General features: G+C 66.6%; 48 protein-coding genes and 2 tRNA genes (1 of these 50 cut by a window edge). 18 read left to right on the top strand and 32 right to left on the bottom strand.

Going from position 1 to position 57,671, the window contains the following annotated elements; genetic code table 11:
* Positions 1-49 precede the first annotated feature (49 nt).
* Both HMPREF9056_RS14310 and HMPREF9056_RS02800 read right to left on the bottom strand, forming a co-directional pair.
* The gene (locus HMPREF9056_RS14310) at positions 50-208 is read right to left on the bottom strand and encodes a hypothetical protein (RefSeq protein WP_009402583.1); all 159 of its coding nucleotides are present in this window, start codon (positions 206-208) and stop codon (positions 50-52) included.
* Positions 208-981: a class E sortase gene (locus HMPREF9056_RS02800; protein ID WP_034513532.1), complete on the bottom strand. Its 774-nt coding sequence runs from the start codon at positions 979-981 to the stop codon at positions 208-210. Before HMPREF9056_RS02800 ends, HMPREF9056_RS14310 begins: the two co-directional genes overlap by 1 nt.
* A 194-nt stretch (positions 982-1,175) precedes the next feature.
* Here HMPREF9056_RS02800 and HMPREF9056_RS02805 point away from each other — a divergent pair, with 194 nt between their 5' ends.
* Complete coding sequence (locus HMPREF9056_RS02805; protein ID WP_034513534.1) at positions 1,176-1,676, top strand: cell division protein CrgA; 501 nt, start codon at positions 1,176-1,178, stop codon at positions 1,674-1,676.
* 311 nt (positions 1,677-1,987) lie between these two features.
* Here the strand turns inward: HMPREF9056_RS02805 and HMPREF9056_RS02810 are convergent, their stop codons facing one another.
* The gene (locus HMPREF9056_RS02810) at positions 1,988-2,827 is read right to left on the bottom strand and encodes a rhomboid family intramembrane serine protease (RefSeq protein ID WP_034513536.1); all 840 of its coding nucleotides are present in this window, start codon (positions 2,825-2,827) and stop codon (positions 1,988-1,990) included.
* Positions 2,828-2,991: 164 nt separating this feature from the next.
* The gene (locus tag HMPREF9056_RS02815; protein WP_034513538.1) at positions 2,992-3,513 is read right to left on the bottom strand and encodes a peptidylprolyl isomerase; all 522 of its coding nucleotides are present in this window, start codon (positions 3,511-3,513) and stop codon (positions 2,992-2,994) included.
* Positions 3,514-3,689: 176 nt separating this feature from the next.
* Between HMPREF9056_RS02815 and HMPREF9056_RS02820 the strand changes: the two genes are divergently transcribed.
* Both HMPREF9056_RS02820 and HMPREF9056_RS02825 read left to right on the top strand, forming a co-directional pair.
* On the top strand, positions 3,690-4,235 hold the full coding sequence (locus tag HMPREF9056_RS02820) for a hypothetical protein (protein ID WP_009402589.1): 546 nt from the start codon (positions 3,690-3,692) through the stop codon (positions 4,233-4,235).
* Between the two features lie 136 nt (positions 4,236-4,371).
* On the top strand, positions 4,372-5,226 hold the full coding sequence (locus tag HMPREF9056_RS02825) for an aldo/keto reductase (protein ID WP_009402590.1): 855 nt from the start codon (positions 4,372-4,374) through the stop codon (positions 5,224-5,226).
* A gap of 43 nt (positions 5,227-5,269) precedes the next feature.
* On the opposite strand, the gene HMPREF9056_RS02830 is transcribed toward HMPREF9056_RS02825, so the two are convergent.
* A complete protein-coding gene (locus HMPREF9056_RS02830; protein WP_034513573.1) occupies positions 5,270-6,028 on the bottom strand; it encodes a DUF364 domain-containing protein in 759 nt (252 codons plus the stop codon).
* 335 nt (positions 6,029-6,363) lie between these two features.
* Between HMPREF9056_RS02830 and HMPREF9056_RS02835 the strand changes: the two genes are divergently transcribed.
* On the top strand, positions 6,364-9,204 hold the full coding sequence (locus HMPREF9056_RS02835) for a CshA/CshB family fibrillar adhesin-related protein (RefSeq protein ID WP_172635230.1): 2,841 nt from the start codon (positions 6,364-6,366) through the stop codon (positions 9,202-9,204).
* Positions 9,205-9,290: 86 nt separating this feature from the next.
* Here the strand turns inward: HMPREF9056_RS02835 and HMPREF9056_RS02840 are convergent, their stop codons facing one another.
* The 17 genes from HMPREF9056_RS02840 to dnaA form a co-directional block, all read right to left on the bottom strand.
* Complete coding sequence (locus HMPREF9056_RS02840) at positions 9,291-10,139, bottom strand: GyrI-like domain-containing protein (RefSeq protein ID WP_009402598.1); 849 nt, start codon at positions 10,137-10,139, stop codon at positions 9,291-9,293.
* Positions 10,136-10,585, bottom strand: coding sequence for a GyrI-like domain-containing protein (locus HMPREF9056_RS02845; protein ID WP_034513574.1), 450 nt, complete (start codon positions 10,583-10,585; stop codon positions 10,136-10,138). Before HMPREF9056_RS02845 ends, HMPREF9056_RS02840 begins: the two co-directional genes overlap by 4 nt.
* A gap of 63 nt (positions 10,586-10,648) precedes the next feature.
* Positions 10,649-11,617, bottom strand: a complete 969-nt coding sequence (locus HMPREF9056_RS02850) for a zinc-binding dehydrogenase (protein WP_009402602.1) — start codon at positions 11,615-11,617, stop codon at positions 10,649-10,651.
* A gap of 224 nt (positions 11,618-11,841) precedes the next feature.
* Positions 11,842-12,342 carry a MarR family winged helix-turn-helix transcriptional regulator gene (locus HMPREF9056_RS02855; RefSeq protein WP_009402604.1) on the bottom strand — a complete coding sequence of 167 codons (501 nt, stop codon included), beginning with the start codon at positions 12,340-12,342 and terminating at the stop codon, positions 11,842-11,844.
* Position 12,343: 1 nt separating this feature from the next.
* The gene (locus HMPREF9056_RS02860) at positions 12,344-12,547 is read right to left on the bottom strand and encodes a helix-turn-helix transcriptional regulator (protein WP_009396338.1); all 204 of its coding nucleotides are present in this window, start codon (positions 12,545-12,547) and stop codon (positions 12,344-12,346) included.
* Positions 12,544-12,933, bottom strand: coding sequence for a hypothetical protein (locus HMPREF9056_RS02865; RefSeq protein ID WP_034513543.1), 390 nt, complete (start codon positions 12,931-12,933; stop codon positions 12,544-12,546). Before HMPREF9056_RS02865 ends, HMPREF9056_RS02860 begins: the two co-directional genes overlap by 4 nt.
* 40 nt (positions 12,934-12,973) lie before the next feature.
* Positions 12,974-13,351, bottom strand: coding sequence for a conserved domain protein (locus HMPREF9056_RS14540; protein ID WP_009402609.1), 378 nt, complete (start codon positions 13,349-13,351; stop codon positions 12,974-12,976).
* Between the two features lie 77 nt (positions 13,352-13,428).
* Positions 13,429-13,501: transfer RNA gene (locus HMPREF9056_RS02870), tRNA-Ala, on the bottom strand.
* A 33-nt stretch (positions 13,502-13,534) separates the two neighbouring features.
* Entirely contained in the window at positions 13,535-13,669 is a 135-nt protein-coding gene (locus HMPREF9056_RS14855) for a DLW-39 family protein (RefSeq protein WP_216593593.1), read from the bottom strand.
* A gap of 30 nt (positions 13,670-13,699) precedes the next feature.
* Positions 13,700-13,773 (bottom strand) — tRNA-Ile (locus tag HMPREF9056_RS02875).
* A gap of 49 nt (positions 13,774-13,822) precedes the next feature.
* Complete coding sequence (locus tag HMPREF9056_RS02880) at positions 13,823-14,308, bottom strand: DUF3566 domain-containing protein (protein WP_009402611.1); 486 nt, start codon at positions 14,306-14,308, stop codon at positions 13,823-13,825.
* A complete protein-coding gene (gene gyrA, locus HMPREF9056_RS02885) occupies positions 14,305-16,986 on the bottom strand; it encodes a DNA gyrase subunit A (protein ID WP_009402613.1) in 2,682 nt (893 codons plus the stop codon). Before gyrA ends, HMPREF9056_RS02880 begins: the two co-directional genes overlap by 4 nt.
* Before the next feature lie 68 nt (positions 16,987-17,054).
* Entirely contained in the window at positions 17,055-19,082 is a 2,028-nt protein-coding gene (gyrB, locus tag HMPREF9056_RS02890) for a DNA topoisomerase (ATP-hydrolyzing) subunit B (protein WP_009402615.1), read from the bottom strand.
* A gap of 317 nt (positions 19,083-19,399) precedes the next feature.
* The gene (locus HMPREF9056_RS02895) at positions 19,400-20,107 is read right to left on the bottom strand and encodes a DUF721 domain-containing protein (protein ID WP_009402620.1); all 708 of its coding nucleotides are present in this window, start codon (positions 20,105-20,107) and stop codon (positions 19,400-19,402) included.
* A complete protein-coding gene (gene recF / locus HMPREF9056_RS02900) occupies positions 20,100-21,317 on the bottom strand; it encodes a DNA replication/repair protein RecF (protein ID WP_009402622.1) in 1,218 nt (405 codons plus the stop codon). The genes HMPREF9056_RS02895 and recF overlap by 8 nt, the downstream gene beginning before the upstream one ends.
* A gap of 13 nt (positions 21,318-21,330) precedes the next feature.
* Positions 21,331-22,461, bottom strand: coding sequence for a DNA polymerase III subunit beta (gene dnaN, locus HMPREF9056_RS02905; RefSeq protein ID WP_034513545.1), 1,131 nt, complete (start codon positions 22,459-22,461; stop codon positions 21,331-21,333).
* Between the two features lie 567 nt (positions 22,462-23,028).
* Positions 23,029-24,735, bottom strand: a complete 1,707-nt coding sequence (dnaA, locus tag HMPREF9056_RS02910) for a chromosomal replication initiator protein DnaA (RefSeq protein WP_034513579.1) — start codon at positions 24,733-24,735, stop codon at positions 23,029-23,031.
* A 600-nt stretch (positions 24,736-25,335) separates the two neighbouring features.
* On the opposite strand from dnaA, the gene rpmH reads away from it, so the two are divergent.
* The 8 genes from rpmH to HMPREF9056_RS02945 all read left to right on the top strand — a co-directional run bounded on the left by rpmH (position 25,336) and on the right by HMPREF9056_RS02945 (position 31,457).
* Positions 25,336-25,473 (top strand): 50S ribosomal protein L34, encoded by a 138-nt coding sequence (rpmH, locus tag HMPREF9056_RS02915; RefSeq protein ID WP_026426261.1) that lies wholly within the window; start codon positions 25,336-25,338, stop codon positions 25,471-25,473.
* Between the two features lies 1 nt (position 25,474).
* Positions 25,475-25,855 carry a ribonuclease P protein component gene (gene rnpA, locus HMPREF9056_RS13390; RefSeq protein ID WP_087942171.1) on the top strand — a complete coding sequence of 127 codons (381 nt, stop codon included), beginning with the start codon at positions 25,475-25,477 and terminating at the stop codon, positions 25,853-25,855.
* 18 nt (positions 25,856-25,873) lie between these two features.
* Complete coding sequence (yidD, locus tag HMPREF9056_RS02920) at positions 25,874-26,158, top strand: membrane protein insertion efficiency factor YidD (protein WP_009402637.1); 285 nt, start codon at positions 25,874-25,876, stop codon at positions 26,156-26,158.
* Between the two features lie 95 nt (positions 26,159-26,253).
* On the top strand, positions 26,254-27,465 hold the full coding sequence (gene yidC / locus HMPREF9056_RS02925; RefSeq protein WP_009402639.1) for a membrane protein insertase YidC: 1,212 nt from the start codon (positions 26,254-26,256) through the stop codon (positions 27,463-27,465).
* Positions 27,466-27,518: 53 nt separating this feature from the next.
* The gene (locus HMPREF9056_RS02930) at positions 27,519-28,154 is read left to right on the top strand and encodes a R3H domain-containing nucleic acid-binding protein (RefSeq protein ID WP_009402641.1); all 636 of its coding nucleotides are present in this window, start codon (positions 27,519-27,521) and stop codon (positions 28,152-28,154) included.
* Positions 28,151-28,795: a 16S rRNA (guanine(527)-N(7))-methyltransferase RsmG gene (gene rsmG / locus HMPREF9056_RS02935; RefSeq protein ID WP_009402643.1), complete on the top strand. Its 645-nt coding sequence runs from the start codon at positions 28,151-28,153 to the stop codon at positions 28,793-28,795. The genes HMPREF9056_RS02930 and rsmG overlap by 4 nt, the downstream gene beginning before the upstream one ends.
* 107 nt (positions 28,796-28,902) lie before the next feature.
* A complete protein-coding gene (locus HMPREF9056_RS02940) occupies positions 28,903-29,805 on the top strand; it encodes a ParA family protein (RefSeq protein ID WP_009402645.1) in 903 nt (300 codons plus the stop codon).
* Positions 29,805-31,457 carry a ParB/RepB/Spo0J family partition protein gene (locus tag HMPREF9056_RS02945; protein ID WP_034513550.1) on the top strand — a complete coding sequence of 551 codons (1,653 nt, stop codon included), beginning with the start codon at positions 29,805-29,807 and terminating at the stop codon, positions 31,455-31,457. Before HMPREF9056_RS02940 ends, HMPREF9056_RS02945 begins: the two co-directional genes overlap by 1 nt.
* 3,443 nt (positions 31,458-34,900) lie before the next feature.
* Here HMPREF9056_RS02945 and HMPREF9056_RS02950 read toward each other — a convergent pair.
* Positions 34,901-35,728, bottom strand: coding sequence for an ATP-grasp domain-containing protein (locus HMPREF9056_RS02950; protein ID WP_253269909.1), 828 nt, complete (start codon positions 35,726-35,728; stop codon positions 34,901-34,903).
* Here HMPREF9056_RS02950 and HMPREF9056_RS14545 point away from each other — a divergent pair.
* The gene (locus tag HMPREF9056_RS14545) at positions 35,651-35,866 is read left to right on the top strand and encodes a hypothetical protein (protein WP_253269910.1); all 216 of its coding nucleotides are present in this window, start codon (positions 35,651-35,653) and stop codon (positions 35,864-35,866) included. The genes HMPREF9056_RS02950 and HMPREF9056_RS14545 overlap by 78 nt on opposite strands.
* Here the strand turns inward: HMPREF9056_RS14545 and HMPREF9056_RS02955 are convergent.
* The 7 genes from HMPREF9056_RS02955 to HMPREF9056_RS02985 form a co-directional block, all read right to left on the bottom strand.
* Entirely contained in the window at positions 35,857-37,170 is a 1,314-nt protein-coding gene (locus HMPREF9056_RS02955; protein WP_034513583.1) for a PLP-dependent aminotransferase family protein, read from the bottom strand. The genes HMPREF9056_RS14545 and HMPREF9056_RS02955 overlap by 10 nt on opposite strands.
* A gap of 227 nt (positions 37,171-37,397) precedes the next feature.
* Entirely contained in the window at positions 37,398-38,837 is a 1,440-nt protein-coding gene (thrC, locus tag HMPREF9056_RS02960) for a threonine synthase (protein WP_009402665.1), read from the bottom strand.
* A 245-nt stretch (positions 38,838-39,082) separates the two neighbouring features.
* Positions 39,083-39,409 carry a thioredoxin gene (trxA, locus tag HMPREF9056_RS02965; RefSeq protein WP_009402666.1) on the bottom strand — a complete coding sequence of 109 codons (327 nt, stop codon included), beginning with the start codon at positions 39,407-39,409 and terminating at the stop codon, positions 39,083-39,085.
* Positions 39,410-39,520: 111 nt separating this feature from the next.
* Positions 39,521-40,447 (bottom strand): thioredoxin-disulfide reductase, encoded by a 927-nt coding sequence (trxB, locus tag HMPREF9056_RS02970; RefSeq protein ID WP_009402668.1) that lies wholly within the window; start codon positions 40,445-40,447, stop codon positions 39,521-39,523.
* An 86-nt stretch (positions 40,448-40,533) separates the two neighbouring features.
* Positions 40,534-44,838, bottom strand: coding sequence for a murein biosynthesis integral membrane protein MurJ (locus HMPREF9056_RS02975; RefSeq protein WP_009402670.1), 4,305 nt, complete (start codon positions 44,836-44,838; stop codon positions 40,534-40,536).
* On the bottom strand, positions 44,835-47,420 hold the full coding sequence (locus HMPREF9056_RS02980; RefSeq protein ID WP_009402672.1) for a DUF6049 family protein: 2,586 nt from the start codon (positions 47,418-47,420) through the stop codon (positions 44,835-44,837). The genes HMPREF9056_RS02975 and HMPREF9056_RS02980 overlap by 4 nt, the downstream gene beginning before the upstream one ends.
* Positions 47,417-47,926, bottom strand: coding sequence for an NUDIX hydrolase (locus HMPREF9056_RS02985; RefSeq protein ID WP_009402674.1), 510 nt, complete (start codon positions 47,924-47,926; stop codon positions 47,417-47,419). The genes HMPREF9056_RS02980 and HMPREF9056_RS02985 overlap by 4 nt, the downstream gene beginning before the upstream one ends.
* Positions 47,927-48,102: 176 nt before the next feature.
* Here HMPREF9056_RS02985 and HMPREF9056_RS02990 point away from each other — a divergent pair, with 176 nt between their 5' ends.
* From HMPREF9056_RS02990 to HMPREF9056_RS03000, 3 genes are all read left to right on the top strand, one after another.
* Entirely contained in the window at positions 48,103-49,614 is a 1,512-nt protein-coding gene (locus HMPREF9056_RS02990; RefSeq protein ID WP_009402677.1) for a CCA tRNA nucleotidyltransferase, read from the top strand.
* A gap of 79 nt (positions 49,615-49,693) precedes the next feature.
* The gene (locus tag HMPREF9056_RS02995; protein ID WP_034513551.1) at positions 49,694-50,920 is read left to right on the top strand and encodes a Gfo/Idh/MocA family protein; all 1,227 of its coding nucleotides are present in this window, start codon (positions 49,694-49,696) and stop codon (positions 50,918-50,920) included.
* A gap of 135 nt (positions 50,921-51,055) precedes the next feature.
* Positions 51,056-52,564, top strand: coding sequence for a glycoside hydrolase family 36 protein (locus HMPREF9056_RS03000; RefSeq protein WP_009402679.1), 1,509 nt, complete (start codon positions 51,056-51,058; stop codon positions 52,562-52,564).
* 203 nt (positions 52,565-52,767) lie between these two features.
* On the opposite strand, the gene HMPREF9056_RS03005 is transcribed toward HMPREF9056_RS03000, so the two are convergent.
* Positions 52,768-54,345 (bottom strand): DUF4832 domain-containing protein, encoded by a 1,578-nt coding sequence (locus tag HMPREF9056_RS03005; protein ID WP_034513552.1) that lies wholly within the window; start codon positions 54,343-54,345, stop codon positions 52,768-52,770.
* Between the two features lie 338 nt (positions 54,346-54,683).
* Here HMPREF9056_RS03005 and serC point away from each other — a divergent pair, with 338 nt between their 5' ends.
* Together serC and HMPREF9056_RS03015 are read left to right on the top strand one after the other, a co-directional pair.
* On the top strand, positions 54,684-55,763 hold the full coding sequence (serC, locus tag HMPREF9056_RS03010; protein ID WP_034513554.1) for a 3-phosphoserine/phosphohydroxythreonine transaminase: 1,080 nt from the start codon (positions 54,684-54,686) through the stop codon (positions 55,761-55,763).
* Positions 55,764-55,849: 86 nt separating this feature from the next.
* Complete coding sequence (locus HMPREF9056_RS03015; RefSeq protein ID WP_009402683.1) at positions 55,850-57,040, top strand: phosphoglycerate dehydrogenase; 1,191 nt, start codon at positions 55,850-55,852, stop codon at positions 57,038-57,040.
* 97 nt (positions 57,041-57,137) lie between these two features.
* Here the strand turns inward: HMPREF9056_RS03015 and HMPREF9056_RS03020 are convergent, their stop codons facing one another.
* Positions 57,138-57,671, bottom strand: the 3' portion of a protein-coding gene (locus HMPREF9056_RS03020; protein WP_034513556.1) for a DUF4352 domain-containing protein. It continues 246 nt past the right edge of the window; 534 of the gene's 780 nt are visible here — the last part of the coding sequence; its start codon lies beyond the right edge, outside the window; the stop codon is at positions 57,138-57,140.

Raw genomic sequence — 57,671 nt, forward strand, 5'->3', positions numbered from 1 at the left:
GGCGCGACCGCTTGAGAGCGGTCGCGCCCCGTGAGGCCTGAGGCGGGCGTCAGCCGACGTCGGCGTTGCCGGAGATGTGCCAGGTGGCGTTGGCCCAGGGGAAGACGTACTGCATGAGCACGTAGACGATCCCGGCGGTGAGGATGAGTGCCTCGATGGCCTTGAGCCAGGCCGGCCCGGGCAGGTGGCGCCAGATGAAGCCGTACATCAGTTGACCCCTGGGTCGTTGAGCACCGACGCCGGGCGCCCCTCGGCACGGTCCATCCAGTACTCGAACTTCGCGTGGACGATCCAGCGCTGGTCGTTGCCGAACTCGCCGGTGGTCGACCCGTGGCAGGTGGTCAGCGTGATGTACCGCTCGGTTGGCTGGACGTCGGGCTGGTTGGGCACCGGGGCGATGACCTCCACCTGCTCGGGCTGGACGAGCTCGTGACCGGTCACCTTGAACACGTACCAGGTGTTGGCGGTGGAGACGACGATCTCATCGCCCTCCTGGAGAAGGTCGATGCGGCGGAAGGAGTTGCCGTAGGTGCGGCGGTGCCCGGCGATGGCGAAGTTGCCCAGCTCCCCGAGCTGCTGGGAGTCGGGGTAGTGGCCCGCCGCCGCCTGGTCCAGGACGTCGGAGCCGGTGCCCTCCATGATGGGCATGTTGTTGTTCGTGACGCCGTACCACTTGGGGACGACGAGCATCCCGATGGTCTCGCCGTAACCGACCTTCTCCATCACCGGGGGATCGTCGTAGTGCTTGGTGCCCTCGGTCTTCGGGGACTCGACCTGCTTGTCGTGGAACTGGGTGGCCACCGCCTGCGCACTGGCATTGGCGTCGATACCGGTCCACCACAGCTGCCAGACGAGGAACAGCGCCACGACGAGACCTGCGGTGATGAGCAGCTCGCCGATCCCGGTCAAGGTGCCGTTGAAGATTCGTACAGCACGGCTCTGGCCAGGTGCACGATGTCGCACAAGACCTCCTCTAGCCATCGCCCCTCCTCGAGACTGAGACATCATCGGGTTAGCGGCCAGTCTAAGGTGACACACCCCGCCCATGACCAGCCGGGAGTGGTGGACGTATCACAGAGCACACCGTGAGGAAGCTTCTTCGCATGTCCTAGGCTAGGCCCGGATGTATTGCGGTGGTCCGGCGCCACCACCCCCAACCAGTGAGGAGACCCAGGGTGACCTCGGAGAAGAAGTCCACCAAGGACGACGCCGACAAGGGCTCGGAGAAGGTCTCGAAGAAGAGCTCCGGCAAGAGCGGCGCGAAGAGCTCAGCGAAGGACTCCCAGAAGATCGCCACCGCCTCCGAGAAGAAGGACAAGGCGGACAAGGACACGAAGAAGAGCTCGTCGTCGAAGAAGAAGCACCCTGAGCGCTCGGGCAACCCGGCCAAGGCGGCCAAGGCCCTCGAGGAGGAGTCGCGCGCTGCGGCGAACCGGGTCTCACGTACCCCCACCAAGGTCAAGGACACCGCCTCACCGCGCTGGTACGCCCCCACGATGGTGACGCTCATGGTCATCGGACTGCTGTGGGTGGTCACCACCTACCTGTTCAACGGTCTGTACCCGCTGCCGTACTTCGCCAAGCACCACGCCACCGACTGGCTGTTCAACGGCAACCTCTACATCGGATTCCTCATCATGATGTCGGGATTCCTCGGCCTGCTGCGCTGGAAGTAGCACAACCTGGCGCGTCCGCCAGAGGCGCGCCGACCGACCCGCCCCCGAGGCCCCCGAGCACAGGCTCGGGGGCCTCGTCGTACCCGCAGCCGTGCCGCCCCGTCCCCCGGCCGGCCACAGCGGTCCACAGACATCCTGTGGATCAGTGGATAGACGCGTCCCCACAACTCACCCCGACTTTCCCCAAGTGTGGACACACCTGTGGATAACTACACCGATGTGTTTCCACACCTGTGTCCCCAGGTGTGGATGAACCACACGTATGTTCTTCCACCGATGTCATTGCCTCTCGTCCGGGCGGTGGCGGCAGGTCAGGCGATGAGGGCCCGAGCGACATTGAGTCCCACGAGCACCGCCAGGACCGCCGCGGTTCCGGCGATCCCCACGGCCTTCCGCTTCCCGCGGGGCGCCCACGCGTAGACCGCTGCGATGATCCCCCCGACGACGAGTCCGCCGAGATGCCCCTGCCAGGAGATGTTGGCCCCCAGGAAGGAGACGACGGCATTGACCGCCAGGAGCGCCACGATTCCCGAGGTGTCCCGCCCGAAGCGCCGCTGCACCACGAACATGGTGGAGAACAGACCGAAGACCGCTCCTGAGGCCCCCACCGTCATCGTGACCCAGGAGTTGGTGTCCGGCCAGGAGAGCCAGTAGATCGCCGTCGAACCGCCCAGGGCGCTGAGCAGGTAGACGGCGGTGAAGCGCCAGCGCCCGAGCACCGGCTCGAGGGCGCCGCCCAGCACCCACAGAGCCCACATGTTGAAGCCGAGGTGCATGTAGTTCGCGTGGAGGAAGGCGGTCGTCAGGAACCGCCAGGGCTCGTAGGCGGCCGCCACCGGCACGAAGGCCAGCCAGGAGTCCAGAGCGGGGGCGAAGACCTCAAGCGCGTAGGCGACGACGCACAGGCCGATGAGCACCTTGGTGATGACGGCGTCGGAGACCATGGCCCCGCCCAGGAGCGTGCGCGCCTGGCGCCGGCCGGCCTGCGACTGACGGGCGCAGTCCACGCAGTGCACGCCCACGGAGCTGGGAACCTGGCAGGCCGGGCAGGCCGGTCGGTCGCAGCGCTGGCAACGCACGTAGGCCACCGTCTCCGGGTGGCGGGGGCACACCGGCGGGGCCTGCTCAGTGGATGGATTCGTTGAGGTCATCGAGTACTCCTGTGGGGATGATCGGCGGACGATCAAGGCTCAGCATGTTGTGGTGTGGCGGGCCGGGTACGACGACGCCGCCGGGATACTGGTCCCGACGGCGTCACAGGGGCGAATCACACCCGGTACTGGTGACTGCTGGTGTCTCAGCGCCCTCCTCGCGGCTACTCGGTGATCTCCACCGAGGTGATGATGACATCCTGCACCGGGCGGTCGCGCGGATCGGTCTCAACAGCGGAGATCGCGTCGACGACGCCGCGAGAGGCCTCATCGGTGACGGCGCCGAAGATCGTGTGCTTGCCCTGGAGCCACTCGGTGGGGGCGGTGGTGATGAAGAACTGTGAGCCGTTGGTGCCCTTGCCCAGGCGGCGACCGGCGTTGGCCATGGCCAGGACATAAGGGGCGGCGAAGGTCAGGGAGGCGTCGATCTCGTCGTCGAAGACGTAGCCGGGGCCGCCGGTACCGGTGCCCAGCGGGTCGCCGCCCTGGATCATAAAGCCGGGGATGACGCGGTGGAAGATGACGTTGTCGTACAGGGGTGCGTGGGACTCCTCTCCGGTACGGGGATCCGTCCAGGCCTTCTGGCCGGTGGCCAGCCCCACGAAGTTGGAGACGGTCTCGGGCGCTTGCTCGGGGTAGAGCTCCAGGCGGATGTCGCCGAGGTTGGTGTGAAGAGTCGCTTCCATAGGGGCCATGGTGGCACGCCGCCGCGCCTGTCGGCATGAACCCTGAGCGGTGTGCGGCACTGTTCACCCCAGGCAAAACGCCTGGACATCTTGTGGGCGCGATCGCCCAACGGTGCGAACATTGGTGCACGTTACACAACGACCGTCTGTATCCGTATCCGACCTGGGAGGCGATCATGTCCTGCCTGACGAAAATATGCTGCGACAAGAAACTCGACACTACTCATCTGCGCAAGGAGGCAGCATCCTTCGCCGGGTCCGTCGTCGATCAGGCTGAGCGGGCCGCCCTGTGGGCGGCTCCGCACGTGAGCAAGGCCGCCGAGGAGGTAGGGCGCAGGGCCAAGGACGCACAGGAGCGTCTGGAGCCGGTGGTCCATGAGGCTCGCCAGCGGGTTGTCGAGGACTACATTCCACGTGCGCAGCGCGCCGCCGTGGCTGCCCAGGCCGCCGCGGGTAAGGACGGTACCCTGACAGAGCGCGCCCAGCGCGTGGCTGTTGCCGCAAAGTCCGCCGCATTGGAGGTTCCCGTGAAGAAGCAGAAGAAGCACCGCGTGCTCAAGACCCTGGGTTGGCTGGCCGTCGCCGGCGCGGCCGCTGCTGGCGCCTACGTCGTGTGGCGTCGTAGCCAGCCGGTCGAGGACCCGTGGGCCGAGGAGTACTGGGCCGACTCCACCGAGGATGAGGCCGGCTACGGCATCAGCCCCGAAGACGCTCAGGCCTGAGAGCATCACAGACCCGTCAACGACGACGCCGCGCCGGTTCCCACCCGCGCGGCGTCGTCGTCTCGTGAGGCCGTCGTACTGAAACGCAGTCCCTCCCCCGGCGACGTCGTCACACGCCGCGGGTAGCCTGGGAGGCATGTGCGCGCTGTCCGTTCCCACCATCGCCCTGACTCGCGGAACCAACGGGGAGGAGGTGCTCATCCCCCAGCTGGGACTCGGTACCTACAAGATCCCCGACGACGAGGCCGAGTGCGTGGTCCGCGATGCCCTGGCAGTGGGTTACCGGCACATCGACACCGCCCAGATGTATGGCAACGAGGCCGGGGTGGGGCGAGCGATCGCCGCCTGCGGTCTGCCGCGCCGGGACCTGTTCGTCACCTCCAAGCTCGACAATCCCAACCATCGGCGCGACGACGCGCTGCGCAGCCTCGACGCCACGATGGGAGCGCTGGGACTGGAGGTTCTCGACCTGTTCCTCGTCCACTGGCCACTGGCCACGTCGACCGGGATCGACCTGGTGGACACCTGGCGCACCATGATCGAGATCCTTCACAGCGGACGGGTGCGCGCTATCGGCGTCTCCAACTTCCAGCCCGACCACCTGCGCCGGATCGTGGAGGCCACAGGCGTGGTTCCGGCGGTCAACCAGATCGAGCTGCACCCCTGGCTGGCCCAGTCCGAGTTGCGTTCGACGCACGCGCAGATGGGCATCGCCACGGAGTCCTGGTCACCGCTGGGGCGGGGCAGATTGCTGACGGATCCCGTCGTCGTGAGGATCGCCGAGGCCGTTGGGGTGAGCCCGGCCCAGGTCATCATCCGCTGGCACCTGCAGAACGGGCTCGTGGTCATCCCCAAGTCGACTCACCGTGAGCGCATGATCGCCAACGCCGACGTCATCGGCTTCACTCTCGACGACGCTCACATGGCGGCGCTGGACGCCTTGGACCAGGGGGTGCGCACCGGGTCCCACCCCGACCAGGTCCAGGTCTGAGCGGCGCGCCCCTGCGTCACCCCGGCGGCTTGTCCATTTCGTCTCAGACCCGGTGGCGGTGGACCCGGAAGCCGGGTCCGATGTCACCGGCCGGCACCAGCTCAGCCAGGGCGGCCGGGTCGGAGAGCGAGCGCGCTGCGATGAAGCCGGTGACGGTGTCCACACCGTAGTCGAGGAGCACCGGGTTGAGCGGCGTCGACGGGCCGACGAGGACCGTGTGCGCATCACGGGAGAGCTCGATGAGCCTGGGCGCGGTCTTGTTGACGAAGCTCGATGAGGAGATGAAGACGACGTCGCACTCGGGCAGGACGTACTCGCAGGCGCTGTCCGGCCAGTCGCCGGGCTGAAGGTTGCGCTCGAGGCAGATGTACTCCCCGGCACCGGCCAGAGCGGCCTCGGCGAAGGGGAAGTGCCCGATCACTGCGACCTTCCTACCGGCAATCATCTTCTGGTAGGGATCGAAGACCTGACGCCAGGTCAATCCCTCCCCGGTGGGCTCGAACCCGTTGGCGGCGGCCGTCTCCTCACGCGAGTACCAGGAGTTGATAGCGGCCTGGCCGATACTGGCCTCGGCGAGGTTCCAGGACTTCACCAGGGCACCGACGTCGCGCAGCGGTCGGCCGTCGAGCGAACCATCAGCGAGGGCCGGGCGGCTGCGGACATCCATGGTCCAGGCCGTGCCGACACCGCCGGCGGAGTTGAGGACACGGGTCCAACGCGCCCCCTGACCCGACGCCCGCACAACGACGTCGCCGGGCAGTCCGTCAAGAAGCGTGTCGTAGATCTCCCAGGGCTGTGACATGACCTCATCCTCCTGCACCACGTAGTAACTGAGCCTCACCTATCCTAAGCAGTCCCGACCGACGACGCAGCCCTTTGAGTTCGGCCGTCTCACGGTCCCGCACAACATCGTGTCAGCAACGGCAAACCCTCACCGGGTTCTTCCTGTGGAACCACGTGCTCGCCCGCGCCGAAAGATCACCGAAGAATTACTTTCCAACCGATGACGTAGATAGTGACGACACTCAACCGTAATATTGATTGCTGTTAAGTTGCGAGGACTCTCACCAGATTCTCAGTTAATTACCTCGATGCTACCGTGGCAAGGCCCATGCTCCTGAACCGAGGTACCTCTCCATGCTTCGCCGCCTTTTCGTTCGATCACACCGGCCAGCGCTGACGTCAGCGCGTCGGTCATCATGTCGTTCGCGTCGACGTAGACGGGCTGGCGCCTCGATCTCCGCTCTGGCCCTGGCCAGTACCGTGCTGGGTACTGTCGCGCTTCCGGTCCCCCAGGCGGAGGCTGTTCACGGCAATCCATCCGGAGGAGGAAAATTCACTCGGGTGATCGACTGGATCGACTGGACAGGAATGACCAACACCCGGTGGGAGAACTCGAAAAGAATCCTTCCCGACGGAGCATCCGGCGTCACGTGGTCCACTCCTTCACAGATTTCTAGCGACCTATGGCGTACCAGTCGATGCACAATCTCCGACGTACGAACCACGGCTGCAGGGCGCAACGATCCCAAGTTAACGACACACGCCGGCATACAGGTCGAGTACAAGCCAGGATCCTGGTGGGGTGACGGTCTTGCCCGCCTCTACAACGATGGCAGGAACTACTCGGCCGGCGTTGCCAAGAATCCTAATGTCACCTCATCCAACCTGCCCCTCGGTATCGCCAATCTCCAGGACGCATCAACCCATCAATTCAAGATCGACTGCCAGGCATACGTCGTCACTTCCTCCACCCAGCCACGCAAGGCTGATCTGGAGAACTTTCCCAACAAGACCGAGGTTCCGATGGAGGGAATGGTGTTCGCGGACGCCGAAGCCTCCAACTGGAGTGCTCAGGGATCACAGGAATATATTTCTGTAGCCCCAGAACCCAGCAATCCGGGTCAGAATGTTTCCTACTACCTGATGGAGAGCGCCCGAACCGCTGGATGCACCACGAATTCTTGGGTGGGAGTACTTGATATTTCAACGGCATCCGGAACAAGGCGGGGTCTCAAGCTGCGCCCGGATGCCGGTGAGTGCAGCTATCAAATCAGTAGGGGTTACGGCCCTTCTTCTGTGATGTTCATCAGCAACAGCAAGAGTGGCTACGTTGAGATTCACGGCGGCGGTAACAGCGCGGTCGCCCTCGGCGTCGTGTCCTACATCGATCTGGGAGACGCACCGGCAACGTATGGCGCCGCTGGTAGCGTGTTCCAGCCCTTATGGAGCGGCGGACTACTATCCGGCCGCGGTCAGAGCAACATTCCGCCTCAAACAGGTCCGGACCAGGCTGAACCAGGAATTTGGTACAACCTCAGCCAGGCCGCGGACCAGAACCGTATGGCCACCGCCAAGTCCGCGCTCGTCCGTCTAGGAGCTCTGACGGACACCGACGAGGGCATCGCTCAGACGACCGACGCCTCGGGTGACGACGTCACCGACACCGATGACGAGGACGCTCTGCCCGACGACTGGGACCGAGTCATCTGGACCGACATCGGTCAGAAGTGGAGCCAGCAGATCAGCTGCTCGGGCACCGACACCAAGGTCGCCGGCTGGGTCGACTGGAATCGGGACGGCTCCTTCTCCTCCGATGAGCGCTCCGAGGTGACCTCCTGCTCCAGAGCCGGCAAGGCCAATCTGACCTGGACCGTCCCCCAGGGCGCCAAGCGAAGCACTCTCAACGGCGATGGCGCAGCCACGTTTATGCGTCTGCGCATCACCGGCCCACTGGCCAACGGTCAGGCGGCCGAGGACCCTCAGCCCACCGGCATTGCGCTCAACGGAGAGGTCGAGGACCACCAGGTTCAGGTCCAGCTCCCCAATCTCACCATGGTCAAGGAGGTCGACAACACGGCGGCCGGGTCTCTGGGCCTGTCCGCCAACGACTGGACACTCACCGCCTCCCCCAAGAGCGGCACTGCGGTCTCCGGAGCCGGTGGCTTCAGCGCGTCCTACCTGCCCCAGGGCAAGACGGTCCTGTCCGAGTCCTCCTCATCGGCCAAGTCCGCCGGGTACAAGGCCACCATCACCTGCGCACCGCACCCGAACTCGGATCTCAGGAATCCGGCGTCGACTCTCGACGCCGCCTCGAAGACCCTGGATCTCGCCACCGGCGAATGGATGACGTGCACGGTCCTCAACACCGCCCTGCCCGGCCAAGTCATCTGGAGCAAGGTCGACGACGCCGGCAATGCCCTGGCAGGGACGGTCTTCACCTTGGCCTCGAGCTCCGTGAACAACGGCCAGGTGGAGGTGGCCGACTGCGCCACTGGCAGCGGCGAGGCCGCTTGTCCCAACGGTTCCGTCGATCAGGATCCCCGAGCCGGGTACTTCAAGGTCGTTGGGCTGACCTGGGGCGAGTACTCCCTCACCGAGACCCAGGCACCAACCGGATACCAGATCTCCGGTGAGACACTGACCAAGACCCTGGACGGATCGGCGCCCGCCGCCGGCGATGACGACGCCACTCCCACCCTCGACCTTGGCCAGCTCACCAACAGCCGGATCAAGGGGTCGGCCACCTGGACCAAGACCGATGAGCGGGGCAACGCCATCAAGGGAGCCCAGTGGTCGCTGACACCCCTCGACCCCAGCGGCGAGCCCCTGCCGGATCTGGCCCGCACCATCACCGACTGCACAGACAGCTGCACCCAGGGCGGCCTGGACACCGATGCGAACCCCGGTGCCTTCAAGCTGACGGACCTGGGTTACGGCTCCTACCGGCTCATTGAGACCAGGGCGCCGGCCGGCTACATCCTCGACGCCACACCCCACACCATCACCATCTCCACTCAGGACCAGGTGGTGGCGCTGGGCAACATCTCCAACCGCAAGTCGGTGGTTCCCGCCATCCCCCTCACCGGAGGAAGCGCCGCCACCACCTACCTCATCGCCGGAGGGGTCCTGCTGGGAATCACGGCGCTGGCCGTACTCGTCCAGGCCCGGCACCGCCGTCGCGCCCGGGACTCGTGAGCTGAACGGACTGCCGGGACGTACCCGATGGGCCGCAGGCACCCAGTGTCTGCGGCCCATCTGCATGAATCCTTAAACCGGACTTCTCACAGGAGTGGCAGGAGGATGTCGGTAACCGCGTGGGCGGGCGGGGTGGTCGCCGGATCGGTGAGGTACTCCTCGACGATCGGATGGTCTCGCGGCTCCTCGCCCGAGCTCGGCAGCCACTGGCCGTAGAGCCACAGGTAGGCGGCATGCATCGAGGAGTAGGGGCCGACGTAATGCATGATCGCGTACCGTCCGGCCGGCACTGTCCTCTCGACGAGGTCGTGGGGGATCGTCGTGCCGGGATCGACGACGGTCCCAGCCGCTGAGCGCAGATCGGCTCGGGGAACGGCGTCAGGATCGTCCTCATAGATGGCGACCATCGGGCTCCCGGCTCCCATACGGTCTCTGACTCGGCTGAATGCCCGGCCGATATCCATATACGCCCCACGATGCTCGGATACGGCGAGTCGGTGGCCGAACCGCGCCTCCACGCGCACCGGCCACTCCGGAGTCTCTCTCGCCGACGACGTCGAGCCAGAACCGCTGCTCATCACCGGCGAGCCGGGCGATGCCGGGAACTCGCCGGTGCGGAATCGGCCTGGGGTCGTCCCGTAGGAGCGGAGGAAGGATCGGCTGAAGACCTCGGTGCCGGTGAATCCGGCTTCCCGGGCGATTCGTTCCACCGGCCACGAGGTCTCGGTGAGCATGGCTGCCGCCCGCTCCAGGCGGAGACGGCGCACGGTCTGAGCGGCCGTCTCCCCGCGCACCGCTCGGTAGATGCGGTGCCAGTGATACGCGGAGAAGCCCGAGACGTGCGCGAGGATCTCCAGGCTGAGGTCGTCGTCGAGATGGGCGTAGATGTAGTCGGTGACGGCGTCGAGGTGGCGCTGATACTGCTCGGCCCTCATGCGTCCGACAGGACACCGATGGACAGGTGGGTCGAGCCGTCCGGCCCGTAGTACTCGTAGTCGGCGCGGTAGTCACGGGCCAGATCGGCACGTTCCCAGACGCCCACCCACGCCTGGTAGACACTCTCGGGACGGGCGTCGGCCACCGTGACGATCTCGCGAGTAGAGGCCGGGACCGTCACAGTCACCTGGCCCGGAGGAACCGGACCCCCGACCTCAGTGCGCCTGCCGATGACGAGGGTGTAGACGCCGTCGACATCGTCGCCGGGAGTCTCGTAGTCGGTGTAGACAGCGTAGATACCAGAGCCGGCACCCTGTTCCCCGGATTCGAGGATTCCGGCGTCGGCGGCGGCCCGCCAGTGAGGAGGAATGGTTCGGGCCGCCTCACGGTTCGATGTCCGAAGAGGCAGTCCGACGACGTCGAAGGAGTTGATCGTTTCTCTCATGCGCACCATGATGCTCGCATGGCTCCCGGAGGTCACCGACGATTCTTGCGGACCTGGGGGCCGTCAGTCCTGAACGTGGGCCAGGATGATCTTGCCGGTGGTGGAGCCTGAGCGGACGGCGGCGACGGCCTGCGCAGCATCCTGGATCGGGACCTGGTCGGTGACGTGGACGCTGAGCTCTCCGGCCGCCACGAGCTCCACCGCACGCCTCAGGTGGCGTCCGACGAGCGCAGGGTCTACCCGGCTGAACGCCCCGAGGTTGAAGCCGATGACACCAATGCCTCGCAGCCACAGTGACGTGGTGCTCACCCGCTGATCCTCCTCCTGGGAGGCATCACCCAGGACCAGAAGCCGGCCACCTGTGCGCAACAGGTCGAGGCTGCGCAGCCTGGACGGACCGGCAACAGGATCAGCGATGACGTCGAACTGGGCGGGTTCGACGTCAGCGAGGTCCTCGGTGAGCCAGGCCTCGTCATAGCCCAGGTCCAGGATCTCCTGACGCTTGGCCTCGCTGCGGGTGACACCGACGACGCGACTCGCTCCGAGCAGCCGGGCCACCTGACCCATCTGCGAGCCAAGACCACCGGCGGCGGCATGGACCAGCACGCTCTCACCGCGGCGCAGGTGGGCGATCTCCTCCAGAGCGACGAGCGCCGTCGTCGAGTTGGCCGGAACGGCAGCGGCCAGGACCGGGTCGAGTCCGGCGGGCAGCGGCGTGACGAGCTCGGCCTGTGCCACGGCCACCTGACCGTAGCCTCCACCACCGGTGATGGTCAGGGCGACGACGGTGTCCCCGACCCGGTATCCACCCACTCCTTCACCGAGGGCGCGGACACGACCGGTCACCTCCAGTCCAGGAGTCCAGGGCAGGTCAAGAGGGACGAAGCCTTCGGCGAAGAGCGCCTCGACATAGCCGACGCCGGCATAGTCCACATCCACGGCGATCTGGCCCGGCCCGGGCTCGGGGGCGGGGGCATCCTGGTAGCGCAGCCCGGCGGGGCCGTCGAAGCTGACGATCTGCATGGCCTTCATGTGAGACACCTTTCTGTATCAGTAATTAACACCGTATCAGGTAACTGACACTTCGTGCGAGGCAACGTCCCTCACGATCCGTGGAAGCAGTCCTGACCTCGCGACCGCACCTTCGGGCTCGTGTTCGAGGGGTAGGAGGTGGGAACCCGCGCCGTCAGGCACGTCCGCACAAGCGCTTCACTGTCACCACAGGTCCTGGGACGGGGCCGACTACCACCCGGCCGCTACTCGGCGTTGAGACTGCCCCGCAGGAGAGCAGTGACCCTCTCAAGCATCTCGGTGAGCTGCTCGCGCTCCTTCGCGGAGAAGGCCTCCGCCATGCACTGCTCAATGCGACGCGCGGCCTCATCGGCACACAGAACCAGGACCTCGCCTTCGGGGGTCAGTGAGGCGATGAGGACCTTGGCGTGGTCGGAGGAGGGGTGCCGGGTGACGAGCCGCTTCTGCTCCAGCTTGGCGATAACGGTCGCCATCGTCTGCGGAGTGACCGCAGCAGCCCTGGCCAGCTGGGCCGACGACTGCTCGGGCACGTAGTACAGGGAGAGCATGGTGGCGTACTGGGCCACTGTGACACCGAAGCTCCGCAGGGCCTCGGTCTTGGCAGCCATCATGGCCTGCTCCGCTGCCTTGATATGCAGGCCCAGCCGCACCCCGGTGTCCTCGGCGAACTCACGACGCCCCCGCCTCGGGGGCGGAATGTCTACAATGCGGCTCACAGTGGCCATCCTAGGACGCGTCGTCGTCGGGGAAGAAGATCTCCTCGATGGTCAGGCCGAAGACGCGCGCGATGGTGAAAGCCAGAGGCAGGGAGGGGTCGTAGCGGCCGGCCTCCAGGGCGTTGACCGTCTGGCGGGAGACCCCCAGCTCCTCGGCGAGCCTGGCCTGGGTCCAGCTGCGCTGGGCGCGCAGCACCTTGAGATCGTTCCTCACCGGTACCGCCAGGCGGAGCGAATCATCCCGATCGTGTAGAACACGATCCAGACACCCGATATCCAGTGCCAGTTGAGCATGGGCGCCCCGACGTGCTGCAGGAATCCGTAAGCGATGGAGACGAAGATAGTTCCGGCAGATGCCAGGATGAGTCCCTCGAAGAGCTTGCGCACCTGCATCTCGTCCGCCTCTCGAGCAAACCTCATCAGCGCCCATACGCAGATACTCACCCCAACCATGGGGAGTAAGGAGACGGCAAAGCGCCACAGACTCTCCTGCAGAGAACGGCTCCAGAAGGCACTCACCACGATGGCGAGGGAGTACAGAGCCGCACCGATACCGAAACGAAGGAAGTAGGCTCTGTGGGCTTTGTAGTCTCTGTTCATGACACCCTCCACGCTCGCAGGAGCGGGAAAGAAGGGCGACTCACGGAGATATTGCAGGGTCCAGAAGGGCGTCCAGCGCACACGAACAACACCAAGGAAACGGCTCTACCGAGACCCTTCTTGGTATTGACAGAACGTGAGACCATGCTCTCATTATAAAGTGACCTTGACATCTAGTCAAGGTCACTTTCCGTATGCGGTAGCCCTCGACCGAGGCGGCCGCCATGAGAACACCCATGGCACCGATCCCCAGATTGACCTGCTCGCGAGAAAGACCGTTGCGCCGAACGTCCTCGGGCAGGAGGGGAATCCTATCCATCGCCGAATGCGTCCAGCCGGGCATCGTTGCCAGCTCCTCGAGGTCGTGGACCAGCCATGAGAGGAACAGGCCCCCGGTCGCCAGCGAGACGGAGTCCATATGATCACCTCAGATGTCGACGCCTTACACCGAAAATCCGCTGAAGCAATGTGATATGCCTCAGCGGATTTTATCGGTGGAGCCAACGGGACTCGAACCCGTAACCCCCTGCTTGCAAAGCAGGTGCGCTACCAATTGCGCCATGGCCCCTTCTCGGAAGAGATCGTCTCATCGCGTCGGTTCCTAATCGACGGGATCAGTGACCTCAGCCCATGCGGTTCGCTCCATGCGAGCCGCCTCGAACCTGAGCCACGCGGCATAGCCGGCTGCGGCCAGGAACGAAAAGACCGCGGCTGATACGACTGCACGGTTCCTCATGAAACCTCCTCATCGTCTCACCGCGGACGGTGGGCCTAGCTGGACTCGAACCAGCGACCTCATCCTTATCAGGGATGCGCTCTAACCAACTGAGCTATAGGCCCTTGCGACCGGAGAAGATTAACCTACCCGGCCACGGGAGACCAAATCCGATTACTCGTCCGCCAGCGTGAGATGGATCCCACCAACGAGGGTGGCGGTGATGTTGTAGAGAAAAGCGCCCAGGGTGGTCAGTGCCGTCACAAGCACCATGTCCACCACGGCGATGATTGTGGAGACGGCCAGGGCTCGCGGCAGCTCCAGGTAAGCGACGATCGCAGAGAAGGTGTTGGAGCGCTCGCCGGCCACCGTCTTGACGAGCTCCTCGATGGTGGAGAAGACGTGCATGGCGTCCAGCATGAACCACACGACCGCGGTGGCGACGATGAGCATGATGCCGCCGGCGAAGCTGAGCAGGAAGCTCGCCTTCATCACCGACCACGGGTCCACCCGGGTCAGCGCCAGGCGCACGCGGCGCGGTCCGGCGATGGTCTTCTTGCTCTTCTTGCTCTTGCCGCCCGACGCATCCGCACCGCCCACAATGGATGCGGCACCTGCGGACTGCCCGCCGTCAGGGGACATGGAAACCGGCTGGCTCATGCTTCGACCTCACTCTCGTTGTCTTCCAACGCTACCGTGTCAGCCGCTGAGTCCGCAGGAGAGTCGCCAGTCTCACCTTCCGGGGTCGTGGGGGCCTGCTCCTCGCCGGTGGAGTCCGCCGAGTCGGCACTCGGGGCGCTATCGGCGGCGTCGACCGCCTCCTCCATGTCCCGCTCGGTGCTACGAGCCACCGCGATGATGCGGTCCCCGGCGTCAGGCTTGGCGAAAGTCACGCCCTGCGTGGTTCGTCCCGTACGCGAGACCTCGACGACGGCGGAGCGAACCACCTTGCCCGAGGCCATGATGCACAGCACCTCGTCACCGGAGTCGGTCACCAAGGCACCCACGAGGTTGCCTCGCGCCTCCACAAGGTTGGCGACCTTGACGCCGAGGCCGCCGCGGCCCTTGACGGGGTAGTCGACGACGTTGGTGCGCTTGGCGTAGCCGCCCTCGGTGACGACGAACAGGTCGGCGTCCTGCCAGGAGGGGTCGACGACGTCCATCGCCAGCAGGTAGTCGTCCTCGCGGAACCTCATGCCGGTGACGCCGCTGGTGGCTCGGCCCGTGGGGCGCAGGGTGTCGTCGTCGGCGTGGAAACGCAGCGACTGACCGGCGTGGGAGACCAGGAGGAGGTCCTGGCCCGTGCTCAGGAGCCTGGCGGAGACGAGCTCGTCGTAGTTGCCGTCCTCGTCCTGGCGCAGGTTGATGGCGATGACGCCGCCGGAGCGGTTGGAGTTGTACTCGCTCAGGCGCGTCTTCTTCACCAGACCGCGGCGGGTGGCCAGGACCAGGAAGTCGGCCTGGTCATAGTCCTGAAGCTCCATGACCTGGGCGATCTCCTCACCCGGTTGGAAGGCCAGGAGGTTGGCCACGTGCTGACCCTTGGAGTCGCGGCCGCCCTCGGGGAGCTCATAGCCCTTGGCCCGGTAGACGCGGCCGTAGTTGGTGAAGAACAGCAGCCAGCGGTGCGTCGTCGTGACGAAGAAGTGGTCGACGACATCATCCTCGCGCAGCGTGGCCCCGCGGATGCCCTTGCCGCCGCGGTGCTGGGAGCGGTAGGAGTCGGTGCGGGTGCGCTTGGCGTAGCCGGAACGGGTGATGGTAACGACCACGTCCTCCTCGGGGATGAGGTCCTCCATGCTCATCTCGCCGTCGAAGGGCACGATCCGGGTGCGGCGCTCGTCCCCGTACTTCTCGACGATCTCGGCGAGCTCGTCGGAGACGATGCCCCGCTGACGCTCCGGGGAGGCGATGATCTCGCGCAGGTCCTTGACCCGGGCGCGCAGCTCCTCGGACTCCTGCTGGATCTTGAGGCGCTCCAGGGCGGCCAGGCGGCGCAGCTGGAGGGAGAGGATGGCCTCGGCCTGGGCCTCGTCGACGTCCAGCAGGCCCATGAGGCCGGTGCGGGCCTCCTCGGTGGTGGGCGAGCGCCGGATGAGGGCGATAACGGCGTCGAGGGCGTCGATCGCCTTGAGCAGGCCCTCGAGGATGTGGAGGCGCTCCTCGGCCTTGCGCAGGCGGAAGCGGGAACGGCGCACGATGACGTCGATCTGGTGGCTCACCCAGTGGCGCACGAACCCGTCCAGGCTCAGGGTGCGCGGTACCCCGTCGACCAGGGCGAGCATGTTGGCCGGGAAGTTGTCCTGAAGCTGAGTGCGCTTGTAGAGGTTGTTGAGAACCACCTTGGCGACGGCGTCGCGCTTGAGGACGATGACGAGTCGCTGGCCGGTGCGCCCGGAGGTCTCGTCGCGGATGTCGGCGATGCCGGTGACCTGGCCGTCGCGCACGAGCTGGGCGATCTTGTCGGCCAGGTTGTCGGGGTTGACCTGGTAGGGCAGCTCGGTGACCACGAGGCACTGGCGCCCCTGGATCTCCTCGACATTGACCACGGCCCGCTGGGTGATGGAGCCGCGCCCGGTGCGGTAGGCGTCCTCGATGCCCCGGCGGCCCAGGATGGTGGCGCCGGTGGGGAAATCGGGTCCGGGGATCCGCTCGATGAGGGCGTCGAGCAGCTCCTCACGCGAGGCGTCGGGGTGCTCGAGGTACCACTGGGCGCCACGGGCGATCTCGCGCAGGTTGTGCGGAGGGATGCGGGTGGCCATGCCGACGGCGATGCCCTCGGAGCCGTTGACCAGGAGGTTGGGGAACCGGGCCGGCAGGATGACCGGCTCCTGGTTCTTGCCGTCGTAGTTGTCCTGGAAGTCGACGCTGTCCTCGTCGATGTCCCGGAGCATCTCCATGGCCAAGGGCGCCATCTTGCACTCGGTGTACCGGGGGGCGGCAGGCCCCAGGTTGCCGGGCGTGCCGAAGTTCCCCTGACCGGCCACCAGCGGGTAGCGCATCGACCACCACTGGACCAGGCGGGCCAGAGCGTCGTAGATGGCGCTGTCGCCGTGGGGGTGGTAGTTACCCATCACCTCGCCGACGACGCGAGAGGACTTGGAGAAGGAGGCGGTGGGGCGGTAGCCGCCGTCGTACATGGCGTACAGGACGCGGCGGTGGACCGGCTTGAGCCCGTCGCGCACGTCGGGCAGGGCCCGGCCCACGATGACGCTCATCGCGTAGTCGAGGTAGGAGCGCTGCATCTCCATCTGGAGGTCGACCGGCTGGATGCGCTCGGGCGTGACGACGTCGGTCAGCCCCTCGTTGCCGATGATCTCTTCAACTTCGTCGCTCACAGGATTCCTTCGTGTTCAGAGGAGGTCGCCGGCAACGGGCCGGCGGTTCACGTGTCGCTCGGTGCCGCTCAGATGTCCAGGAAGCGGACGTCGGAGGCGTTGCGCTGGATGAAGGAGCGCCGCTGCTCGACGTCGTCGCCCATGAGGATCGCGAAGGTCTCGTCGGCGTCGGCGGCCTCGTCGAGCGTGACCTGCTTGAGGATGCGGGTCGTGGGGTCCATGGTGGTCTCCCACAGCTCGTGATCGTTCATCTCACCCAGGCCCTTGTAGCGCTGGATCCCGCCGTCCTTGGGCAGGCGGCGGCCCTTGTCCTGGCCGACGGCCAGCAGCTTGTCGCGCTCGGCGTCGGAGTAGGCGAACTCGTGCTCGGCGTTGGACCATTTGAGCCGGTACAGCGGCGGCATGGCGATGTAGGTGTGGCCGTGCTCGATGAGGGGGCGCATGTAGCGGAACAGGAGGGTCAGCAGCAGTGTGGCGATGTGCTGGCCGTCGACGTCGGCGTCGGCCATGATGACGATCTTGCCGTAGCGCAGCTTGGTGAGGTCGAAGTCCTCGCCGATGCCGGTGCCGAAGGCGGTGATGAGGCTGCGGATCGTGTCGGAGGACAGGGCCCGGTCCAGGCGCGCCTTCTCCACGTTGAGGATCTTGCCGCGGATCGGCATGATCGCTTGGTGCTCGGGGTCCCGGCCGCCGACGGCGGAGCCACCGGCGGAGTCACCCTCGACGATGAAGATCTCCGACTCCTCAGCGATCTTCGAGGAGCAGTCGCGCAGCTTGCCGGGCATGGAGGCGGACTCCAGGACGCCCTTGCGACGCGTGGCTTCGCGGGCCTTGCGGGCGGCTAGGCGCGCGGCGGCGGCCTGGGAGGCCTTGGTGATGATGGCGCGGGCGTCACTGGGATGGGAGTCCAGCCAGTCACCCAGCTGCCCGTAGACCGTCTGCTGGACGAAGGTGCGGGCCTCGGTGTTGCCGAGCTTGGTCTTGGTCTGGCCCTCGAACTGGGGCTCGGAGAGCTTGACGGAGATGACGGCCGTCAGTCCCTCGCGGATGTCGTCACCGGTGAGGTTGTCGTCGCGCTCCTTGAGCAGGCCCCTGTCCCGGGCGTACTTGTTGACCAGCGTCGTCAGCGCCGTGCGGAAGCCCTCCTCGTGGGTGCCGCCCTCAGTGGTGTTGATCGTGTTGGCGTAGGTGTGGACCGACTCGGAGTAGGAGCTGGTCCACTGCATCGCGATCTCGAGGCTGATGGAGTGGGTCTCACCCAGGGTCTGCTCGGCCTCGAAGTCGATGATCTCGGGGTGGACGAGCTCGGCCTTCTTGGACTTGTTGAGGAAGGCGACGTAGTCACGCAGGCCGTGCTCGTAGCAGTAGGAGTCGGTGCGGAAGCCGACCTCGGGGGCGTCGGGGGCTGAGTCGTCACCAGTGATCTCGTCCCCGGCATCCTGGACGCCGACGCGCTCGTCGGTCAGGGTGATGCGCAGGCCCTTGTTGAGGAAGGCCATCTGCTGGAACCGACGGCGCAGCGTCTCGTAGTCGAAGTCGACCGTCTCGAAGATGCTCGGGTCCGGGTAGAAGGTCTGGGTGGTGCCGGTGTCCTCGGTGGCCTCGCCCTTGACGAGCTCGGTGATGGGGCGCCCGCCGTCGGCGAAGGACATGCGCCACACGAATCCTTGACGGCGGACCTCAGTGTCCACCCGGGTGGACAGGGCGTTGACCACAGAGATGCCCACACCGTGCAGACCGCCGGAGACCGCGTAGCCGCCGCCTCCGAACTTGCCTCCGGCGTGCAGGATCGTCATGACGACCTCGACGGTGGGCCTGTGCTCGGTGGGATGCTCGTCGACCGGGATGCCGCGCCCGTTGTCGCTGACGCGCACGCCGCCGTCAGCCAGGATGGTGACCTCGATGTGGTCGCAGTAGCCGGCCAGGGCCTCGTCGACGGAGTTGTCGACGACCTCATAGACGAGATGGTGCAGGCCGCGCTCACCGGTGGAACCGATGTACATGCCGGGGCGCTTCCGGACTGCCTCGAGCCCTTCGAGGACGGTGATGTCCGAGGCTCCGTAATCATGATTCACAGTGGCGTCCTGGTCAGACACGTGTCAGTTGCTCCTCAATCTGTGCGCATCGGGACCTCAGTGGTCCGATGTCTCCGTCCGGGCCCTTCACACGACGATCCTGAGGAGGATCGTGCGCACACGTAGGTGGGTACATCAGGACGGTCCTGGGCGCACCTTGGGCGGTTTCACCGCATTCTAGCGTAGAAAGGGTCCTGAACCGTCGTGCTGAGGGCAGCTGGGAGCGTGCCCGTGGTCACCTCTGTTGCGCGTCGGTCACCGAGCCGTGCGATGTCTTGCGTCTGCCTCATGTCTCGCCGACGACGCCGACAGTCGCCAGGTCCTCACGATGGTACTTGCTAGCCGTACGTATCGCGCGGACCGCGAGCGCCGCGCAGGCCGACGCCGCGCCGTTTCCAGGAGGGGCCGGCCGGCCCCAGGATCCGCAGCTCCACACCGTCCCCGGTGCTGATGCCCCCGGCCTGGCGTCCGCCGGGACCCGAGCGCAGCGCCTCGACGATCCGGGCCTCGATGGTCGGTTGGAGGAGGCGGAGCTGCTGGGCCCAGCTCGATGACGAGGCGCGCAGGGTGATGCGTCCGGCCTCGAAGGACTCGATCGTGCAGTGCTCGGCGACCTGGTCACCCACAATGGTCTGCCACCGGGCGACGACGCCGGCCACCGCGAGCTTGCCGGCCCAGCCGTTGTCGGCCACCATGCGGCGCAGCTCCCGCTTCCCGGTGCGGGGGTCGAAGGGGGTGGGGCCGGGGCGGTCACGGCCGCGAGCCAGTCCGGGGCCGCGATCGGCCGGGTCGTCCGGGTTCTGACCCAGCGCCCGGGCCAGCTCGCGCCGCTGGTCCCACGGCGCCGTCCGCTCCGTACCGCCGCCCCCGCTGGAACCGTCGGCCGACTCACGCAGCCTGCGAGCGGGAACACGGCTGTCCCCCTTCTCCCAGGCCCGGGCCCGTTGGCGGGTCAGCGCCCGCTGGGCGAGGACATCGGGAAAGGGGCCGCCGCCGGTGCCGTTGCCACCCGGCCGCGCGCCGGTCGGCCCGAACTGCTCAGCCACGGGTGACCTCACCGTCGGTCACGCGGTACCGGGCGCCAGCGAGTTCGGCGGGGACGTCGTCGTCGACGGCGGCGGTCAGCAGGACCTGCTGGGCCCCGGCGACCATCCGGGCCAGGGCGCGGCGGCGCTGCTCGTCGAGGGAGGCGAAGACGTCGTCGAGGATGAGGACGGGCTCACCGTCCCCGCCGTAGGCGTCGACATCGGTGCGCAGCATGTCGTAGGAGGCCAGGCGCAGCGCCAGGGCCAGGGACCACTGCTCGCCGTGGGAGGCGAATCCTCTGGCGGGCAGGCCGGTGAGGAACAGGGACAGGTCGTCGCGGTGCGCGCCGACGAGATTCGCGCCGCGATCGATCTCGCGGGCGTGAAGCTCGCCCATGGCGCTCTCCAGGCGTGTGGTGACGGCGGCCTCGTCAAGGAGCGACTCCTCGCCGGCGAGCCAGGCCGCCTCGTCATGAGGGTCGGGATCCGGGGATCCCTCGTGGCCGAGCAGGCTCGACCGGTAGGCGAGCTGCGCGCGGGAGCGCTCCCCGGAGCTGCCTGAGACGGTCTCATAGGCGGAGGCCACCCAGGGACGCAGTCGCCGTACGACATCGACCCGGGCGGTGATGAGCCGGGCGGCCGCCGCGGCGAGCTGGGTGTCCCAGACCTCCAGGGTGGAGAGCATGGAGGCGGTCGATGAGCGGGCGGCGCGTGCGGACTTCAGGAGGCTGGCGCGCTGGGCGAGGATCTTGTCATGCTCGGCGCGCACACCGGCCAGACCCGGGCGCAGCGTGACCACGAGGTCGTCGAGGAACCCCCGGCGCACACCGGGCTCATTGCGTACGAGGGAGAGGTCCTCGGGGGCGAAGACGACCGTGCGCAGCACCCCGAGCAGATCGCGGGGTCGGCAGCTGCCCCGGTTGAGGCGGGCGCGATTCGCCTTGCCCGCGATGATCTCGATCTCCAGGACGCTGGGTCTCTCACCGTGGACGGCTCGGGCGCGGACGACGGCGCCCGCCGGCTGACTCTGACCGGGCACCGCTCGTCGCACGAGGGCGGTGTCGGCCCCGATCCGGTGGGAGGAGAGTGTCGCCAGGTAGACGATGGCCTCGACCAGGTTGGTCTTGCCCTGCCCGTTGGATCCCACGAAGGCGCTGGGGCCGGGCTCCAGGGACAGGACCAGGTTCCGGTAGGAGCGGAAGTCGTCCAGAGAGAGGTCGGAGACGTACATGCCCCGTGGAGTCTCAGGCTCCGAAGCGGATCGGCATGAGCAGGTAGCGGAAGGTGGAGTCCTCGGTGCCGCCGATGGAGTCCATGCCGGTGAGCACCGCCGGCTTGGAGGCGTGGGTGAAGTCGAGGCGGACGTAGGGCTGGTTGAGGGCGCCCAGGCCGTCAAGGAGGTACCCGGGGTTGAAGGCGGTCGAGATGTCGTCACCCTCGAGGTGGGCCACGAGCTGCTCGGTGGCCTGGGCGTCATCGCCCTGTCCGGCGTCGAGCTCCAGGTTTCCCTGGGTGAAGGACATGTGGATGGGGGTGGAGCGATCCGCGACGAGGCTGACGCGGCGCACCGCCGCCATGAGCTCGTCGGTGCCCACGGTGGCGTGGATCGAGGTGGACTCCGGGAAGAGACGACGCACCGGCGGGTAGTCGCCGTCGGTGAGCAGCGAGGTGGTGCGCCTGCCTCCGGCCTCGAAGCCGATGAGGCTGGAGGCGGCCGACTCGCTGCTGAGGGCCACGGTCACGTCACCCGAGGAGGTCAGGGACTTGGCGACGTCGGACAGGGTGCGGGCCTTGAGCAGGGCCGTCGTGGACAGATCCGTGTTGGCGGGCGACCAGGTCAGCTCCCGCATGGCCAGGCGGTAGCGGTCGGTGGCCATGAGCACGAGCGAGCTGCCCTCGACCTCTATCTGGACGCTGGTGAGCAGGGGCAGGGTGTCGTCGCGGGAGGCCGCGATGGAGACCTGGGCGACGGCGCGGGCCAGGTCGTGGGCGTCGATGGTTCCGGCGACTGCGGGCATGACCGGCAGTGCCGGGTAGTCGTCGGCGGCCATGGCCGCCAGGGAGAAGCGGGCCGAGCCGCAGGAGACGGCCACCTTGTTGCCCTCGACCTCCAGGTCGACGGGCTTGTTCGGCAGGGCCTTGGCGATATCGGCCAGGAGCCGACCGGAGACGAGAACGACGCCGTCCTCCTCGACGTCGGCGACCACTTCGCAGTGGGCCGAGACCTCGTAGTCGAAGGACGCCAGGACCAGGCTGGAGCCCTTGGCCTCCAGGCGCACCCCGGCCAGTACCGGCACCGGTGGGCGGGCGGGCACGGATCGTGCAGTCCAGGTGACGGCTTCGGCGAGGATGTCTCGGTCAACCCTGAGCTTCACGGTAGGTGCCTCCGTCAATCGTGGTAGGTCGGTCAGTGGAGCGGGGTGCCACCAATGAGCCGAGCAGGAAACATGCGTGCCGGCAGGTCGCCGACAGATCGTCATACGGGGACCGCGTTGCTCGCAGCGCAGTCCTGGGTCGAGAGTGTAGACGGTAGACCGTAGCAATCGCTCCCGTCACCAGCGATCACCCATCCTCATCCCATGAGCCTCCCTGAATGACAAGCGCCCGGGGTCCGGATCCGCCTCGTTGGCCGATCGTGCTTCGCGATTCCTGTCATTTAGGTTTGTAGGTGTAGTAGCACGTGTGGATGCTGGGGATAACAGGACCTTTCGTTGTGATAACACCGATCTCACTGGGGAACGACACGTGGGTGGTTCTGGTGGGCAAGCAAGGGTCTTGGTGGAGAGGGCGAATGACATCCGTGTCATTCCACAGTGGGGGTGCTCTACCTCCACAGCGACACGCTTGCTCCTCCACCTGCCGTCCTCAGCACCGTCCACAGCCGCGTTCCCTGTACCCGACCACTTATGTCGCAACGTATGTGACGCGGGACCGTCGTCGGGTCAGGCTGGTGACTGGGCGGCCTGCTTGATGCGGCTGGTCAGCTCGGTGACCTGGTTGAAGGTGGAGCGCCGCTCGGCCATGAGGGTACGGATCTTCTTGTCGGCGCTCATGACGGTGGTGTGGTCGCGTCCGCCGAACTCCCGGCCGATCTTGGGCAGGGAGAGGTCGGTGAGTTCGCGGCACAGGTACATGGCGATGTGGCGGGCCGAGACCATGGTGCGCGAGCGGTTGGCCGAGCACAGGTCGTCGATGGTGATGCCGAAGTAGTCGGCGGTCTGCGCCATGATGAGGGAGGTGGTGATCTCCTGGCCCTCGGGATCGGAGATGATGTCCTTGAGGACCATCTCCGCCAGGGTCTGGTCGACGGGCTGCTTGTTGAGGGAGGCGAAGGCCGTCACGCGGATGAGCGCGCCCTCGAGCTCGCGAATGTTGGTGGTGATGCGCGAGGCGATGTACTCCAGGACGTCGAAGGGCAGGTCGAGGCCCTCAGCAGTGCCCTTGCGGGAGAGGATCGCGATGCGGGTCTCCAGGTCCGGGGGCTGGACGTCGGCCAGCAGACCCCACTCGAACCGGGAGCGCAGGCGCTCATCGAGCCCGCCCAGGGCCTTGGGCGGCTGGTCGGAGGTGAGGACTACCTGCTTGCCCGAGGAGTGCAAGGAGTTGAAGGTATGGAAGAACTCCTCGAGGGTAGATTCCTTGCCCTGGAGGAACTGGATATCGTCGACCAGAAGAATGTCGACCTCACGGTAGCGGCGCTTGAATCCTTCCATGCGGCCGTCGTCCTGGTTGCCGTCGCGTACGCAGGCGATGAAGTCGGAGACGAAGACCTCGGAGTTGACGTACTTGACGCGGATTCCCGGGTTGAGCGTCTGGGCGTAGTGGCCGACGGCGTGCAGCAGGTGGGTCTTGCCCAGTCCGGAGCCGCCGTAGATGAACAGGGGGTTGTAGGCACGGGCCGGGGCCTCGGCCACCGCCAGGGCAGTGGCGTGGGCGAACCGGTTGGAGGAGCCGGTGACGTAGGTGTCGAAGGTGTAGCGCGGGTTGAGCTGGGAGACGTCGTTGGCCGCCGTCGGCGTGAGCAGCCCCGCGGAGTTCTGGGGGCCGGCGGTTCCGGGGCTGAAGGCGCCGGGGAATCCTGACATGGCAGGTGCGGGGCCCGACGTCGGTGAAGGAGCTGAGGCCGCCGAGGCCTGGGAACGGGGCATCGGTGAAGGGGCCGATACCTGGTAGCCCGGCGGGTCACCGATCTGCTCACCGTAGGCGGGCACGCCGGGGCTGCCGGCTGGATTGACGGTTGGGGCCATGGCTCCAGCGGCGTTGGGAACCGCGGGCGGAGCGGACACGGGCGACGGCCCTGACGGGGACGGAGGGGCCGGCGGAGACACTGATGCAGATGCGGTGGCCAGGTTGACAGGTTCGGCAGCCGTGGGCGGCATCGGCGCGCGCGAGACCTCCGACGAGGTGTCGACTGTGACCTCGATGGGCATGGGGCGTCCCCAGACCTGCGTGATCGCGGCACCGATGGGGGCGCGTGCCTGCTCAACGATGTCCTTGGCGAAGGCCGAGCCGACGACGAGGACAAGAGTTCCGTCGACATCGATGAGGTGGGTCATGCGGATCATGGACATCTTGCCCTGGCCCAGCTCTCCGGAGCTGGAGAGCACCTCAAGGGCTGAGAGCCATTTGGTGTTGGCAGCGTCGGGCACGACGGACTCCTGATCGGCATGGTTGGTGGTGAACCCGGTGGTAGCAGCCTGACCGGCGTCGGCCAGGGCACTGCGTCGATGATGACAGGGATGTGTGGAAGTGGCGAACCGGAAGGTCCTGACCGGGCATCCCATGATGCTGTTTCTCCACAGCCTTGTCCACATCTGGGGACACAGAGAGCAAAGACTCACAGGTTTTATTCAGAATAAACTCTGAGATCATCAGGGTTATTTGGTCCCGACCATGCCGCACGAGCCCGCAGAATGACAGATGTGTAGCCGTTTCCGCGGCTCCTGCGAAGATGCACGCAGATCAGTAAGTTATCCACATATCCGCAAGGTTGTGGACAGATGGCTTCCCACAGCGGTGGACGCGGACGGATCCTGGCTGTGGATGACATGTGGACGAGATGTGGATGACGCCATCGGTCACAGTGGTCACAGTCGGCCGCATCCGTTTGACCGGCAAGAGGGCCAAACGTAGGCTGTTGCAGACGTTCGCGCGGAGTCACGTCCCGATCCATGGGGCAGCCGCGTGAGCGACAGTGCCGCGATCCTCGCGATGCACTGTTCCGATCACCTCAAGCAGGAGTTACGCCCGTGAGCAAGCGGACCTACCAGCCGAACAACCGTCGTCGTGCCAAGGTGCACGGCTTCCGTAAGCGCATGTCCACCCGCGCAGGTCGCGCTGTCCTCGCTTCGCGACGCCGCAAGGGTCGCGCTCGCCTCGCCGCCTGAGGTGCTCGGCGCGGCGCACCGGTTGGCGCGGGGTGAGGACTTCACTACCGCGATCCGTCGGGGTACGCGTTGCGGGAACCGCAGGCTGGTTGTGCACTACCACGCCGGCGGGAGAGGGGATGAATCCCCGGCTCTCGTCGGCGTCGTCGTGCCCAAGAAGCAGATCCCGCTGGCGACCCACCGCAACCGTGTCAAGCGTCGCGTGAGAGCTCTCATGGCTCAGCGGGTTGGTGGGCTTGAACCAGGAGCCCGCGTCGTCGTGCGCGGACTGGCCGGAGCCGATGGCGCCGACAGTCGCACCCTAGGGAGAGATCTGGACAGGCTTCTCAACCGGTGCCGAGAGCGTGACGGTGAGCGCCGGGTCCACGGGCAGCAGCGGTAGGACGGATACGAGTGAGCAATGAGTAGATGGCTGACGCGAGCTCTTCTGGCTCCAGTGCGTCTCTATCAGCGCTTCATCTCACCGCTCCTGCCGGCGTCGTGCCGCTATTACCCCACCTGCTCGGCCTACGCGGTCACGGCGGTGGAGGTGCACGGTCCCATCAAGGGCGTGCTGCTGGCCACCTGGCGTCTGCTGCGCTGCAACCCGCTGACTCCCGGTGGAGTCGACCATGTTCCGGACAAGGGGCGCTGGCGCTACGACCATCCCCGTGATGTCCCGCGCTTCAGGGTTGAGGAAACCTGATCGATCCCGGCGAACCGATTGACATAGTGCCGACTCGCGCTCCGAGCTCGCGCTGATACTGCTCTCCCACGAGAATCCCCACACAAGGAGTACGGATGGACACGATGCTATGGCCCCTCAAGGTGGCCGTGGCCTGGGTCATGGTCACGATCCACAAGGGCCTGGTCCTCATCGGATTCCCCGACGGGCCGGGTATCGCCTGGGTGCTGTCCATCATCGGTCTGACGATCGTGGTGCGGCTGCTCATCATGCCGCTGTTCGTCAAGCAGATCCGTGCCTCGCGTGGGATGCAGCTCCTCCAGCCGGAGATGAAGGCGCTCCAGGCCAAGTACAAGGGCAAGAAGGATCCCGAGTCGCGCCAGCGCATGAACGAAGAGATGATGGCGCTCTACCGCAAGCACGGGACCAATCCCATGGCCTCCTGCCTGCCGATCCTGGTGCAGATGCCCATCTTCTTCGCCCTGTTCCGCGTGCTGGCCTCGCTGGGCGCTGTCGCGGGCGGCACCTACGGTCGTCCTTCGATCGGCCCACTCACGCAGCAGCTGGCCGAGCAGGTGCAGGCCTCCAGCGTCTTCGGCGCCAGCCTGTCCTCCTCCTTCATGAGCAGCGCTGACACGCAGGTCAAGATCGTCACGGTGGCCATGATCATCATCATGTCGGTGACGCAGTGGTACACCATGGCGCAGCTGACGATGAAGAACATGTCGGCGGAGTCCATGGACTCCGACAACCCCATGATCCGGTCCCAGCGGATGATGATGTACGTGATGCCGGTCATCTTCGCCATCTCCGGCGTCAACTTCCAGATCGGTGTACTTGTCTACTGGGTGATCTCCAACCTGTGGACCATGGGCCAGCAGTTCTTCACCATCCGCAACATGCCCGCACCCGGCAGCGAGGCCGAGAAGAAGTATCGCGCCCGGGTCAACGCCAAGCGGGCGCGCAAGGGCCTGCCCTCCCTTGAGGAGGAGGAGCGAGCCGAGGCGGCCGCCAAGGCCGAGGCCGAGGGTCGCACCGGCGGACAGCGGGTGCAGCCGGTGCGTAAGAACCGGCGGAAGAAGTCCGGTGGCCAGGGCGAGGCGCACGGTGAGACTCGCAATGAGGCTCAGACTGACGCCGTCGGAGAGTCCGACGACGATGAGGCGTCCGGCGAGGACATGAGTGGCTCCAAGGGGTCGGCATCCTCCAAGAGTGGTGGCCTCAGCGACGAGGAGATCGCTCGACGTCGTTACGAGCGCCGGGCCCGTCAGCGTCGCGAGGCGGCGGCCCGACGCAAGGCTCAGGCCAAGAAGAAGCGCAACCGCTGAGAGCTGCTCAGCGGCAGGACAACCCGGTTCCCATCACAGATACGGATGACATCATGAGTGAGCAGCACAGTAACGACTCCTCCCAGCAGTCCGCAGGCAGGCCTGTGAGCAGCACCGTCTCGCGCCTCGAGGAGGAGGGCGAGATCGGCGCCGACTACCTGGAGGAGCTTCTCGACATCGCCGACCTGGGAGGCGACATCGATATCGACATCGACCACGGACGCGCCTCGATCGCCGTGGTCGCCTCCGAGGAGGGTGACGAGCGCGAGCTCGCTGATCTTGTCGGACGCGATGGTGAGGTTCTGGAGGCCGTTCAGGAGCTGACCCGTCTCGCGGTCCAGGCTCGCACCGGCAACCGGTCCCGGCTCATGCTCGACATCAACGGTTACCGCGCCGATCGTCGCACCGAGCTCACCAAGGTCGCCCAGGAGGCCGTTACCAAGGTGCTCACCTCAGGTGAGACCGTCAGCCTGGAGCCGATGAATCCCTTCGAGCGCAAGGTGTGCCACGACGTCGTCGCCTCCGCCGGCCTGGTCTCAGAGTCCGAGGGCGCCGAGCCCCACCGCTACGTCGTGGTTCTGCCGGCCGACGAGGCTGATGACCAGGACGGTGATGACGCCGACGGCGTGGACGTCGTCGAGAAGGCCGGCGAGGAGTCGGAGTCGGTCGCGGAGCGCTCTGACGCATGAGTGAGGAGCAGCGGGCCCAGGTGGAGGAGCCGACGTCGGAGATGCGGGAGATCTTCGGGGTCTCCTTCTCCGCGGCGGAGCACTTCGCCCAGATGCTCGCTGAGGAGGGTGAGCTGCGCGGTCTCGTGGGGCCGCGTGAGCTTCCCCGCCTGTGGAGCCGGCACATCGTCAACTCGGCCGCCGTGGTCCCTTTCCTCCCGGCCCGGGGAAGCGTGGCCGACGTTGGTTCCGGGGCCGGTTTCCCCGGTGTGGTGGTCGCGCTGCTGCGACCCGACCTCGACGTCACTCTCATTGAGACGATGGAGCGGCGCACCCAGTGGCTCTCCGACGTCGTCGAGGAGCTGGACCTGGACAACGTGACCATTCGACGAGCACGCGCCGAGGAGATCAAGGACCGCTATGACGTGGTCACGGCTCGTGCGGTGGCGAACCTGTCCAAGCTGGTGAGGCTGACCGCACCGTTGCTCCGGCCGGGGGGTGCCTTGCTCGCCCTCAAGGGGATGCGAGCACAAGCCGAGGTCGACGACGCCAAGTACGTTATTAAAAATAAAAAGTTATCAGTTGCTGTAGTTCATGAGGTTGTTACTCCCGGCGATGAAACGACTGCCGTGGTTGAGATTCGCCGCCCGAAGAACCGGTGAGATACGGCGCGCGTTCGGTGTAACGCGTAAGGATCGACCTGCTCGCGTAGACTCGTAACTGCCCGACTGGCTCGGGCCGTTGGATCGTCGTCCGAGGAGAAGCAGGTTTGTCCGGATCGTCTATCTTCGATCAGCTCCAGGCCGAGCACCTCGCCCTAGACGAGGTAGCGGGTGGAGAGTTCCCACATCCCGAGCGAACCCGGGTCGTCGCGGTCGCGAACCAGAAAGGCGGCGTCGGAAAGACGTCGACCGCAGTCAATCTCGCCGCTGCGCTGGCCGAAGGAGGATTGCACGTCCTCCTCATCGATGCTGACTCGCAGGGCAATGCTTCGACCGCACTGGGGGTGGAGCATGGTGATGACAATGCGTCCATCTACGATGTTCTTGTCGACGGGGTATCCATTAAGGATGTCGTGGCCAAGACCCGCTTCTGTGAGACCTTGTGGTGTGTGCCGGCAACAATTGACGTCGCCGCCGTCGAGATCGAGCTCATCTCCACCGCTGAGAGGGAGTCACGTCTGCGGCGTGCGCTCGTGGACTACCTGGTTTCACGTGAAACCGATGGACAGGAACCGCTCGACTACGTCATCATCGACTGCCCTCCCAGCCTCGGTATCATGACGATCAACGCCTTCGTCGCAGCCGACGAAGTCCTTATTCCGATGCAGGCCGAGTACTACGCCCTTGAGGGACTGGCCCTCCTGACACGATCCATCGATCGGATCGCTCGCATTCACAATCCGGGCTTGGGTGTCTCGATGATTGTGCTCACCATGTTTGACGGACGCACCACCTTGGCGCGTGAGGTGGAGTCCGAGGTTCGTTCCTATTTCCCTGATGCGACGCTGGACACCAAGGTGCCGCGTTCCATCCGTGTTGCCGAAGCTCCCTCCTTCGGCGCTCCCGTGGTGTTCTGGGATCCCCGGTCCACCGGCGCGATTGCGTATAAGAAAATGGCTCGTGAAGTTGCTCTCCGGGGCGCTCCCCGAAATGAAGGCGAGGAAGCCTAATGGCTCAGAAACGGCGCGGACTCGGACGGGGTCTGCAGGCGCTGATTCCAGAGGCGCAGAAGGAGAAGGTCTCTGCGTCTCGTCCTTCTGACGTGTTCTTTCCTGATTCGAGGAAGGCGGAGGTCCAGGATGAGAAAGCACCTTCTGAGCCCGAGCATGCCGCCCCGGAGCCGGAGGCGGAAGCTCGGAGCACCCGCGATCTGACGGCGACTCTCCTGGCTCCTTCTCAACGGAAGCGGGGGTCGAAGAGTCGCTCAACGCGTTCGACGTCGTCTAAGACGACAGAGAAGAGTAAACAGACAACGTCTGTTTCACGTGAAACCACGCCGGATTCGGTTGCCGCGACGGATACCGCCGCTACTGCTGCGAAGAAGACCGGAAAGACCTCGTCAGCTACCTCGGCCAAGCGCACCCGATCGACGGTTCAGAGGAAGACAACGGCACAGAAGCGTCCGGCGAAGAAGGTTCCGGAGGCTGTGGAGCCGGCTGAGGAAGCAGTGGAGGAGCTGACAGCGCAGCCGGAGGTCGCTGAGACGTCATCTGCTGCGATTGCTCAGTCGGCGCAGGATATCTCGACCGAGGTTGAGGCTGTTGCTGAATCCTCTCCGGAGACAGTCGTCACCTCCGAAGAGCCTGTTGTTTCACGTGAAACGGAGGAGGGACACTCCTCGGTCATCGATGCCGAGCCCACTGAGTCCTTGCGCTCCGATGAACAGCCGTCTGCCGACATGTCGGAGAAGCCTGATACTCGCGCTGATTCACATGACGCGATCGATGGCGAAGATGATGCTGCGGACGCTGATGCGTCCGATCTGGTTCCAGTCCCCGGTGCCCGTTTCGCTGAGATTCCGGTGGAGCTGATTCACCCGAATCCTCGTCAGCCTCGGCAGGTATTCGATGAGGAGGACATCTCAGAGCTGGCTGCGTCTATCGCGGAAGTGGGACTGCTGCAACCAATCGTGGTGCGGCAGGTGCCGACCGCTTCGGGAGAGGATCCGCGTTACGAGCTCATCATGGGTGAGCGTCGTCTGCGTGCTTCTAAGGAAGCCGGCCTGGAGACGATTCCGGCTGTTGTCCGGGATACTGACGACGTCGATCTTCTGCGAGACGCACTGCTGGAGAACCTGCACCGCGTCCAGCTCAACCCCCTGGAAGAGGCTGCGGCCTACCAGCAGCTGCTGGAGGACTTCCAGTGCACTCACGCGGAGCTGTCCGAGCGGATCGCTCGTTCGCGCTCACAGATCTCCAATACGCTGCGCCTCATGAAGCTACCGCCGCTGGTTCAGCGTCGGCTCGCCGCCAATGTCATCTCGGCCGGCCACGCTCGCGCTCTTCTCGGACTTCCGAACGCTGCGGAAATGGAACGTCTCGCTCAGCGTGTGGTGGCCGAGGGACTCTCAGTTCGAGCAACAGAAGAGCTTGTTGCGCTCCACGAGGAGCCGGAACCGGGCTCGGATCAGCCAAAGGTACTGCGGGCGCGCAGCACCCCTCTCCCGGCGCTGTCAACGCGGCTCTCGGATGCTTTCGACACTCGCGTCAAGGTGACACGTGGAGCGAAGAAGGGTCGCATCACTATTGAGTTCGCCGGGGATGACGATCTCGCTCGTATCGTTGGTGCGCTGGCGCCGGGGACATCGCTCGACGAAGAGTAGCTGACGCCGAATGTGACAACAACGGCGGGGGCTGAGACAGAAACTGTCTCAGCCCCCATTTCTCGTTGTGATGAAGCAACGGAGGCGGATGACGCTTCGTCTTCCTCGGGTGAGGTGCTGGAGTTCAGAGGGACCTGCAGATCGTGTTTCACGTGAAACGGTGCAGCCTTGCTGTTAGTGCCCGGGATGAGATCTAAGAACCAACGGTGCATGGCACATCTCTCGGCCTACCGAGTGAGCGTCGTTTAACCGAGGTGTCAAGGCCGATGTGCTCCTTCTGGGTGGGGCTCGCCGTCTTGTCTCAATACCTTTCCCGAGAAGGCGACCTGCTTCGGGTGGATGCTGGCCGTCATCGTTGTCGGCAGCTAGCCTGATATGGCGTGGCTAGTGATGCCGCGGGAGAACCGACTCCTCCTGGTGAACTGGAACCGGCGATCGACTGAGGGTAGCGGGCTGACAGCATCCGTTGTCGGGGTAGATCCTTCCGACGTTGGTTTCACGTGAAACCGGTGAAGAGCTTCTAGCAGGCCACTGACCGGCAGACGTCGTCACATAGCTCGTCGTGGAGGAGGGCAGCGACGCAACGAGGTCTATTGCTGGCCCTCTCCCGAGAGATGTCCGGCTGGTCTTCTACGGCGCGGTAGAGAGGCCGTTTCACGTGAAACGTCGATCAGTTCCCTATGGGGTACGCGTGCGTGGCACATACGAATGTGTGAATCGCCGGAGGGGCGCCACAGCCACGTTTCACTCATGTTCTTAATCAGGGCGGTCATAGATCATCCGAACATCAGCTCGCGTAATGTCTATCGTTCGAATCGGTGGTTGATGCTAGTGGCGGGGTGCCAATGTGGGTGCAACGGTGGCGTAGTCGGCCCGGTTGGTCTGTAGAGGTGGCTTTACAGGCCCAACAGTAGTGAGAGGTACCGACAGGCTTGAGAGTAGCTTCAGTGTGAAGCACCTGGATCGCCTTGAGTGTCGGAACCCTGTCGGGTGGCCCGTTCTCTGACGGGCCGCCGATGGCGCAGACAACAGTCTGCTCCCGACTTCGGCGGCGGTACGGATCGGTTGTCATCGACGGAAGCCCGATTTGGTTTCACGTGAAACGGAGATAGGAGCACTGCTACAGCTTGAGACAGCTTCGTTCCCTTCCTGAAACGATAGCTACGTCGGTTCAGGCTGGTGATGCTGCTCATGCCGGGAAGGCGTGGGTAGGTGTGCTGCTCTTCCATACTTTGTATGTGGCACAGAAGAACGGATGTACTGACGGGACCGTCGTGACCCGAATCGTCTTCCTCGGTGGAGACGTTATCAATGGGTGCAGGAGGCTGGAATGCCGTCCTGGGTTGGCGAACTAAGGACTGAAACCAATTTGATGTTGCAGCAGAAGGGGGAACACTCGGTGATCAGGCCAACTCGATGCTGGTTTCACGTGAAACGTACGTGTGGGGCTGCGGAAAGACAATCGAGTTTTGACCCGTGTGGATTGCTCTCCTGCCGCTCCGGCTGGATGAGTGCGGGGTGCGAGGAGTAGATGGTTGTGTGTCGGCGTCTTCGCTACGGATGAGCATGGGCGGAATCGCCAACGGAGCACAGAGGCAACTTGCACTGGAAGACGAGTGTCATGCCTCGGCGTAGTGTCCTCGGCTCCACGCGGAAGAAGTGGGGTCTACTCTGTGCTGGTCGTGACCTACGTTCCAAGGATCGAACCTGCACTCGCCGCATACCGAGCGGACCGCCGGGGGTGCTGTCACGTGAAACCGATGGTTCTCGAGGCTCTCCAACATTGGTGCCCACGCCGATGTCGATGACAGCGCACTGAGCTGTTTCGCACGCGATGAATCCGTGATGCTTCCAGAGCACGCGCGGAGTTGTGCCGCTGGATACTTGTGACACGGAGTAGTGAGGCGAAGACCTGCCCGTTCTAATGGAACGTGCCGGGGGCTCGTTGACCAGGGTGGTGGACAGTAGCTCATCCCGGGATGTTCAAAGATTTTCGCTGACTTTCAGTGGGCATATGATGTCGAGTACAGGGAGCCCGTGCTGCAGACTCGCCGTTGCCTGATGGGGATGGTGCCTTTCGATGTACCTGAATGGCCGAAGTGCTCACAGAGGCGTGGTCGGCTTGGCCGCGGCGGAGAGGCGTTATTTCAACGGCATTGGTTTCACGTGAAACTCAGATACCTGCGTTCCGAGCACCTGGCGTCCCTCAGAGGTTGAGATTCATACTTCTGAGGGCGATTCGCCTCGCCCCTACCCCGAATGGGAGAGGAGGGTACCTAAGGACGTGAGAGACGAGTCAACACTCAAGGAGCATCATGCCTGACCCTCGATCGATATTGCCCATGAGACGCCCCGGGATGGGAAGTAGGTTTCACGTGAAACCGATCGAGTCGAGATGAGGTTGAGTGATGCACGTTGCTGAAGCCTATGCTCGATGTTGCCGATGTGGATGGTTGCCTGGTCGCGCATGGTGAGCCTGCTGTAGTGGATGGACAGAACCGGCTGCGGCTGTTGGCGGCACGGTCACAGAAACTGGCAGGCGGTTCGACTCCACCAACATCTTAGGAAGCATTGGCCGAGCAGGCCTCACTCCGCATGGCGAGGTCATGACAGAGTCCAGCGTCTACCCGAGGGAATCGAGGCCTCCGGTTCGATGAGGTGATGACTTTAGCTCCACCTGAGATGCTTCGGAGGACTCGCCATGTCCAGATACCGGGCCGTCACTCGCTCTCTCCTGAATCGCTTGAGTTGAGGAAGAAGACCTGTACGGAGTCGAGAGCGACGCACTCACACGGATACCTCTTCAACTAGAAGGCGACGCGTTTAGTTAGACGTTTCACGTGAAACGGGATGTCAACCAGATCGTGTTGCGAAAGTATGCGATCTCAAGGGAGCGGCTGGGCACTGATCCGTCGTAGACGACCTTAGCTGTCGACTGCGGACGTCGCGGGTGTATTCCCTAGACCCTCATGTGCATCCACGAGCTCCGGCAGCAACGTTATAGAACTGTCTCAACAGGCTGGTTCACGAGACTGGCTCGCAACCAGTTGGACAACACTGTCTATGAGGCGATGATGTGCCGCGAGCTGCTTCTTCTGGGGAGGACGGAGTTGTCTTGTAGTGCGCTCTTCAGTAACGACGTTTCACGTGAAACTGAGTCTCGCGTTGATGATGCCGATCGGGACCCGCCTCGCTGCGCATCGAGCCTGAACGGAGAGTTAACCTCCGGTCGTCGTTGCCATTCCCTCCCCTGAGGAGAGGCCTGTCGTGGTCATCCTGAGACGCTGGCATGTCGAAGCTGCATCGACATGTGTTTCACGTGAAACCAGAGGAGCTCCGTAACTCACTCTATCGCCGTGCGGCGCAGTCTCATCGTCATTGCATACAACAGTGGCTCCGCTCAAAAGAGCGGAGCCACTGTTTCACGTGAAACCGAACAGGAACTATGGGTGGACGAGTGGGTTCCTCACTAGCGCGTCGTACAGGCCCTCCAGACCGCCTTCTGCTTTTGCAGCGATCGGGAGCAGAGAGGTCTCTGTCATTCCTGGAATGACGTTGACGTCAATGAACCAGGGCGTCCCCTCCTCATCGAGAATGAGGTCGGTTCGAGAGAGATTCCCGAGTCCGAGGGTGGAGTGAACCGTGACAGCGGTGCTCTTGACCATCTCAATAACCGAGTCATTCAGACGCGCGGGAACGAAGTACTCCGAGCGGCCCGGGTTATAGCGTGCATCGAAGTCGTACTGCCCATCAGTCACTACCTCAACGGGCGGGAGCGCGCGTGGCCCCTCTCCCGTATCCACGACGGACACTGCGAGCTCCGTGCCGGGGACATAGCGCTCGATGAGGGCTCGCTCGTCATACGCAAAACATGCCACCATCGCGGATCGCAGCTCGTCCGCCGTCGATGCGTAGGAGACGCCGAGTCCAGAACCTCCCTGATGGGGCTTCACCACCACGGGAAGCCCGAGATGACCAGCGACAACAGTCAGAACCTCCTGCGCTCCAAGCTGACTGAAGTAGGAATGTGGAAGTGTTAACGAGTCAGGAGTAATCACTCCTCCGGTTCGGACACTCGCCTTAGCGGTCGGTTTAAAGGAGGCCCGTTGGCAACCGTCTGAGTGCGTGCCGACGTACGGCAGCCCCAGAGCGATGAGCATGTTCTGCAGACCTCCGTCCTCCCCGGGACCGCCGTGGACCAGTGGCCAGACGACGTCGGGCCCGAAGGTCTTGAGCGACCCAATGGTGCGCGCATCGATGTCCAGGACCAGGACGGTGTGCCCGAGGTGCTTGAGGACCTGGGCAACGCGATGCCCGGATCGCAGCGAGATGTCGCGCTCGTGGCTCAGTCCACCGGCGAGGACAGCGATACGGAGTGGAGACTGGTTCATCGTCAACCTCAGATCTGATCGGGTGCGGGCGCGTGAACGCCTTCGGATGGACGGGGACTGTGGGTGGGACCGAACAGGTCCAGCAGCTCGAGATCGCGGGTGACGACGCCGGAGAGTCTTCGTACGCCTTCGCGGATCTCGACGGGCTCGGGATAGCAGAAGGACAGTCTCAGATGGTCCTGCCCCTCCCTCCCACCGGCGTAGAAGGCCGTTCCGGAGACGTAGGCGACCAGGCTGGTGACTGCTCGCGGCAGCATGTCCTTGGCGTCGAGTCCTTCGGGGAGCCTCACCCACACGTAGAAACCACCGTCGGGGACGTTCCAGTGGCACATCGGCAGGAACTCCTCCAGCGCCGCCACCATGGCGTCGCGCCGCCCTCGGTACATGGCTCGGAAGTCCACGATCTGCTGCTTCCAGTCGAACTGGTCCAGGTACATGGAGATGGAGAACTGCCCCGCCGACGACGGGCACAGGATCGCCGCCTCTGAAGCCAGCTTCATCTTCTCCCGCACGGCCGGCGGCGCCACCGCCCAGCCCACGCGGTAACCGGGAGCGAAGATCTTGGAGAAGGAGCCGAGGTAGACGACGTCGTCGGGTGCGAGGGTTTTGAGAGCGGTGTAGGTCTGCCCCTCGAAGCCCAGAAGACCGTAGGGGTTGTCCTCCACGATGAGGATGTGATGGCGCCGGCAGATCTCGATGACCTGCGGACGGCGCTCCTCGGTGAGCGTCACCCCGGCGGGGTTGTGGAAGTTGGGCAGGCAGTAGAAGAACTTGATGCGACGCCCCTCGCGCTCAAGACGGACGATCATCTCCTCCAGAGCCTCGGGGATGACGCCGTCAGCGTCAATGGGTACCTGCTGCACGTCGGCCTGATAGGTTGCGAAGATCGACAGGGATCCGACGTACGTGGGCGCCTCGGTCAGGACGACATCGCCGGGATCGACGAAGAGTTCTGTGACGATGTCGACGGCCTGCTGGGACCCCGTGGTGACGATGACGTCCTCCGGGTCCGTCTCGATGCCTTCGAGGGCCATGACCTCGGTGATCTGCGCCCGCAGTCGCGGCAGTCCTTGGCCGTTTCCGTACTGCAGCGCCTTGCCGCCGTCCTTGCGGATCATCTGCGCCGTGGCCTCCGCCAGCCGCTCCAGTGGAAGGTCCTTGAGATTGGGCATTCCGCCCGCCAGCGACACCACTTCCGGTCGTGAGGCGACGGCGAACAGTGAGCGAGTCTCCGAGGCGCGCAGACCATGAGCTCGCGCGGCATAGCTGTCCAGCCACGGATCGAGTCGGTTGCCCTTCACCTGGTTACTGCTCTCACTCACCTTCGGTCCTTCCTTGGTGGCCACTGCTGCGTCCGTGGATCCAAGTCTGCCACGCCGCACTGGCGGGCAGGCCTCGGCGAGGACAGGAGTAATCCGCGGTGTTTCACGTGAAACACTGAAGCGTTCCCAAGACGGGTGAGACGACGCGGTGAACGAGAACGCTCCGCGCACCATGGACATGATGCGCGGAGCGTTGAGAGGCAGTGTCCCGGCGTGGGGCGACTCGCTCAGGAGCTCAAGGCATGCTCCTCGATGAGAGCGCGCAAAGGGGCCTGGTCATTGTCGATCGTCTCCACCTTTTGTGGCTGAGCGAGCAGATCGGCGATGACGTCGGGAGTCTCCGGCCCGGTCCCGAGCGCCTCGGCCACCGTCTGCGGGAACTTCGCGGCCTTTGCCGTCTCCATGACGAGCGTGGGGAAACCCGGTTCCATGGTGCGTAGAGCCACCGTGACGCCGTCGGCGGTGTGCGGGTCAATGAGACGGCCGGAGCGCTCCTTGACGCTGCGAATGGCCTCCAGCCGGTCGGTGTGCGACGACGCTCCGGCCACGAAGCCGAGTTCCTCTCCCAGGCGTGCACGCTCATCGCGCAGGTCGAGCGTGCCGGTGGTCTCCAGCTCCGCCCAACGCTGGACGAAGGCCTCCGGCCCCAGCAGGGCCCAGATGAAGCGCTCCAGGTTCGAGGCCTTGGAGATGTCCATGGACGGGCTGGAGGTGGCCAGCGTCTCCTCCGCTGAGCGGGGCCGGTAGACGCCCGTGGTGAAGAACTCCTCGAGGACGTTGTTCTCGTTGGTGGCCAGGATGAGGCGGCGGATCGGCACCCCCATGGACCGGGCCAGGAACCCGGCGTAGATGTTGCCGAAGTTGCCCGAGGGCACGCACACGTCGACGCGGTAACCGGGGCGGACCTCCTCCTCCACCGCGTCGGTGACTCGCAGCCAGGACCAGACGTAGTAGACGGCCTGTGCGGCGATCCGGCCGATATTGATGGAGTTGACGGCACCCAGATGATGGGCCGCCTTGAAGTCCGCGTCATTGCTCAGGGCCTTGACCAGCGCCTGGCAGTCGTCGAAGACCCCCCGTACTGCGATGTTGTGGATATTGGCGTCCTGGAGGGTGTACATCTGGGCCCGCTGCACCGGGCTCATCCGACCCGCCGGTGAGAGCATGAAGACGCTGACGCCCTCCTGCCCCCGGAAGGCGTGCTCGGCCGCTGAGCCGGTGTCTCCCGAGGTGGCCCCCAGGATGTTGAGGACCTTGCCCTGCTTGGCCAGCACGTAGGGAATCGCCTGCCCCAGAAACTGCATGGCCAGGTCCTTGAAGGCCATTGTCGGTCCCTCGGACAGGCCCACGAGCACCAGGCCGTCGGCGACGTCGCCCAGCCCGGTCACTGGGACGACCGGTTGTGGGAACCGTGCCTCGCTGTAGGCTGCTCGGGTCAGAGCGGCCAGATCCTCACGCGGGATGTCGGCGGCGAACAGACCGATGACCTCGGTGGCCAGCTCTGCGTAGCCCAGGGACCTCCAGGCCTCGAGCTGCGCCGGCGTGAGTGACGGCAGCCGGTCCGGTACCGCCAGACCGCCGTCGGGAGCCAGGCCCGCCAGAAGAACGTCCGTGAACCCGGCGGGCGTCATCTGGCCGCGGGTGGAGATGTACTGGGTGTGCTGCATGTGCTGCCTTCTTGCCGTATCGCATGCCGGGATGCCACTGCGATTCCGGTGCGATTCTACGGGGCCGCGGCCGAGGGTGACAGGCGCGGTCAACCAGGCACGGGAAGTCATCAGACAACTTGTGGGCCTACGGTACGCGCATGGACGACGGCTGCCGCGACGCCGGCCTCATTCATCACCCCGGTGAGGGATATCGAACGAGGCCGGCGTCGCGGCAGCTGGTCAGGACTGGTGGCAGCCAGGTATCAGGCGAGGACCTTCTCCACCTCGGTCTTGAAGGAGGCCTTGGGGCGGGAGCCGCTGAACTGGTGGAAGACCTCACCGTCGCGCACGACCGCGAAGGTCGGGATGGAGCGCACACCGTAGGAGCGGGCGGTGGCCGGGTTGGCGTCCACGTCGATCTTGACGAACTTGACCTTGTCGCCGAAGTCGGCGGCGACCTCGTCCACGATCGGCGCCATCTGGCGGCAAGGGCCGCACCACTCGGCCCAGAAGTCGATGACGACGGGGACCTCGGACTTGAGGACCTCCTCCTCGAAGGTGGCGTCGGTGACGGCGAGTGCCTCAGACATGGTTATTCTCCTCGAACGTTGTGGATGGGTGAGTCGGGATGGGCTCAGCGCAGGTCCTCCGACGACGTCGGAGCCGGCCCGCTCTGAGCAGGGCTGAGGTGCGCGGCCGGCTCAGGCCTGCAGCGTGGTGAGATAGTGCTCGGCATCCAGAGCGGCGCGGCAGCCGGATCCGGCCGCGGTGATCGCCTGCTGGTAGGTAGGGTCGGCGACGTCACCACAGGCGAAGACGCCGGGAATGCGAGTGCGCTGCGAGGGGACCTCGACCTTGATGTAGCCGGCCTCGTCGAGCTCGAGGGCCTCAGCGACGAGCTCGCTGCGTGGGACCTGGCCGATGGCGACGAACAGTCCCGTGGCCTCGATCCGGCGACGCTCCCCGGTGACGGTGTCTTCCAGGGTGATGCCGGTCAGCGAGTCCTCACCGTGGAGCTCGACGACGCGCGAGTTCCAGGCGAAGGAGATCTTCGGGTCCTCCTGGGCGCGCTTGGCCATGACGGCTGAGGCGCGCAGCTCGTCGCGGCGGTGCACCACTGTGACGGAGCGGGCGAAGCGGGTCAGGAAGGTGGCCTCCTCCATGGCCGAGTCCCCACCGCCGACGACGACGATGTCCTGGTCCTTGAAGAAGAACCCGTCGCAGGTGGCGCAGTAGGACACGCCATGACCGGAGAGACGCTCCTCCCCGTCGACCCCCAGGTGCCGGTACTCCGAGCCGGTGGAGATGATGACCGTGCGGGCCTCGTAGGCGCCGTCGGAGGTGGTGACGCGCTTGACGTCGCCCTCCAGCTCGAGGGCGGTGACGTCCTCGTAGCGGATCTCCGCACCGAAGCGCTCGGCCTGCTCCTGCATCTGGTTCATGAGCTCGGGGCCCATGATCCCCTCGATGAAGCCGGGGTAGTTCTCCACCTCGGTGGTGTTCATCAGCGCGCCGCCCGCAGTGACCGAACCGGCCAGGATGACCGGGTTGAGCTGGGCGCGGGCCGCGTAGATGGCGGCCGTGTAGCCGGCGGGGCCGGAGCCGACAATGACGACGTCGTGAATCATGACTCTCCTGATGAGCGGACGGTAGCCGCGGTGGGCGGTCGCCTAGTGCAACTGGTGATCAATGCAGCCTGTTCCCAGGGAGGGACTTATTTGAATGTGATCTCAGTCGCAGTTGCTCTGTAGGGGCGATCGGCTCCCGGGCTCATGGGAAGTTTAGTGATCCGCACGACGATGGTATCCACGTCTTGGGGCTTGTCGATGGGGAGGGTCGTCGTTCCTGAGGCGAAGGGCCCATGGGTGAGCAGCGGACCGTTGGCGTTGGAGGCGTGGACCTCGATCTGACCACCCTCGTGGGTGCCCTGGATCTCGATCTGCGAGACCTTGGCAGGGCTCTTGAGGTTGAGCGTGATATCGATTGGCGCGGTCTCGGGGCTCGCGGAGTAGTGAGAGGACCATTCCTTACTCGTGTCACCATCGGTGAGGGTTCCAGCCTGAGAGGAGGCAAAGCCACTGCTGGCTTCGTCAACGACGCTCACGTTGACGATCTCAGGCTTGGTGTCCTGGGTCGGTGTCTGAGCCGGTGTCGTAGAAGCCGGCTGCTGCGTCTGGCCGCCCCCGCCGCCGGCCTCCTGGGCGCTGGCCGAGGGAACGGTGTCAGCGGCCGCGCGGTCCTCGTCCGCGAAGGGGATGCCGATCGTCCGGTAAATGATGTAGCTGGCGGCCACCAGTAAGACGACGACGATGACGGCCAAAGTGGCCAGAACGCTGTTGGTGGTGCGCTGCTCCCGGCGAGTGACCTCGGGGTCGATCTCCTCCTCGTCATCCTCGAAGACCGCGAAGCTGCCGGTGAAGGGCTCTGCCGGGACCGGTGCGGGCCCGGGGACGGTCTCGGAGGCGGTCGCCAGGACGTTCGGGATGGGGTTCGTCGGCCCGGTGACCTGGATGTAGGTGTCGCTCGCCGGTTGCTCCGGCACGGCCTGGGACCCGACCTGCTGCGGGTCAGAGGTCGGGGCCACGGCCTCCTCGGCAACGGAGGAGGCCGGCATGACGGAGGTCTGCTCCGCCGGTACGTCGGTACCGGCCGGCGCGGCCGGAACCTGGCCGGGCTGAGCCGACGTGGGGGCCGACTGACCTGCCGACGGGGCGACCGTGGCGCCCTTGCCGACACCACTGCGCCGCAGACGGTCCAGGACCCCGCGAGCCGCACTGGCGACGCCGGCTCCGGCGGCACCGGCCGCGGCCGGTGCACCCGCGTTCGCGGAGCCCCCGCCGTTGACACCAGCGGACGACGCCGGACGCTGAGCCGGCGGAATCGGCGTCGAGCCGGACTCGTGGTAGCCGACCACCGTGTCCCAGGTGCCCAGTGAGCGGGCCACCTCCGCCGAGGAGGTGGGGGGCTGACTGCTCCAGGTGCGTTCGCACAGCTCATCCAGGATCGGGTCGATCCCCGGCACGAGCGTGGAGGGCTTGACCGGGGCACCGCCCAGACGCGGGGCCGAGGGGATGCCGGGGCGCTTGCCCGGCCACCGGCCGGTCAGACCGTAGTAGAGGATCTCCACCAGCGCGCGGGCGTCGGCGCGGTCGGCGGCCGACGGGTCGTGGCCGGCCACCCGGCTCTCCAGGTCCAGGGCGGCGGCCTCGATCCCCAGGCCGCTGACCTTGACCGTGCCGTCGGGAAGAACGCGGATGGACTCGGGAGACAGGTTGAGGTGGTGCAGGCCCTTGCGAGCGCCGGCGTCGAGCGCCTGAGCGGTCTCACCGATGATCGCGCGCGCCTGCGTCGGAGGCATGCCCCGGGAGACCAGGGAGGAGAAGGTGCGTCCGGTCAGCGGCTCGGTGACGATGACGGAGGGCTCTGCGCGCTCGACGTCATAGACCTGTTGGAGACGCTGGTCCTCGACCAGCACCGCCCTGCTGGCGGACTCCAGGACGTTGTCTCGGTGGAGCGTCGCGTCGGTGAGGACCAGGATCGTGACGTCCCGGTCCAGGATCGTGTCAACGCCACGGTGCCTGACGATGCGCGGCAGCGTGGTGGACAGCGTTCCCAGGAGTCCGTAGCGACCACTGCCGATGGGCGTCGCCTCCGACATGCGTCTCCTTCCTTGAGATGGTTGTCCATCTACACCAGTTGACCCCATCGTAACTGTCTGAGGGCTCCAAACCGGGGTGATGTGGCTCGTGTGGGCAGAGGTGTGGGGCGGGTAGGGGGCGGACTGCCCTGTGGCCACCGGGGAAGGCGGGATGCTCGGGGGAAGCGAGGGCGGGATACTCCCGGGAGTGTTGGCCGGGACGTGATCCGGAGCCTGGGCGCGGTGGGAGGCGTCGGCGGCGTAGTCGGCGCTCGTGGGCGGCGGTGGAGCTGTTGCCTGCGAGGGCGCCAGAGGCGGCGGGGCGAGCGGGTAGACCGGCTGTCCGTCCTGGGTGTAGCCCGCAGGGGCCTGGGAGGACCAGCCGCCGGCGGACCGCTGCTCCATTTGACCCGGCTGTCCCCAGGGGTGCGTCTGCACCTGCGAGGGCGGTGGTGGTGCGGGCGGGGCCGCCTGGGCGGTACCGGGGGTGTAGCCAACAGCACCATGTGCGGCCGGGTCCGTTGAAATACCTGACGGGTCGGAAGCGGGTTGAGCCGGCGGCGGTGGAGCCGGGGTCTGGACGGCCGGCATCTGAGTGGTTGTCTGCGTCGTCGGCTCCGGCGGTGACAGCCAGGCCGCGATCGCCAGGACCACTCTCCCGGGCGTACCGGGCAGGCGACGACCGACGGTGGACAGGATCCGTGAGAAGGGCCGGAAGGCGACGGTGATCTCCTCGATCCCCACGACGCGCCCCATGAGCAGGTAGACCAGCGACATGACGGCGGCGACGACGCAGATGTGCCCGAAGGCCGCGAGCATCTTGGCCAGGGAGGAGTCGGCGTCGACGTTGCCCATGACCAGGTTGAGGACGATCCCGACGACGACCGCGGGCGCCACCGCCATGACCAGACGCAGGTGGGTGGCGATGATCTTGCGGCCGTCGAGGCTGGGCAGGTGGGAGCGCATCATGGGGATGACCACCACGGTGCCCCCGATCTGGCTGATCGTGTTGGCCGCGCCGGCCCAGGTCATCCAGTGGTTGGCCGGTGCCACGAAGTAGGCCATGACGCACAGGACCACGGGGATGACGCCGACGACGACGTCGGCCAGGAGCAGCCGCTTGGTGTCGGAGTAGGCCAGCATGACCCGCTGGGCCCCGAACCAGATGCCCTGCGGGACGATGCCCAGTGCCAGGGCGATGAGCATGGGGGCACTGGCCTGGGCCTCGGGCAGTGTGATCGACGGCGTGAAGAGCTGAAGGGCCGGGACGGCCAGGACGCAGACGCCGGCAGTGGCCAGGACGGTGAAGACGCCCGCCGAGCGCAGCCCCAGGGAGAGGTCCTCGCGCACGCCGGCGCTGTCGCCGGCCGCGGCCTTCTCACTCATACGGGTGAACAGGGCGGTGATGATGGAGGTGACCACCAGCGACTGGGGCAGCATGTACACCAGGTAGGCGTTGAGCCACATGGTCGTCGAGGGCACGATGACGTCCGCGTACTCGGGCTGCTCGGAGGCCGTCACCGCGTAGGAGCCCAGGTTGGAGGTGATCCAGTTACTCAGGCTGGCCACGCCCACTCCGGCCAGTGCCCACAGGGCCACCTTGACGGTCTTGCCCAGTCCCAGGCCCCGCACCCCGAAGATGATGCGGGGCCTGAAGCCGGAGCGCACCAGCGGGATGTAGAGAATGAGGGCCTGAACCGCGATGCCCAGGGTCGTCGTCGCCCCGATGAGCGTGATCCGGCCCCAGTCCCAGAGCTCTGGTCCCTGACCGGAGGTGTAGCGACCGTAGACACGGAGGTAGAACAGGATCGATGCGATTGAGATGATGTTGTTGAGCACCGGGGACCACATGTAGGGCCCGAAGCTCGAGCGGGCGTTGAGCACCTGCCCCCACAGGGCGTACAGGCCGTAGAAGAAGACCTGTGGCATGAACCAGAACGCGAAGGCGAAGGACAGCGTGCGCCACTGCCCCTGGGCCAGGGAGTTGGCGTTGAGGGTGAAGATGAGGGGGGCGGCCGCGGTCGCGATGCAGGTGACCACCAGCATGAGTGTGGCTGCGGCGGTCAGGAGCCGATTGACGACCTCCTCGCCGTTGCGCCGTCGCAGCGCCTGGACGATCTGCGGCACCAGAATGGCGTTGAGGATGCCGCCGATCATCATGTTGTACAGGTAGGTGGGCAGGTTGTTGGCCGTGTTGAAGGCGTCGGCCGCGCCCGAGCCGGTGGCGCCGAGCGCCATGACGATGAGGGCGTTGCGCACCATGCCCAGGACGCGGGAGACCAGGGTTCCCGAGGCCATGATGGCCGAGGACCGCGCCAGGGACGCCTGACTGCGTCCCTGGGAGGAGGAGCGCGTGGCTCGTGAGTTCTTGATCATGCTCATGCCGTCTCCTGTGCAGCCGGGGCCACCGCGGTGCGGCGACCTCGTCGTACGGTCCTCACAGTACCGATCACCACGATGGAGACCAGCAGGCCGACGATGATGCCGGTGCCCCGGCTCTCCCAGTCGGCGCGGACTCTCATGTCGACGGTGGTGGGCCTGCCCACGGTGGTGCCGTCCGCGGCGAGCACCTGCACCGTCAGGCCGACGTCGCCCGAGCCGACGGCCCGGATCGGCACCGTGACCTTGGCCTGCTGGTTGGCCGGGACCTTCACGGTGGTGGTGCGCGGGACCTGGAGGCGCTTGTTGTCCGAGACCAGGTAGACCTGGACGGTGACGTCCTGGTCCAGTGAGGAGGTGATCCGTACCGGCAGCTGCGCCTCGGAGCTGATGAGGTTGATGGTCGACGACGGCACCGCTGCCAGCGAGGAGGTGACCCCGGTCCCGGCTGCCTCGGCGGCCGGGACCTGTGCGCTGCGAGTCGCGGGGTCGGCCCGCCAGGACGCCGAGGCGACGACGCTCTCCAGGCCCGTGTAGTCGCCCAGCAGCGCGGGCGGGTCGGAGAGGACCGAGGAGACCGACTGCAAGGTAGCGGCCGTCCCACTGGCGGCGGTGAGGAGATCTGCGGGCAGCTCGTCGTCGTCGATCACCTTCTCCGGCGGCTCGGAGCGCTCAACGTGGGACGTGCCCTCATCGGTGGCCTCGACCTCCGCCCGGGTGTGCTCCTGAAGATCGCCCAGGGACTGGGGCCGGATCCAGGAGGCCGAGCGCAGGGCGGCCACGCGCTCGTGCACGGCTGAAGGATCGGCGGTGGAGGCTGCCCGGCGGGGCATCGCCACGACGACGTCGCGCTCCAGCGCCGGGGCCTGACGGACCAGGATCGCGCTGTCGCCGCGCAGCAGCTGGCGGGTATCGAGCTCGGCGGCCTGATCGGTCTGAGCAGTCTGAGGGGACCGAGTGTCATGGGTGGCCTGAGTGGCTGCGCCGTTCTGGTCGGAGGCGCCGGTCTGGGAGGCCTCGCCGGTGAGCGTCTCCGACAGGGACTGCTCCGGAAGCAGGACCGCGCGGTCCCCGAGCGCGCCGAGCCCGGAAGGGGTGTAGGTGAGCTCGTCGGCGGCCGGTAGGGAGGTGGGCGAGGCGATGACGGTCGAGGTCGACTGCGGCAGCGTACCGACCGTCGTGGAGTCCAGGACGCTGGAGGCCAGCCAGGCCAGCGACGTCGGCGCCCCCGCCTTGACGATGGCCGACTCCTGGGTGCGCTGCGCGGCCGTCTCGATGAGGCTCGTCTGCTGCAGGTGCGCCAGCGCCGCGGTATCGGAGTCACCCCATGGCAGGGCGACCAGGCCGCCGGTGCCGATGGCCCGCATGAGGGCGGCGGAGAGCTGGGTGACGTCGTCGGGGGTCTTCGTCGATGGTGCCGATGAGGATGGACCGGCGCTCGCCGACGGCGTCGCGGATGCCGAGGATGAGGGCGGCGTCGATGATGCTGATGAGGACGGGCCGGCGCTCGCCGAGGGTTCCGACGTGGGTGCCGTGGACACTGCTGACGCGGACGAGTCGGCGCCTTGAGGCGCCTGAGTGGCCCCGTCCGGTGACGCGGGCTGGGAGCCGCTGTTGCGGGCGGCCTCCTCCAGACTGGTCGGTGTGACGCCCAGGGCCTCGACCAGCGCCGGATCGACCGCCATGACGACACCGTCGCCGGCCATGCCCAGCAGGCCGAGGACCCGGCTGCGGATGCCGGTCACGGCCTCCTCGCGCTCCTGGGTGCGTGGACCGGCCAGAACCGCCATCTCCTGCGCGGAGGCGGTGACCGGGATGAAGGCGGTCAGGTGTACCGGCGTGACGGAGGCGCCGCTGTCCCACACGAGGACGCTGCGGTCCTGGGCCAGGGAGCCGCCCTGGGACTCCAGCCTGACGGCGACGCCGCGCGGTCCCCACTGGTCGGCGCTGCTCAGCGGCAGCTCGTCGGCCGGAACGGTGATGGAGAACTGGGCGGCCTCGCCCGGTTGGAGATCGCGGCCCAGCGGCACCGTGACGGGGTCCGACAGGCCCGACTCGTCGATTCCGGTCAGCCACTTCTTCAGGCTCTGGCTCGTGACCTCCGTGGATCGCTGCACCCTGGTCACCAGATCCGCTCCGGTGATGACCTGGCCGGTGCCGTTGGTGATGGATCCGGTCAGGACCAGGTCCTGGTCGCTGTGCAGCACCTCGGGGGCCATGGCGTCGATACTCATCGTCACCTGGTTGGCGGCCGCCTCGGCTCGCGGTGCCTGTGAGCCCTCGGTGCCCTGACTCGACTTCCCCGCCGAGGCCGACGGTGAGGCCGATGACGACTCGGACGGCGTCGTCGGTGCCGACGGCTTCGTCGAGGCCACTGGTGAGATATCGGCCGAGATCCCATCGGCTCGCGCGGTGAGGGGCGTGCCGGGGGCCTGGTCCGCGCGGGCCGTCGGCAGGACGGTCAGCGGCAGAGCCACCAGGCTCGCCACGCCCAGCAGGGCGGCAATGGTCACCATCGCCCTGCTCCGCAGCCGGGAGCCCAGCGTGGTGACCACCGTCGTGCACAGGTCGGTGGCGCCGGTCATCCATCCCCCACCAGGATGTTCCAGGCCGCGGCCACGATACGGCGCTCGTTGGGGTAGGCCAGGCGGTGGGAGACGTCGTCGAGGGCGACCCACTCGACGTCCTCGGCCTCGTGGTCCGGGTCGTTCTCCGTGGTCAGGGTGCCGCTGACCGCCTCCAGCAGGAAGTGGTGCACCACCTTGTGGACGCGGTGCTCGTGACCGGCGAACCAGTAGTCGATCGTCGCCAGGTGCCGAAGAACCCGACCGGTGATCCCGGTCTCCTCCATGATCTCGCGGACCGCGGCCTGCTCCGGGGTCTCGGTGCCCTCCAGGTGGCCCTTGGGCAGGCACCACTCCAAGCGGCCGCCCCGGTTGCGTCGGGCGATGACCGCTGTGAAGGCCTGACCGTTCTGAACGTCGACGACCAGGCCGCCGGCGCTGGTCTCGTTGACGATCGGCAGTGCGCGTGCACTCGCCCGATGAGCCGGGTTTCCGGCGCGGGGCGTGCGAGTGCGTGGCGAGGGCATAGGGACACTCTAGGGCGTCCGGGCCGCTGCATGCCTCTGGCCGAGTACGTCGTCGCACACAACTGCGCCGCCTGCGGGCGGCCGTCCCGGGGGACGCGCGAGACGGTTCTCACGGCGGTGTCGAGGGTGTCCCCGACGACGGCGCGTCCACCGGGGTTCATGGCAGGCTTGGGCCGATGACTGCGCACCCCGCTCCCACCGATCCCGTCGAGTCCGCCGATCCCATCGACGACCTCGCGGACGCCTCTGCCGACAACCGCGGCCTGACCGCGCGGGCCCGCGCGGCCCTCGAGGGACTGCCGCCCGCCCTGGCGGCCCTGGGACACGCCTTCGTGCGCGCCGGCCATGAGATCGCGCTCGTCGGTGGGCCCGTGCGGGACGCCTTCCTCGGCGTCGCCCCCCACGACCTGGACCTGACCACCTCGGCGCGCCCCGAGCAGACCGAGGAGATCCTCAAGGCGTGGGGTGAGACCACTTGGGACGTGGGCCGAGCCTTCGGCACTATCGGCGCGCGCAAGGGCTCCACCATCGTGGAGGTGACCACCTACCGCACCGAGGACTACGAGGTGGGTTCGCGCAAGCCCCAGGTCACCTACGGCGACACCCTCACCGGGGACCTCACCCGCCGCGACTTCACTGTCAACGCCATGGCGCTGCGCCTGCCCGACCTCGAGCTCGTCGATCCCTGCGGTGGCCTGAGCGACCTGGCCTCCGGCGTCCTGCGCACCCCCGTGAGCGCCGAGCAGTCCTTCGACGACGACCCCCTGCGCATCATGCGGGCCGCCCGCTTCTCCGCCCAGCTCGGCTTCGACGTCGAGATGGACGTCATGGCCGCCATGGAGGAGATGGCCCCCCGCCTGGAGATCGTCTCCGCCGAGCGCGTGCGCGCCGAGCTCGAGCGGCTGCTCATCGGCCGCTGGCCCCGGCGCGGACTGGAGCTGCTGGTTCATACCGGCGTGGCCGACGTCGTCCTGCCCGAGCTGAGCGCCCTGCGTGAGACCGTGGACGAGCACAGGCGGCACAAGGACGTCTACGAGCACACCCTGACCGTCCTGGACCAGGCCGTCGACCTGGAGACCGGGCCCGACGGCCCCGTTCCCGGCCCCGACCTGGTCCTGCGCCTGGCCGCGATCCTCCACGACATCGGCAAGCCCGCCACCCGACGCTTCCTGCCCGACGGCACCGTCACCTTCCACGGGCACGACCACGTCGGTGCCCGGATGACGGCCAAGCGCCTGCGGGCGCTGCGCTTCGACAAGCAGACCATCAAGGACGTCTCCCGGCTGGTCGAGCTCCACCTGCGCTTTCACGGGTACGCCGACGCCGCCTGGTCCGACTCGGCCGTGCGTCGCTACGCCACCGACGCCGGTCCCCTTCTCGAACGCCTCCACCGGCTCACTCGGGCCGATGTCACCACCCGCAACCGTCGCAAGGCCGCCATGCTGGACCGCGCCTACGACGACCTCGAGGAGCGCATCGAGTCCCTGCGCGCCGCCGAGGAGCTGGCCGCCATCCGCCCGGACCTCGACGGCGGCCAGATCATGGCCGAGCTCGGCGTGCCCCCCGGGCCGATCGTCGGCGAGGCCTACCGTTTCCTCATGGACCTGCGCATGGAGAGGGGACCGATCGGCGAGGATTTGGCCCGCCAGGCACTGCACTCCTGGTGGGCGGCCCGTCAGAAGAGCTGAAGGCGGTGAGTCGATGACACCGATGCAGACGAGGGGCCCGACCCCGGGCCCGGGAGGCGGGCGAGAGGAGCCCGAGAAAGTGCTTGAATCATCAAGGGAGCTGCGGGTCGGCGTCGTCGGCATCGGGGCCCGCTGCTACCTGGCAGCGCTCGCGGACTCCTCGCCGGTCCCGGCCCGGCTCGTCGCCGCTGCCGACACCGCTCCCGACGCCGCTGAGCGCGCCGAGCGCCTCCTGCCCGAGGGCGTGGCGGTCGTGGGCGACCACCGCGGCCTGCTGGAGCTCGGGATCGACGCCGTCATCCTGACCACGCCCGACGACACGCACGAGGAGCTGGCCTGCTTCTTCCTGCAGGCCGGTATCCCGGTCTACCTGGAGAAGCCCCTGGCCATCACCATCGAGGGCGCCGACCGCATCCTGGCCACGGCCCGGCGCACCGGTACCCGCCTCTACGTGGGCCACAACATGCGCCACATGGAGGTCGTGCGGCTGCTGAGGTCGATCATCGACTCCGGGCGCATCGGCGAGCTCAAGGCGATCTGGTGCCGCCACTTCGTGGGCAACGGCGGGGACTACTACTTCCGGGACTGGCACGCCGAGCGCCGCCACGTCACCGGCCTGCTGCTGCAGAAGGCCGCCCACGACATCGACGTCATGAGCTGGCTGGCCGCCTCCGAGCCGGCCCGCGTCGTCGGCATGGGCGGGCTCATGGTCTACGGGGAGGCCGAGCGGCGCCCCGCCGGGACGAGCGCCGGCACCGTCATGCAGGACTGGTTCAACCTCGACCACTGGCCGGCCGACGAGGTCAGTGACCTCAACCCCGTCATCGACGTCGAGGACCACTCCATGCTCATGATGACCATGCGCAACGGAGTCATGACCTCCTATCAGCAGTGCCACTTCACCCCTGACTACTGGCGCAGCTACACGGTCATCGGCACCCGCGGCCGGGCCGAGAACCTCGGCGACGGCGCCGGAGACGTTGTCAAGGTGTGGACCGAGCGCACCGAGCACTACGCCGAGCGCGCCGCCGAGGAGTACATCATCGCCGAGGAGGGCACCGGGCACGACAGCGCCGACCAGCTCGCCATCGACGAGTTCCTGCGCTTCGTGCGCGACGGCGGCGCCACCGACGCCTCCCCGGTCTCCGCCCGTGAGGCGGTCGCGGCGGGCGTGCTGGCCACCCGGTCCCTGCGCTCGGGGTCCGTGCCCTACGACGTGCCCGAGCTCGACGCGGAACTAGCGGCCTACTTCCACCGCGGCCAGCGGGGCCAGCAGGACCCGGACTCACCGACATCTTCTTCATGAGCTGCACGGAGCGGCGTCACCTATGAAGAGGATGTCGATACGGCGGCGCCATCACGTACAGTGCGAGCCGGGCGGGGCCGGGGTCTCACGAGGACCTCGCCCGCAGGCCGGACAGGCAGGATCCGAGGAGAGCGCATGATTCACCACATCACCCTGACCGGGCGGAGTATCGCCCTGGCCTGCGACGGCACGGTGACCACCCAGCACGGGGCGGGCGGCGCCACCGGCGCGGTCTACATCGAGGCCTCCCACCTGACCCTTCTGCACGACATGCGCGACGGCGAATTCTACCGCACCGGGCAGAACTCCTGGTCGCCGTCGGGTTGGCGCCGCCTGAGCGAGGCGCCGATGCGCATCGCGAACCAGCAGCGCCGTCGGACCGCCGACGATGACCCCTGGGACGACCCGGCCCGCCACCACTCCGCCTGGATGGCGGTCCTGGAGGACGCCTCCGGAGCGCTGCTCGTGGGCTGCCTGGACGGGCGCACGCCGCGGGTGCGCGCCGACACCGCGGTCCTGGAGGCCTTCACCGAGTCCGGTGACTCGGCGCGCTGGGTGATCCTGCCCGGCCCGGCCACCGCCGTCATGGCCCGGTACGCGCGCGAGCTCTGCGAGAGCCTGGGCAGCCGCCCCATTGAGCCCCAGAGCGTGTGGTGCTCCTGGTACTCCTACTACGAGGGCATCTCGCAGGAGGCCCTCGAGCGTGAGATCCCGCAGGTCGCTGAGCTGGGCTTCTCCACGCTCCAGATCGACGACGGCTGGGAGGTCGCGGTCGGCGAGTGGGAGGCCGGTGAGAGCTTCGGCGACGGCATGGAGGCCGCCGCGACCCGGATCCGCGAGGCCGGGATGCAGCCGGGTCTGTGGGTGGCGCCCTTCATCGCCCTGCCGGGCTCGCGGGCGGTGCGCGACTACCCGGAGATGTTCGTCCACAACGCCGACGGCGGCCTGGCCGTGGCCGGCTCCAACTGGGGCGGCGACTACTACGCGCTGGACACGACCCACCCCACCGCCCAGACCTACGTGCGCAAGCTCATCGCCAAGATCGTCCACCGGTGGGGCTTCAGCTACCTCAAGCTCGATTTCATCAACGCCGCCGCCATCCCCGGATACCGTCACCGGCAGATCGATCGCGAGGAGGCCTACCGCACCGGGCTGCGCCTCGTGCGCGACACCGCCGGCGACGAGACCTTCCTCCTGGGCTCCGGGGCCCTCATCATGCCCTCCATCGGGTTGCTCGACGCGGTGCGGGTGGGACCGGACGTGGCCCCCATGTGGGAGAACTACGCCTCCGACGACTTATCCGACGCCAAGGCCTACAACGCCCTGCACGCCGGCATCAACCGGCTCTGGCTGGGGCGGGTCATCGGGGTCGACCCCGACGTCGTCTTCTTCCGCCACCGCCGCAACCTCCTGGACGACACCCAGATGCAGTGGCTGCGCGACGTCGCCGAGGCCAGCCGCTACCGGTGCCTGTCGGACCAGATGACCTGGCTCGACGACGAGGAGAAGGAGGCCGTGCGCGCCTACCTCTCCGCCGAGGACGAGCCCCTGGAGATCCTGGGCCGCTACCGCTTCAGCCTGGGCGAGCGCGAGATCGACCTCACCAGGGCCGTCGAGGGGACGTCGTCGGCCTACCCGCTGTGAGGTGGGGGTGAGTCCCTGCTCGATGGCGTCGGCCAGGCGATCGAGAACATGCCTTCTCTGCGAGGACTGCGTTCTCCCGTAGACGACTGAGGGCAGACCCCAGTCGTCTACGGGAGAAGTACGTTCCCGAGGCGAATCGCAGTCCCCGATGCGTGCACCGGGGACTGCGTCGTCGGAACGGTCGCCAGCAAGGCCGGCCCGCCCTACCTCGTGGGGGTGCGGCCCAGGGTGAGGTAGCCGGGGAGCGTCTGGTCCTGGCCGGCGCTGGAGAACCGCAGTGGCTGGCCCGATGGGAGCGGGTTGACCACGCGCACCAGGATCGTGTTCTCACCGGCCGGATCCTCCGGCAGCTGCCCGGAGAAGGTCTGGGTCTTGCCGATCTCGATCTTGCGCAGGTCGCCGCTGAGCGTCGTGCGCCCGACCTCCGTTCCGGTCGAGGCGTTGACGGCCACCGCCTCCACGCTCCAGTTGTAGTAGAAGGGCGCCACCCCGTTGTTGGCGATCTGCACCTCGACCTTGCCGTTGCGCATGCGCCAGCGCGCCACCGACAGGTCGTAGCCGGTCTCGGAGGAGGCCTGCACGGTGCGCTCGCGCTCGGTGCTGTTGAGCGTCGTCGTGAAGGCCCAGTTGTCCACCAGCCAGCTGGCGTGCGTGGCCTTGATGGAGGCGTCGATGTCCACCGTTGCGCCGTTGGAGCCCGAGGACATGCAGCTGCCCGGGTTGCGCACCGAGCACTCCTGGATCCCAGGGTAGACCTCGCCGCCGATCGGGTACTGCTGCCAGGCCTGATCCGCCTTCGCGTTCTTCAGCTGCGGCAGGAAGTGCCAGTTGGCGGTCCCCGTGGTCTCGTAGCCGAAGGAGTCGTCGTGGTAGCCGACGCCGCGCTTGACCGTCTCCGCCGACGGGTAGCGGGCCATCGTCGGCGTCACCTGGAAGGCGCTGTCCCAGGTGTCGATGAGGGTGTTCTGGTTCGCCGTCGATGGCATCCAGTTCTCGCCGGAGGGGTTCTCCCCGGAGACCTTGCCGTTCATCGGGTAGGTGTGCTCCTCGCCCCAGAAGCCCACGAGGCCGTGAGTGATGAAGGCCAGGCGCGCATCGCCGTCGTACCTCTGGCCCAGGGTGGAGACGAAGCCGGTGAGCATCGACATCATCTCGGGGTCGTTGTAGTCGGGTGCGAGCGACTGGCCCGGCGCGTTGCCGTTGACCGTGTACTCGTGGGTCGGGACCTCGTGGGAGCTCAGCATGTAGGCCGGCATGCCGCTGGGACGCCCGGGGTAGTCGACGTAGAAGCGCAGCACCGCCTGGTGCCCGCGTGAGGCGATGGCGTTGAGGTGCGCCTCGAGCCTGTCCCACGAGTAGGAGCCGGGCCCGGTGACGACGTCGCTGACCGGCAGCGTCAGCCACTCCATCGTGTAGGGCGGGGCCGACTCGGGCAGTCCCGGTGAGTAGGAGGCGTCCGACGGCGCGAAGGGCATCATGCCCTTGAGCGGGTTGGACTCGGGTGTGGTTCCCGCCGAGACCTCGGTCCAGGCCCGGCTGCAGTTGCAGGCCCGGAACCCGGTCGACAGGGACACGACGGCGACGAGCGCCATGATGATGGCGCCGAGGCGCGGTTTGCGGCCCTTGCGGAGCCGGTTGAGCATCTGACGGCTCAGTGCCTGAGAGCTCGGGGTGCGGGGACGATCTGTGCCTCCGCCGTTGGAGGGCGCTTCCTGCGCGGCTCCGAAGATGGGAGCTTCGGAGGCTGACGAGCGGTTGTCGTCGTTCTGTGATGTGATCATGAGAACTTTTAGGTAGGCGTGAGGGTGAAGGCAACCCTACCGGTCAGTCGGTCGACGTCTCTGTGCTATCGCTGACAACGTGCAGAGTTGACAGGCATGAAGCGCTGTGCTCCTTCGCATGGCGCTAGGTGTCATCAACCTGCGTGGGGTCGGTGGGATCCAGATTACTCCGCTTTTCAACGGTCGTACGTCACAGTCATATCGCTGAGCGTCACGACTGTGTGTCGGCCGTGGAGGACGCCCAGCGCTCGAGAGGGGACGGGCTGAGGGGGCGGGGCGCCGTCGTCGCCAGGTGGGACGAGATTGCCGCCGCGCGTATAAGCGGCAATGATGACTCCGTGCGCGTCTTCAATTTCTCCGCCGGTCCTGCCCAGCTCCCTCTGCCCGTCCTCGAGCAGGCCGCCTCCGAGCTCACCAGCTGGGGCGGATCGGGAATGTCTGTCCTGGAGGTCTCCCACCGCGGAGCCGACTTCGTGGCCTGCGCGGCCGACGCCGAGGCCACCCTGCGCCGTCTCCTGGCCGTCCCCGAGAGCTACCGCGTCCTCTTCCTCCAGGGCGGGGCCAGCGCCCAGTTCGCCGGCATCCCCCTCAACCTGACCGCCCCCGGGGACACGGTCGCCTACCTCAACACCGGCCAGTGGTCCGCCAAGGCCATCAAGCAGGCCGGCGCCTACGAGCTCGACGTCGTCGTGCCCGCCGACGAGGCCGCCTCCTCCTACACGACCACGCCCGAGCCCGGCTCCTTCACCGTCCCCGAGGCCGCCCGCTACCTGCACTACACGCCCAACGAGACCATTGGCGGCGTCGAGTTCGACTACGTGCCCGATACCGGTGACGTCCCGCTCGTGGCCGACTTCTCCTCCACGATCCTCTCGCGGCCCATCGACGTCTCCCGCTACGGCCTCATCTACGCCGGCGCTCAGAAGAACATGGGGCCCTCGGGCCTGGCCGTCGTCATCGTGCGCGAGGACCTGCTGGGGCGGGCCCGCCCGGTGACCCCCACCGTCCTGGACTACCAGAAGATGGCCGACGCCGACTCCATGCTCAACACGCCCCCCACCTTCGCCATCTACCTGCTGGGGCTCATCGGCCACTGGATCGAGGACGGCGGCGGCCTGGAGGCGATGGCCGAGCGCAACCGCGCCAAGGCCGAGCTCCTCTACGGCTTCATCGACTCCTCCGACTTCTACGCCAACCCGGTTCAGGAGCGCTCGCGGTCCTGGATGAACGTGCCCTTCACCCTGGCCGACCCCGCCCGCGACGCCGACTTCCTGGCCGGTGCCGAGGCCGCCGGGCTCGCCAACCTCAAGGGGCACCGCTCCGTGGGCGGCATGCGCGCCTCCATCTACAACGCCATGCCGATCGAGGGTGTGCGCGCCCTCATCGACTACATGACCGACTTCGCCGCCCGGGCCTGAGCACTCGGCGCCCCGCCCTGACTCTGAGCCCAGCTTCCTGCCAGAACCGCCTTCTCCATCCGGACCGCTCTGAAGAAAGTACCTCCGTGACCACCAGCAGCGCTGACCACAAGTTCCGCATCCGCACCCTCAACGCCATTTCCGGGGCCGGCCTGTCTCGCCTGCCCGATGACCTCTACGAGGTCGGTGGAAGCGTGGAGGAGCCCGACGCCCTCCTGGTGCGCTCGGCCAAGCTTCACGACACCCCCATTGACGACTCGGTCCTGGCGGTGGCCCGCGCCGGCGCCGGCACCAACAACATCCCGGTCGACGTGCTCACCGAGCGCGGTGTGCCCGTGTTCAACACCCCCGGCGCCAACGCCAACGCCGTCAAGGAGCTGGTCCTGGCGGGCCTGTTCATCGCCTCGCGCAACCTCATCCCGGCGGCCCGCTTCGCTCACACCCTTGAGGGCGACGACGCCGAGATCGCCAAGGCCGTCGAGGCCGGCAAGAAGCAGTTCGTCGGATTCGAGCTGCCCGGCCGCACGCTCGGCGTCATCGGGCTGGGGGCCATTGGCGTGCAGGTGGCCAACGCGGCCCTGGGGCTGGGGCTCAACGTCGTCGGCTTCGACCCGGGAATCTCCGTGGAGCATGCCTGGCACCTGAGCGCCGAGGTCGAGCGGGCCGACTCCATTGAGGAGGTCTTCCGCCGCGCCGACATCCTCACCGTCCACGTGCCGCTCATCCCCGCCACCCGCGGGCTGGTGAGCACCCAGCGCCTGGCCCTCATGAAGGAGACCGCGGTGCTGCTCAACTTCGCGCGCGCCGAGATCGTCGACACCGATGCCGTCGTGGCCGCCCTCGACGAGGGCACGCTGCGCGGCTACGTGTGCGACTTCCCCTCCACGCAGGTCCACAAGCACCCCAAGTGCATCTCCCTGCCCCACCTGGGCGCCTCCACCAAGGAGGCCGAGCGCAACTGCGCCATCATGGCCGCCGACTCCCTGCGCGGCTTCCTCGAGGACGGCCAGGTCCACAACTCGGTCAACTTCCCCGAGGCCGTCATGACGCGCCAGGAGGACACGCATCGGCTCGTCATCGTCAATCGCAACGTGCCCAACATGGTTGGTCAGGTCTCCACGATCGTGGCCCAGCACGGGCAGAACATCGCCAACCTGCTCAACAAGTCGCGCGGTGAGCTGGCGGTGACGCTGGTCGACGTCGAGGGCGAGATCGAGCCCAAGGTCCTTGAGGAGCTGCGCGCGATCGACGGCGTCCTGTCCGCTCGCGGCATCTGATCCCGGCGTTCCTGCCCGGCCGGGGACAAACGACGCGTGCGGGGACAGGATTCCTGTCCCCGCACGTGGTAGGCGTACCCGTGGGCACCGTGGAGCGTCAGAGATTGTTGATCCAGGCCCGGCGGTGTCCGAACAGCGAGAGCGTGGGCTTGTAGAGCAGCACGTACTGGCCCCCGGCCGACACATCGGCGTCGAAGCAGACGTCGCCGCTGACCGAGCCGCCCGCGATGAGCTTGGAGGCCGACAGGTGGTTGCTCGACCCCATGAAGCCGCTGTTGCTGATCGCCCCGGCCGGGTCCTGCAAGGTGAAGTCCAGGGCGTTGACGTCCAGGGTGTTCTTGGAGCCGTTGGTGATCGTGATGGTGGAGCAGGCGGTCGGGCCCAGCGTGGCGTCGCCCGCGGACACCGCCGTGGCGGTCACCTGGATGCCGTCGTCGTCGATCGTGTCGCCCGCGTTGCCGACGACGTCGCTCGACTGCTTCCCGTGGAAGCTCGGGCCGGAGCCGGTCTTGCCGGTATCTGCCTTCCCGGCATCCGCCTTGCTCGCGTCGTCGTTCTGAGTCTGCTGCTGCGGGTTGGGGGCCGCGGCGGAGTCCTGGCCGGCGGTCGCCTGCGAGGCGATGCTGGCAAT

The organism is Actinomyces sp. oral taxon 170 str. F0386 (genome assembly GCF_000195595.1).
Taxonomy (GTDB): Bacteria; Actinomycetota; Actinomycetes; order Actinomycetales; family Actinomycetaceae; genus Actinomyces.

What these genes read in the sequence shown, in the direction of transcription:
- HMPREF9056_RS14310 (WP_009402583.1), bottom strand. Translation starts at nt 208, where the DNA reads ATGTACGGCTTCATCTGGCGCCACCTGCCCGGGCCGGCCTGGCTCAAG.
- HMPREF9056_RS02800 (WP_034513532.1), bottom strand. Translation starts at nt 981, where the DNA reads ATGGCTAGAGGAGGTCTTGTGCGACATCGTGCACCTGGCCAGAGCCGT.
- HMPREF9056_RS02810 (WP_034513536.1), bottom strand. Translation starts at nt 2,827, where the DNA reads ATGACCTCAACGAATCCATCCACTGAGCAGGCCCCGCCGGTGTGCCCC.
- HMPREF9056_RS02815 (WP_034513538.1), bottom strand. Translation starts at nt 3,513, where the DNA reads ATGGAAGCGACTCTTCACACCAACCTCGGCGACATCCGCCTGGAGCTC.
- HMPREF9056_RS02820 (WP_009402589.1), top strand. Translation starts at nt 3,690, where the DNA reads ATGTCCTGCCTGACGAAAATATGCTGCGACAAGAAACTCGACACTACT.
- HMPREF9056_RS02825 (WP_009402590.1), top strand. Translation starts at nt 4,372, where the DNA reads ATGTGCGCGCTGTCCGTTCCCACCATCGCCCTGACTCGCGGAACCAAC.
- HMPREF9056_RS02830 (WP_034513573.1), bottom strand. Translation starts at nt 6,028, where the DNA reads ATGTCACAGCCCTGGGAGATCTACGACACGCTTCTTGACGGACTGCCC.
- HMPREF9056_RS02835 (WP_172635230.1), top strand. Translation starts at nt 6,364, where the DNA reads ATGCTTCGCCGCCTTTTCGTTCGATCACACCGGCCAGCGCTGACGTCA.
- HMPREF9056_RS02840 (WP_009402598.1), bottom strand. Translation starts at nt 10,139, where the DNA reads ATGAGGGCCGAGCAGTATCAGCGCCACCTCGACGCCGTCACCGACTAC.
- HMPREF9056_RS02845 (WP_034513574.1), bottom strand. Translation starts at nt 10,585, where the DNA reads ATGAGAGAAACGATCAACTCCTTCGACGTCGTCGGACTGCCTCTTCGG.
- HMPREF9056_RS02850 (WP_009402602.1), bottom strand. Translation starts at nt 11,617, where the DNA reads ATGAAGGCCATGCAGATCGTCAGCTTCGACGGCCCCGCCGGGCTGCGC.
- HMPREF9056_RS02855 (WP_009402604.1), bottom strand. Translation starts at nt 12,342, where the DNA reads ATGGCCACTGTGAGCCGCATTGTAGACATTCCGCCCCCGAGGCGGGGG.
- HMPREF9056_RS02865 (WP_034513543.1), bottom strand. Translation starts at nt 12,933, where the DNA reads ATGAACAGAGACTACAAAGCCCACAGAGCCTACTTCCTTCGTTTCGGT.
- HMPREF9056_RS14540 (WP_009402609.1), bottom strand. Translation starts at nt 13,351, where the DNA reads ATGGACTCCGTCTCGCTGGCGACCGGGGGCCTGTTCCTCTCATGGCTG.
- HMPREF9056_RS14855 (WP_216593593.1), bottom strand. Translation starts at nt 13,669, where the DNA reads ATGAGGAACCGTGCAGTCGTATCAGCCGCGGTCTTTTCGTTCCTGGCC.
- HMPREF9056_RS02880 (WP_009402611.1), bottom strand. Translation starts at nt 14,308, where the DNA reads ATGAGCCAGCCGGTTTCCATGTCCCCTGACGGCGGGCAGTCCGCAGGT.
- recF (WP_009402622.1), bottom strand. Translation starts at nt 21,317, where the DNA reads ATGTACGTCTCCGACCTCTCTCTGGACGACTTCCGCTCCTACCGGAAC.
- yidD (WP_009402637.1), top strand. Translation starts at nt 25,874, where the DNA reads ATGAGTAGATGGCTGACGCGAGCTCTTCTGGCTCCAGTGCGTCTCTAT.
- yidC (WP_009402639.1), top strand. Translation starts at nt 26,254, where the DNA reads ATGGACACGATGCTATGGCCCCTCAAGGTGGCCGTGGCCTGGGTCATG.
- HMPREF9056_RS02930 (WP_009402641.1), top strand. Translation starts at nt 27,519, where the DNA reads ATGAGTGAGCAGCACAGTAACGACTCCTCCCAGCAGTCCGCAGGCAGG.
- rsmG (WP_009402643.1), top strand. Translation starts at nt 28,151, where the DNA reads ATGAGTGAGGAGCAGCGGGCCCAGGTGGAGGAGCCGACGTCGGAGATG.
- HMPREF9056_RS02945 (WP_034513550.1), top strand. Translation starts at nt 29,805, where the DNA reads ATGGCTCAGAAACGGCGCGGACTCGGACGGGGTCTGCAGGCGCTGATT.
- thrC (WP_009402665.1), bottom strand. Translation starts at nt 38,837, where the DNA reads ATGCAGCACACCCAGTACATCTCCACCCGCGGCCAGATGACGCCCGCC.
- trxA (WP_009402666.1), bottom strand. Translation starts at nt 39,409, where the DNA reads ATGTCTGAGGCACTCGCCGTCACCGACGCCACCTTCGAGGAGGAGGTC.
- trxB (WP_009402668.1), bottom strand. Translation starts at nt 40,447, where the DNA reads ATGATTCACGACGTCGTCATTGTCGGCTCCGGCCCCGCCGGCTACACG.
- HMPREF9056_RS02975 (WP_009402670.1), bottom strand. Translation starts at nt 44,838, where the DNA reads ATGAGCATGATCAAGAACTCACGAGCCACGCGCTCCTCCTCCCAGGGA.
- HMPREF9056_RS02980 (WP_009402672.1), bottom strand. Translation starts at nt 47,420, where the DNA reads ATGACCGGCGCCACCGACCTGTGCACGACGGTGGTCACCACGCTGGGC.
- HMPREF9056_RS02985 (WP_009402674.1), bottom strand. Translation starts at nt 47,926, where the DNA reads ATGCCCTCGCCACGCACTCGCACGCCCCGCGCCGGAAACCCGGCTCAT.
- HMPREF9056_RS02990 (WP_009402677.1), top strand. Translation starts at nt 48,103, where the DNA reads ATGACTGCGCACCCCGCTCCCACCGATCCCGTCGAGTCCGCCGATCCC.
- HMPREF9056_RS03000 (WP_009402679.1), top strand. Translation starts at nt 51,056, where the DNA reads ATGATTCACCACATCACCCTGACCGGGCGGAGTATCGCCCTGGCCTGC.
- HMPREF9056_RS03005 (WP_034513552.1), bottom strand. Translation starts at nt 54,345, where the DNA reads ATGATCACATCACAGAACGACGACAACCGCTCGTCAGCCTCCGAAGCT.